The sequence below is a fragment of the Streptomyces sp. P1-3 genome, assembly GCF_050613155.1.
Taxonomy (GTDB): Bacteria; Actinomycetota; Actinomycetes; order Streptomycetales; family Streptomycetaceae; genus Streptomyces.
The window spans coordinates 4,952,128-5,007,591 of record NZ_CP192512.1 but is presented as its reverse complement, the minus strand read 5'-3'; the positions used below and the strand labels follow the sequence as shown (position 1 = coordinate 5,007,591).

The window sequence follows — 55,464 nt, the reverse complement described above, 5'->3', positions numbered from 1 at the left end:
CGGCGGTCAGGCCCTTGATGGTGCCCGCGCGGTGGGCGTTGAGGGGCTGTTCCATCTTCATCGCTTCCAGGACGACTACGAGGTCGCCTTCGGAGACTTGTTGTCCTTCCTCGACCGCGACCTTGACGATGGTGCCCTGCATCGGGGAGGCCAGCGCGTCGCCGGAAGCGGCGGAGCCGGACTTCTTCGCCGCCTTCCGCTTCGGCTTCCGCGCCCCGCCACCCGCAGGGGTGGAGGCGACGCCCAGGGACGCGGGCAGGGAGACCTCCAGCCGCTTGCCGCCGACCTCGACGACGACCGTCTCACGGCCCGCCTCGTCCTCGGTCTCGGCATCCGCCGGCGCGGCGAACGGCTTGATCTCGTTGACGAACTCGGTCTCGATCCAGCGGGTGTGGACCGTGAACGGGTCGGCGGTGAACGCCGGGTCGACCACCACGGCCTGGTGGAACGGGATCGCCGTCGCCATGCCCTCGACCCGGAACTCCGCCAACGCCCGCCCCGCACGCTGCAACGCCTGCTCACGGGTCGCACCGGTCACGATCAGCTTCGCCAGCAGCGAGTCCCACGCCGGACCGATCACACTGCCGGACTCCACCCCCGCGTCCAGACGGACACCGGGGCCGGTGGGCGGGGTGAACACGGTGACGGTGCCCGGGGCGGGCAGGAAGCCCCGACCCGGGTCCTCACCGTTGATACGGAACTCGAAGCTGTGCCCGCGCACCACCGGGTCGCCGTAACCCAGCTCCTCGCCATCGGCGATACGGAACATCTCCCGCACCAGATCGATACCGGTGACCTCCTCGGTCACCGGATGCTCCACCTGCAGCCGGGTGTTCACCTCAAGGAAAGAGATCGTGCCGTCGCTGCCGACCAGGAACTCCACCGTCCCCGCACCCACATACCCGGCCTCCTTCAAGATGGCCTTCGACGCGGCATACAACTCGGCGTTCTGTGCCTCGGACAGGAACGGAGCCGGAGCCTCCTCCACCAGCTTCTGATGACGACGCTGGAGAGAGCAGTCACGGGTGGAGACCACGACCACGTTGCCATGGGCGTCGGCCAGGCACTGGGTCTCCACATGCCGGGGCTTGTCCAGGTAACGCTCCACGAAGCACTCGCCACGGCCGAACGCCGCCACCGCCTCGCGGACCGCCGACTCATACAGCTCGGGAACCTCATCCAGGGTCCGGGCGACCTTCAACCCGCGCCCACCACCACCGAACGCCGCCTTGATCGCAATCGGCAGACCATGCTCGGTCGCGAACGCCACCACCTCATCCGCACCCGAGACCGGATCCGGGGTGCCCGCGACCAGCGGAGCGCCCGCGCGCTGCGCGATATGCCTGGCTGCGACCTTGTCACCCAGATCCCGGATCGCCTGCGGCGGCGGACCGATCCAGATCAGACCCGCATCCAGCACCGCCTGCGCGAACTCCGCGTTCTCCGACAAGAACCCGTAACCGGGGTGGACCGCGTCCGCACCGGAGTCCTTCGCCGCCTGGAGGACCTTGGCCATGTCCAGATAGCTGGTGGCCGGGGTGTCACCACCCAACGCGTAGGCCTCATCAGCCGCGCGCACATGCACAGCGTCCCGATCCGGATCGGCGTACACGGCAACGCTCGCGATCCCGGCATCCCGGCACGCCCGGGCAACGCGGACAGCGATTTCGCCACGATTGGCGATGAGCACCTTACGCATGCGCTCCCTTCCCTTTTTCAGAAGAACCGCCCTTGACGGGTGGTCAGTTGCTCGAAATTACCCCAGACTCCGCTTGAGGAAATCCAGGACGACGTTCGCATAGGACTCAGGGTCGGCATCCAGGCCGAGCAAATGCTCCGCGCGGGGCAGCACATGGGTCTCGGCCTGCGGAAAGCGCTCGGCGAGCGCGTCCACCGACGACGGCGGTACGACGGCGTCCCGCTCCCCCGACAGGAACAGCAGCGGCACCTGGGCAAGCGTGCCGGTCACCGGCGGCGGCCACTGGGCGCCGGTCATCGCGGTGCCCAGCGCGCAGAGCACCCCGGTCACCACCTCCCGGGAGGGCCCGACACGCAGCGGTCCTGGCATCGGCAGCAGGTCGGCCTCCAGGAACTTGCGGATCAGCGGCGGCACATCGTGGCCGGGCCCGCTGTCGCAGACCACGGCGTCCACCGTGAACCCCTCGTGGGTGAGTGCCCATAACGAGCTGAAGCCGGAGAAGGAGAAGCCGTAGACGGCGAAGCGCGCGGCCCCGTAGCCGCGCGCCGTGCGCAGGTGGCCGACGACCGCGGTGAGGTCGCTGGCGAAGCGGTCGCCGAGGCCGAGCCAGGAGGGGTCCTGGCTGCTGGCCCCGTGGTTGCGGTGGTCGAACAGGCAGACCGTATAGCCCGCGTCGTGCAGGAACTTGGCGTGCCGAAGGCTGCGTGACTTGTCGGTTCCCATGCTGTGGCCGAGGACCACCACTCGGTCCTCGGCCCCCGGACACAGCCAGGCGTGGACGTACTTGCCGGTGCGGAAGGGGATCTTCAGCTCCGTGCCGGACAGTCCGTAGTCGCGCGGGTGGGCGAGCTGCCGACCCTTGCGGCGGGGGTGGAACGCGAGGTACGCCAGTGCCGCTCCGTACAGGGGCGCTATCGGCAGGGCCGCCGTCGACAGCACCCGGCTCCTGAGCGTGGTACGCCTGGCCGGTTCCGACTCGGGCATCTGCGTCCTCCGTGAGGTGAAGGGCGTACGGGCAGGCTTGTCCAGCCCGTCGGCGGTCTCCCCGGACACCCTCGTCCGGGGAGTGTGGAGACCGGGGTCCCGGGGCGGAGCCCCGGGAGGATCACCGGACACGGCCCGAGCGGCGGGCGCGGTGTCAGCCGCAGCCCCCTTCGTGGGCCTGGTCACCGGACCTGGCCGCCACGAAGTCCGCGCCGGGCCGTGGCGGCCCGGGCGGCGGGGGCGCCGACGCACGCCGCACACCGCGGGCGCGTACCGCCGCCACGAACGCCGGCAGCCGGTCCACGCCCCAGAACTTGTCGTAACCATACGTGAAAAAGGGGACACCGAAGGCGCCGTCCCGGCTGATCGCGAGCAGCGCCGGCAGCCCCTCCCGCTCGCGCAGCTCTTCGTCGTCGGCGGCGCCGGTCATCCTCTCGACCGGCAGGGCGAGCTCTTCTGCGATGCGGGCCACGGTCTCCCGCGCGCAGATGTCGCGGCCCTCCAGCCAGCGCGCCCGGTAGACGCGCTCGATGTACTCCGGGCCCCTGCCCTCGGCCCGCGCCACGAAATACGCCAGGTGCGGGACCTCCCACACCGGGTTCTCGTCGATCGGCCAGGTGACCGGAAGGCCGCGGTCCCGGGTCAGCCGCCGCACGTCCTGGAGGATGTACAGGTGCTTCTCCCTGGACATGGGGACGTAGGGAAAGCCCCCGCCCGCCGCGTCGAGACGGTGTTCGTTCCGCTCGTCGGGCTCCCACCAGGGGTGCCATTCCACCGCCCCGGCGACGTCCGGATGGTGGACCGTCAGGTCGTGGTGGGCGAGCCACGAGTACGGACTACGGAAGTTGAAATAGAAACGGGGTACCTTGATGCGCCTGCCGGCCACGGCCGCCTCCCTCAGATGACGATGCCGCCGTCGACCTGGAACACCGCGCCGGTGACGTAGTCGGCGCGGACCAGGTACGCGACCATGTCGGCGACCTCTTCGGGGCGGCCGAAGCGGCGCAGCGGAATGCTCTTCTCCGCCTGCTTCCTGACCCCGTCGGACAGGCCGGCCGTCATGTCCGTCTCGATGTAGCCCGGTGCGACGACATTGGCCCGGATGTTGTAGCGGCCGACCTCCTTGGCGAGCGACTTGGTGAAGCCGATGATCCCGGCCTTGGACGCGGCGTAGTTGGTCTGCGTCGCGTTGCCGTGGACCCCGGCCACCGAGGAGACGGTGACGACGCAGCCGGACTTGCGCTTCATCATCTCGAAGACCACGGACCGGCAGACGTGGTACGTGCCGTCGAGGTTGACGTCGAGGACCTCGTGCCACTCCTCGTCCCGCATCAGCAGCAGCGGGTTGTCCCGGGTGATCCCGGCGCAGACCACGGCGACGTCGATGTCCCCCAGCCGCTCCTGGGTGAAGGCGACCAGCTCGCGCACCGAGTCGGCGTCGGAGACGTCGGCCTGGCGGCCGACCACCCGGCCGGCGCCCAGCTCGGCCGCCTCCTTCTCCAGCGCGTGGGCGGCGTCCGGGTCGGCCCGGTAGCAGAACGCCACGTCGAAGCCGTCCTGGGCCAGCCTCAGCACGGTGGCGCGGCCGATGCCCCGCGATCCGCCGGAGACCAGCGCGACCCGCCTGGTGGTGTCGGACATACGCTCGTTCTTCCCTTCCGTTACTTCTGCCGCTCGCCGGGGGCGGCCCCGGTGAGCTCCGACGCCGGGCGCATGGCCATCGTGACGCGCTCGATCCGCATGACCACCTCGCCCCCCACGGCGCTCTCGCCTTCGAAGACGACGGCGTCGCCGATCGAACGGCTGAGCCGTACCCGGTGCTCCACGACGTCGCCGGGCAGCACCGGCCGGACGAACTCCGCGTCGGAGACGCCGGCGAAGAGCATCACCCGGCCGCTGAGCACATCCGGGTTGGGGTTCTCCCACGTCACCAGGGTCCCGGCCGCCTGGCACCAGGACTCGACCAGCAGCACCGGCGGGTACGCGTACTCGGCGTCGGGTGCCTCGTCGGCGAGCTCCGCGTACCAGGGCTCGTTGGCGGTGACGGCCTTCAGCGCGGTCAGCCGCTCGTTCGGCACCAGTTCGGTCACCCGGTCCACCAGCAGCATGGGATAGCGGTGCGGCAGCACCCGTTTGATGTCGGCGACGGTGAGCGGGGTCATCGGTCTCCCCGGGGTGCGAAGCGGAGCGTGATCTGGGCGGACCGGCCGCGGTCGGTGGACGATACGGCCTTGCAGCGCCAGGCGTCGCCGTCCTCCGCCCGCTTCCAGGTGAGTTCGGTGGTGAGGGTGTCCCCGGGGAAGACCGGGCTGACGAAGCGGGTGCTCTCGATCGCCGCCAGGGTCCAGCGGTCGCCGGGCTCGGGCAGGGTGGCCAGGGCGCTGAGCCGGGCGTACTCGATGACGCAGACGCCGGGGAAGATCGGGAATCCGGGGTAGTGGCCGGCGAAGACCCGCTCCGCGGGGTCGACGAGCACCACGGTCCTCGCGGGCCCGTCGGCGGCGCCCGGGTCGGTGACCTCGGGCGTGCCGTCGACGGGGCCGCGTCCTCGCGGTGGCATGGTCACCGGGTCACTGCCCCAGCTTCTTGGCGATCAGGTCGTAGGCCGCGCGCAGGCAGGTGATCTTCTTCAGCTCACGCTCGCCCAGCTTGATGGAGTACTTCTTCTCCAGCTCGACCATGACCTCCAGGGCCATGAGGGAGTCGACGCCCAGGTCCTCGACGAAGTTCGCCTCTTCGGTGAGCTCCTCCTCGTCCACGTCGAGTACGTCGGCTATGAGAGTGCGCAGCTCGTCGAGGTCGAGGGTGGTGGCGGTGTCGGACACGGTGTCTCCTTCTGTCGCGGTTCCGGTGGTGGAGTGGTGGTGAGGTCTGTGTGCCGCCGCGGGGCTGTCACCGGGTCCGCAGCAGGGCGGCGCCGACGACACCGTCCCGGTCGACCGAGGTGACCAGGGCGGGGCTGCCGGGCTCGGCACCGCCGCGCTCGGCCGTGGCGAGCACCGCGGCGATCTGGAACGCCGCCGACGCGGCGTGGGTGTCCCCGATGGAGTCGGCGGGCGCGAGCCGCCGCGGCCGGTGCTCCCCCAGCACGTCGGCCAGCGCGCCCTGTTCGGCCTGCCCTTCGGCGCCCGGCGGCCGGCCGTCGGCGACCGCCCACACCTCGCCGGGGTCCGTGCCCGTACGCTCCAGCAGGCGTCGCAGGACGTCGGCGAGTACGGCGCGGGCCTGGCCGGGGCCTGGCGCGAAGCCGAACTCCAGCCCCGCGACCTCGGCCAGGCCGGCCCGGCCGTGGGCCGCGGCGGCCTCGGCGGGCTCCAGCAGCCATACGGCCGCCCCCTCGCCGAGCACCGCGGGGTCCTCGTCCGCGGCGCGGGAATGCCAGTCCAGCCAGGCGCGGGCGGCGGAGAACTCCTCGACCGCGCCGCACAGCACCGTGTCCGCGCGGCCGGCCCGCCGCAGGCGCAGCGCGTACCGCAGGGCGAGCAGCCCGGTGGCGCGGCCGCCGGCGATGGTGGTGTTGGGGCCCTTGAGCCGGTGCCAGATGGCGGACTGCCCGGCGGCGCAGTTCATGACCGTGTTGGGGAACCGGGCCGGGTCGACGAAGAACGGCTTCTCGCCGACCAGGGAGTCACGGGTGAAGTCCATGATGCTCTGGGCGCTGCCGGTGCTGGTGCCGAGCGCCAGTCCGGCGTCCTCGCCGACTCCGGCGAGCCGGGCGGGCTCGCCCTCGGCGGGGTGGTCGGTGAGCAGCTCCCGCAGGGCGGTGACGGCGAGTCCGGTGGCCCGGTCCATGGAGCGGGTGCCCTTGCGGCCCAAGGTGTCCCGGAGGGAGAAGTCGGGGACCAGGCAGGCGTGCGGATGCGGCACGGGCCAGGTCCCGGGGTCCAGCGACGCCCGGGCGGTGCGGCCGGACGCCAGCCCGGTGGCGAAGTCCTCCCCGGTGAGGCCCCAGGGCGACACGGCGGCCCAGGCGGTGATCAGCGGGGGGCCCTCGGTGGTGGCGGAAACCATGGTTCGCGTGCGCTCCTCAGCCCGTCAGGTTCTCGCCGCCGTCGACGCCGATCACGTTGCCGGTGATCCACGAGGACTCGGTGCGGGACAGCAGGACGACGGCCTCGGCGACGTCCTCGGGGCGGGTCAGCCGCCGGTGCGGGTTGGCGTCCGTGGCGTTCGCGATGAGCCGCTCGCTCTCCGGGATGCGCTCCAGGGACGGGGTGACGGTGACGCCGGCGCGCAGCGCGTTGACCGCGACCCCGGTGGGGGCGAGTTCCAGGGCGAGCTGGCGTACGTGGGACTCCAGGGCGCACTTGGCCGCGGAGACCGCGCCGTAGTTGGCGGTCACCTTGAAGTCGCCCGCGCTGGTCATCGCGTAGATCTTGGCGCCCTTGCGGAGCAGGCCCGCGCCGAACAGGTCCTGTGTCCAGTACACGAGCGAGTGAGCCATCACGTCGAGCGTCATGTTCATCTGGCGGGAGGTCAGCCCGGGGGTCTCCGCGGCGGGCAGGAACGGCACCAGGGTGCCGAAGGCCAGCGAGTGCATGAGGATCCTGACCCCCTTGCGGCCGGTCAGGTCGGCGATCCTCGGCACCAGTTCCTCGCGGGTGCGGGCGGAGGCTGCGTTGGCGTTGAAGAAGTGGGCCTGTACGCCGTCGGAGCGGATCTCCTCCTGGGCGACCGCGGCCTTCTCCTGGCCTTCGGCGGTGTCGAAGTGCACGCCGACGACGTTGACGCCCGCGCGTCCCAGCTCGCGGGCGGTCGCCAGTCCCATTCCGCTGGAGGCGCCGAGGATCAGGGCCCAGGAGCCTTCCAGAGAGGCGGTCATCGTTCTGCTCTCCTCATCGCTTGTGATCGGTGCCGGGCTTGTGGCCGGTGTCCGTTTCCGGGCCGCCGCCCGGGGTGACCAGGCAGACCGCGACGTTGCCCTCGGCCGCCGCGGTGACGACGGCGGACGGGCGGTCTCCGCCGGCGCGCAGCGCCGCGGCCACGCGCAGCACCGGTTCCAGGCAGCCCGCGCGTGCGGGGACGTGGGTCGTGCCGCCCCCGAGCGCGGTGGCGACGGCCCGGCCGACCGGTGAGTCGTCGAGGACGGCGGTGGCGGCCAGGCCGGTATCCAGGCCGTGGCCGAGTTCCTTGAGGGCGCCGTCGACCAGCTCTCGCGCGAGCGTCGCGTCGTGGGCGGCCCGCGGGGGCAGGAAGAACGAGCGCGCCGCGACCCGGCCGTACGCCGCGCCGCCCCGGGCCGCGACCGCGGCGGCCGGCTCCAGCACCAGGGCCACGGCCCCCGCCTCGGACGCGTCCGCGCCCGGCTCGGTCGGCGGCAGCGCCTCCTCGGTGGCCCCGGCCAGCAGCCAGTCGGCGCGGCCCAGCGCCACGCAGCGCTGCCCGGTGCCCAGCGCGTCGAAGCCCGCGACGCGCGGGCCGACCAGGGTGATGTTGAAGCCCTTGAGCGCGTACTCGGTGGCCGGTCTGCTGCCGAAGAGGTTGATGGAGAAGTACGGCGCGAGGGCCGGGCTCAGGTCCGCCGCGCTGGTCTGGAGGACCGTGCGGTCCATCCGGTCGTGCAGCGCCTCGGCCGCGCTGTTGGTGCCCACGGCGGCGCCGCGCAGCTCGGGGTGCACGGCCTCCAGGCTGTCCTGGCCGGCCGATTCGAGGGCTCGTTTGGCGGCGGCGAGGAAGTACTGGGTGGCGGTGGGCAGGTACTTGTAGCCGCGCCTGCCCAGGGCGGTGCGGTGGTCGAAGCCCTCCGCGTCGACCACGCCGACGCCGGTGACCACCAGGTCGCGTCCGCCGCTCACAGGGTGGCCTCCTTCAGCACCAGGGACACGTTGTTTCCGCCGAACGCGTAGGCGTTGACCAGGCCGTAAGGGCCGGTCGGCGCGGTGGGCCGGGTCGGCAGGCGTACGGCGCAGTCGGGGTCCCGCTCGCCCAGCGGCACGTTCGGCGGGACCGATCCGCGGTGCAGGATGAGCGCCGCGGTCAGGACGGCGAGCGCGGCCGCGGCCCCGCCGGTGTGGCCCAGCAGCGCCTTGAGGCTGTAGAGGGGGGTGTCCCGGGCGGCGGCCCCCAGCACGGTGTTCAGCACCCGGCTCTCGACGGTGTCGTTCAGCTCGGTGCCGGTGCCGTGCGGCACCACGAACCCGATGCCGCCGCCGTCGGCCGGTGCGCCCGCCTCGCGCAGCGCCTGCCGCATGGCCCGCTCGATCTGCTCTCCCCCGGGTTCGGGCGCGGTGGTGTGGTACGCGTCGCAGCTCCAGCCGGCGCCCGCCAGCTGGGCGTACGCCTTGGTGGCGCCCCGCCGGCGGGCGTGCGCGGCGGACTCCAGGACCAGCACGGCGGCGCCCTCGCCGAACAGCGTGCCCCGGCGCGCGGCGTCGAAGGGGCGGCAGCGCTCGGGGTCGATCGCGCCGAGCCGGTTGAAGCAGGCGAGCGCGACCCGGGAGTACGCCTCGGAGCCCCCGGCGATGACCACGTCGGCCTCGCCGCAGCGGATCAGGTCGGCGGCCACGGAGAGCCCGAAGCCGCCGGCCGCGCAGGCGTTGCTGACGCTGGCGTTGGGGCCCTGGGCACCGAGCCAGCCGCCGACCACCGAGGACACCGCGAAGGTGGGCGTCCAGCGGTCGCCCTCGGCGGAGCCCGCGGCGCGCCACTGGTCGTGCAGCCCGGAGTCGCCCATGGCGGTGGCGACGCATACGGCGACGCGGCGCGGGTCGGTGACCGGCACCGCCAGCCCCGCGTCGGCGACCGCCTGGCGCGCCGCCTCCAGGGCGAGCTGGGAGGCGCGTCCGAGCGTCAGGCCGTCCTGCTCCTGAGGGCCCGCGGGCAGGTCGGCCTCCGGCACCATGTAGAGCAGCGGGTGGTCCATGCGCGCGTCCGGGTCGGGCACGCGGCCGGGGGCGCTGCGCGCCGCGTTCATGCCCGCCCAGTACGTGTCGACGCCGGAGCCCAGGCAGGAGAGCACGCCCAGTCCGGTGACCAGTACGTCGTCCATCAGGCGCCGACCGGCTTCCCGTTGAGGGCGTCCAGCACCTTCTGGTCGAAGGGCACCAGGCGCCAGTCCCGGCGGCTGGCGATCTCGGCGTAGCCGTGCGTGATCGTGCCGGTCTGCACCAGGTGGAACGCGCTGTTCCGGATGACATAGTTGTCCATGCGGGAGGTGTACGTGAGGTCCTTGAAGACCTCCTCCACGGTGTAGACCGTGTACAGGTCCTCTTCCATCAGCGCCTCGTCGACGACGCGGACCGTGGAACGCGGGACGACGGGGATCCAGCGCCGCTCGTCCAGCAAGGTCTTGATGGAGATGCCGCGGTCCGCGACGAAGCGGTCCTTGGCCTCCTCCATCAGCCGCAGGTAGCCCGACAGTTGGAGGCGCTCGGTGAAGTGGCAGTAGGGGTAGGAGACGGTCCACTTCCAGGCGTGGGCGTTGCGGCCGCGCGTGAGCGCCGCGAGCACCGCCTGCTCGTCGCCGCCCGCCGCCAGCGCCGCGGCCGCCGCCGCGGAGTGCTCAGGGGCCGGGTCGGCGACCGGCGGCAGGTCGGCGCCGAGCCGCTCGACCGCGAACGCCCCGAGGTCGGCCGGGACCTCGGCGGTGGCCGGCAGGTAGGTGTCGACGCGCAGCGCCAGGCGGACCTTGGAGGTGACGGCCTTCAGGGTCTCGCCGCCGCGGTCGATCCGGAGGGTCACCTTGAAGGTGAGCGCCTGCTCCTCGCCCTTCTTGCGCACCGGCTCGACGGTGGCCTCGGCCTCGTCGTCGAGGTGCAGGGCGTGCAGGATGCGGGTGTCCATACCGACGAAGTCGACGCCCAGGCCGTGTTCCTCGTACAGCTGCCGGGCGGAGACCCCGGACTCCTTGAGATGGACCAGGACGGCTTCCTCGACGAGGTAGTTGACGTGCTTGAAGCCGATCCAGGTGCAGATGTTGACGCCCTCGTAGCGGGGCCGCATCCGCACCACGGTGGCGTCGTTGAGCAGGGCCTCGGTGAGCGTCGGCGCGACGGCGGCAGTCATCAGTCGTACTCCATGGCGGATAGGTCGGCGGAACGGTCGGAGGATCGGTCGGCGGAGGCGTCGGCGGAGGCCGCGGAGTGGCCGGCGTCCGGCGCGGGCGGGGCGGTGAGGGTGCGGAGGAAGCCGTTCACCGCTTCGGCGAACTCGGCCGCGCGCTCCACCATCGTGAAGTGGCCGGCGTCCGGCAGGATCCGGGCCGTGGCGTCGGGCAGCGCTCGTGCCAGCGACCGGGCCTCGTCGGGGAAGGCTGCGATGTCCGTCCCGCCACCGAGGATCAGGAACGGCATGGACATCCGCTCGACGGGCAGCCGCGGGGTGTTGAGGTAGGTGTCGAAGAACCGCATCCAGCCGTAGGGCCCGATCCGGTCCCGGACCTTGCGGGCCATCTCCTCCCGGACGTCCGGGGCCAGCTGTCCGCGGGAGCTGACCCGCAGCCCGTCGGAGAGGACGTCCTGGAAGCGGTTGAGGTAGTACGACATCGCCTCCCAGTCGAAGTGCTCCTCCCGGGGGCGGTAGAACGGGGAGATCAGCACGGCGCCGCGAGGGGTGCGGTGCGACGGCTGGTCCTGCCGGCTCAGCCAGGCCAGCACCGCGTTCGCGCCGAACGAGTGGCCGACGACGACGTCGGGGGCGTCGGGCAGTCGGGCGACGGCCTGCTCCACCCAGGCGTCGGCGGGGCGTTCGTGCCAGCCGCGGATGCCGAAGCCGCGCCAGGGCAGTTCGGCCGTCCACAGCTCGCAGGCCGGGTCGGCGCGCTCGGCGAAGGGCGCCCAGACGGCGGCGCTGCCGGCCAGCCCGTGCAGCAGCAGGACCCTCAGCGGGGTGCCCGGGGTCCCGGCGGTGCGGGCGCGGCGCACCACCACGGGCTGTGCGGGCTCGGTGTTCACGACGCTCCGTACGGATTGAGCCAGAGCCCGGCGACGCCGTCGGCGGTGTCGTCTCCGGCGGTGATCAGGGCCCGGCCGCGGCCGCCCGCCGCGGCGATCCAGGCGGTCGCGGCGGCGCACTGCAGGACGCCGAGAGCGCCGGAGGACCGGCCGAAGGCGCGGCTGACATCGCGCCGGGGGACGGCATCGGGGAGGAGGCCGCCGCCCCCCGACTCGTACCGTTCGGGGGTGAACCAGATCCCGGGGTCCGCGCGACCGGTGCCGAGCAGAGCGCCGACGCAGGCGCGCACGCTGGGGCGGCGCTCGTAGGCACCCAGCGCGGCGACCGGGACGGCCCCGCGCTCGCGGGCGGCGTCGGCGCTCTCCAGGACCAGCGCGACCGCGCCGTCCAGGAGTTCGTCCGCGCCGTGGCCGGTCAGCTCCTGCACGACCTCGTTGCGGGTCTCGACGCCGATGACCAGGGCGCGGCGGATCCGGCCCGCGGCGACCAGGTTGGCGCCCCAGTGCACCGCGTCCAGGCCGGACGCGGGACCGTTGCACAACAGGGTGTTGGGCCCGCGCAGCCCGAAGCGGATGGCGACGGTCGAGGCGACGACGTTGCCGGAGGCGTTGGGCAGGTCCATCGGGCTGATGGCGGTCACGCCCCGCTCGCCGATGGTGGTGGCGGTCCGGCACACCGTGTCGAGGTTGCCGAGGTTGGAGCTGGCGACGACGCCGACGGAGCCGCCGGGTACGGTCAGCTCCTCGCCGTCCGCGGGGATCAGGCCCGCGTCCCGCAGCCCGCCGACCGCGGCGCACAGCGCCAGCCGGGTCGCGCGGTCCTTGTAGCGGTGGCCGCGGCGGCCGATGACGGCGGTGGTGTCGTACGTGTCGGTGCCGACCGGGGTGCCGCGCAGCAGCTCCGCGGGGTGCGCGGCGCCCGGCAGGGCGAGCCCGACGCCGGTGACGGCGATCTCCACGGCGCTCCTGACGGCGGGCTCCGCGGCGCTCCTGACGGCGATCTCCACGGCGCTCAACGCCCCGCCCTCTCCACTATGGCGACCGCGTTGACGCCGCCGAAGCCGAACGCGTCGATCTGCGCGACGCCGATGTCCGCGCCCTCGACCCGGCCGGTGGCGAACCGGAAGCCAGCGGCCTCGTCGACCGGGTCGGCCAGGCCCACGGTGGGCGGCACCCGGCCCGAGGCCATCGCCCGCAGGGCGACGATCAGGCTGACCAGGCCGGCGCTGCCGGAGGTGTGTCCGGTCATGGACTTGATGGCGGTCATCAGCGGGGCCGTGACGTCCGTGCCGAAGACCTCGGCGATGGCGGTGGCCTCGGCCTCGTCGTTCAGCAGCGTGCCGGTGCCGTGCAGCAGCACCAGGTCGATGTCCCCGGGTTTGACGCCCGCCTGGCGCTGGGCGTCGCGGACCGCTTCGGCGATCCCTTCCGGGTCGGGGGCGGTGACATGGTGCGCGTCGCAGTTCATGCTGACGGCGCGCAGCCTGCCGAGGGCGCCCCGGGCGGCCTCGGGCGTCTCGCGGCGCAGCACCACGGCGGCCGCCCCGTCGCCCATCAGCACGCCGCGGCGGTCGCGGTCGAAGGGCTGGACGCGCTCCGGCGGGTCCATGTGCACCCGGTCCAGCAGCCCGTACATGCTCTCGGTGAGCGTGTCGACGCCCGCCACGACCACGTGGTCCTCGGCGCCGGAGGCGATCAGGTCGGAGGCCATGGCCAGGGCGTACAGGGACGCGGAGCAGGCGCCGGAGAAGGTGTAGGTGCGGGCGGCGCCGAATCGTTCCCGTAGCGCGGTGCCGAAGTGCAGCCGGTCGAGGCCGAAGTCGGCGCCGTCGCGGTGGGCGAGTTCGATCGAGCGCAGCTCGCGCAGGCCGGTTCCGACGAGGATCGGTACGCCGCTGAGGTCGTCGCCGAGGCCGGCCTGCTCGGCGGCCTGTTCGACGGCGCGCAGCAGCCAGGCGGTGGCGCGGCCGGGGACGTCGCCGTCGCCGGGCCGGTCGTCGATCTCGTAGGCGTTGCGGGTCCGGTACCTGGTGCGGTCGAAGCCGCGCAGTCCGGCCAGCCCGGTGGTGCCCGCGCACAGGGCCCGGAAGATCTCGTCGATGTCGTCGCCGACGCTCACCACGGCACCGGCGCCGGTGATCAGCTGGCTCACGCCGGTGCCTCCACCCGCTCGCGCTGCCACGCGCCGAAGATGACGACGGCGTTGTTGCCGCCGAAGGCCAGGCCGTTGTTCTGGACCACTTTCAGGTCCGCGTCGACGGCGTGGTTCGGTACGCAGTCCAGGCCGCATTCCGGGTCGGTGCGGACGTGGTTGACGGTGGGGGGGATGAAGCCCTCGCTGAGCGCCAGCGCGCAGCCGATGGAGGCCAGGGCGCTGGCGGCGCCCATGCTGTGGCCGAGCATCGACTTGAGGGAGACGGTGCGCGGCGGGGCCTGGTCGCCGAAGACCTGGCGGATCGCGCCGGCCTCGGTGACGTCGTTGGCCTTGGTGCCGGTGCCGTGCGCGGAGATGAAGTCGACCTCGGCGGGCTCGACTCCGGCGTCGTCCAGGGCCAGCCGCATACAGCGGGCGACGCTGTCCTGGTTGGGGGCGACGGGGTGGGAGGCGTCGCAGTTCAGTCCGTAGCCGAGGACCTCGGCGTAGATCCGGGCGCCGCGGGCGAGGGCGGACTCCAGCGACTCCATGAGCAGGACGCCCGCGCCTTCGCCGGTGAGGATGCCCTTGCGGTCGATGTCGAAGGGCTGGCAGCGCTCGGGGGCGATGGTACCCAGCCGGTAGAAGCCGGTGAACGTCTTGCGGCACAGGGCGTCGGCGCCGCCGCACAGGGCGTACTCGACGTCCCCGGCGCGGATCGCGTCGAATCCGTACCCGATGGCGTAGTTTCCGGCCGCGCACGCGGTGGGCAAGGTCACGGCCTCGACCCGGCGCAGGCCGAACTCCTGGGCGATCGCGGCCGAGAGCCGGCCGGCGGGGACGCGGCGGGCGATGACGGCGTCCATCTTCTCGGGGCCCTGCCGTACGGCGATCTCGGTGAGGTGGTCCAGGTCGCGCGACTCGCCGTCGGTGGTGCCGATGGAGACGAGGCAGGCGGCGTCCCGCAGGTCCTCCTCGGAGAGTCCGGCGTCGGTCGCCGCCATGCGTGCCGCCGCGACCGAGAACTGGCTCGCGCGGCCGAGGGTGCGCACATCGAGGTGCCGGATCCACCCGCCGGGGTCGAAGTCCGTGATCTCGCACCCGATGGCGTGCTCGAAGCCGTCGGTGTCGAAAGCGGTGATGGGCTTCGCGGCGGATTTCCCGGCGCGTAGCCCGACAAGGAAGTCCGCGGTGCCCACGCCGATGCTGGACACCGTTCCGAGTCCCGTGATCACGACTCTGCGGGCCGACGTCTCTCGCATGGCTGCCTGTCTCCTGGAAGTGAAGCCGAGTTCGCCGATTACCAGCCGGCCGCTTCGGCGACGACCTCGTAGACTCCCTTGAGATTGACCATGCGTCCCAGTTCGGACTGATTGATCACGACATTGAACTCCTTCTCCAGCGCCGCCAGGATTTCAATGGCGCGCAGCGAGTCGGCGTCGTGCTCCTCCTTGAAGAGGCTCGTCTCCGTGACCTCATCGGCCTCGATCTCAAGGATGTCGATGACGATTTCCTTGATGGCTTGCCGGCGCTCTTCGACGATGGCGGTCATGGGCCGCACACCTCCTTGTTTCGTCATGAACCAATCGGCGGGGGAGTTTCCGACGAACGGCCATGACGCTAGGTGGCGGGCAACTGCCGCTACAAGGCCGGAGTCCACTACCTGTCACACCCCTTGACGTGGTCAACGACCGTTGACTCGGGGTGTCATGGACCTGCATGGGAGTGATGCGGCTCACCCACCGTCCGGCTCCATCAGGCCGCAGCGTACGGCGCGTACGCCGGCCTGGAACCGGGAGTCCACCTGGAGGTCGCGCATGATGTCGGCGACGTAACGCCGGTAAGTGCGCACGGAAAGGCCCAGTTTCCGGGCGGCGGCGTCGTCCTTGTACCCATTGGCCATGAGGCTGAGCACTTCCCGCAGGACGCGGCCGCGGGCGCCCCCTTCGAAGGACAGCCGGGTGGGGCGCTGGGCGGTGGCCCACATGCCGTCGAGCAGGTGGTGCACCATGCCGGCGACGGTGGAGTTCTGGATCATCGAGCCCGTGGAACCCGTGGAACCCGTGGAGCCCGTGGATACCTGGGCCGCCTGGGACGGGTGCGGCGGCTGGGACGCCTGGGACGGATGCGGCAGCTGGGACGCCTGGAGGGCGCTCGGCTCGCCTGAGGCGGCGTCGGGCGCTATGACGGCGGCGGCGTCGACGACGACCAGTTCCTGGCGGGCCGCCCGGGAGATCCGTACCTCTACTCCCTCCCCTAACGCGCCGACGGTACGAGCCCACAGCGCGCCGCGGATCACCGGCGGCGGGCAGAGCATCCGGGTACGCACGCCCTTGGCCGCGAGTTGCGTCAGCGTCTGCGCGATGAGCCTGCCGTGCGCTTCGGAGGCGACCTCGGGCAGGCTCCAGATGACGTCCCGCTCGGCCCTCAGCACCAGCCGGGCCACCCAGCCCGCGACCGCCTCGCCGTCCACCGGCAGGTCCGCGGTCACACAGGCGAGGGTGCTGCGGCGGTGGTGGTGGACCGCCGACTCCAGCAGCACCAGGGCCTGGCCGAGGGCGGCTTCGAGGCTGTCGGCGGAATCCTGGCCGGAGAAACCGGCGGGTGTGCCCTGACCGGCGAAACCGGCAGATGTGCCCTGACCGGAGAAACCGGCAGGTGCGATACCGCGGGTGCCACCCGGTCCGGCGACGGCCGCCGCCCCCGATCCCTCGCCATGGCGCCCGGAATCACCTGGTTGCATTCCGAAATGGCTCAAAGGGCACCCCCTGTTGCCTTTTGCAGAACAGCGATCAGCCCCCGCCAATGCCAACGCACCATAACCAGCACATGTGCCTGCGGGCAAGGAAGATCATAATCATCAGGGCAGTTCGCGACAGGCCGGGACGTTTCCATGAAGCCGCCCCCGCTCCCTTGACTGCCGGTAACTTCTCGTTGCGCCAGCTAGCCATCCCTTGTCGTACGACACGGACCGCACCGCCCGTGGTCCCCGAAAGGCGCTGCACACATGGCCGCACAGCACACCGCGCCCTCCTCCTCCGCCGCTCCCGACGATTCCTCCGGGCCCCCCACCGGCCGCCAATGGCTCGCGCTTTCGGTGCTGGTCCTGGCACAACTGGCCGTTTGGCTGGATAACACCGTTCTCAACGTGGCGCTCAAAACCCTCGCCGACCCGTCGGCGGGGCTCGGCGCCAGCCCCAACCAGCTTCAGTGGAGCATAAGTTCCTACACGCTGGTCTTCGCGGTGCTGCTGTTCACCGGCGGGGTGCTCGCCGACCGCTACGGCCACCGCACCCTGCTGCTCACCGGCATGCTCGGCTTCGGCGCCGCCTCGGCCTGGGCCGCCTACGCCGACTCGGCCACCGAACTCATCGTCGCGCGCGGGGCGATGGGGGTCGGCAGCGCCCTGATCATGCCCGCCACCCTGGCGCTGATAGCCCAGGTCTTCGACGAGCGGCACCGCGCCACCGCCATCGCCATCTGGTCCGGCTCCAGCGGACTGGCCATCGCCACGGGACCGATGCTCGGCGGCGCGCTGCTCGACCACTTCTGGTGGGGCTCGGTCTTCCTCGTCAACGTCCCCATCGTGGTGCTGTGCCTGGCCGGCTCGCTGGCCTTCCTGCCCGGGGCCGCCACCAAGGTCAGGCAGAAGTTCGACCCGCTGGGAGTCGTGCTCTCCACCGCGGGCCTGTTCGCCGTCGTCTGGGGCATCATCGAGGGCGGCCACCGCAACGACTGGACCGATCCGCCCATCCTCATGTCCCTGTCCGGCGGAACGCTGCTGATAGCCGTCTTCGTCATCGTCGAACTCCGCGTCGCCAACCCCAGCTTCGACGTGAGGCTGTTCCGCAACACCCGCTTCACCGGCGCCAGCGTCGCCGTCATGCTCGTCTTCTTCGGCCTCAACGGCTGCATGTACTACACGAGTTTCTATCTCCAGGGCGTACACGACCAGTCCCCGCTGACCTGCGGGCTCGCCCTCGCCCCCATCGCGGCCGGGGTCCTGCTGGGCGCCCCGGTCTCGGCCGTGCTCGTCAAGCGGTTCGGGGTCGGGCCGGTGGTCACCACCGCCATGCTCATCGCCGCCACCGGGTTCTGCGGCTACGTCTTCCTCGACGAGCGCAGCGGACTCCCCCTCTTCTGGCTCTTCGTGGTCCTGCAAGGCCTGGGCATGGGCGCCGCCGTCGCCCCCACCACCGAGGCCATCATGTCCGTCCTGCCCGCCGACCGCACCGGCGCCGGTTCCGCCGTCAACAACTCCATGCGGCAGGTCGGCGGCGTCCTCGGCGTGGCCGTCCTCGGCTCCGTCCTCACCAGCGTCTACCGCGACGAGATCACCCCGAAGCTGACCGGCCTGCCCCCACAGGCCGCCGACACGGCCCGCGAATCAGCCGAATCCACCCGCCTCGTCGCCGCCCACCAGGACCTGCCCCGGCTGTCCGCCTTCGCCGACTCCGCGTTCATCGAGGCCATGCACGTCGCGGCGGTCGTGGGAGCGGTCGTCTCGGCGGCGGGCGCGGCGATCATCTGGATCACGTACCGCGGGCAACACGGCGGCAGTCAGGGCGCGGGGCGCGGCTAGAGCCTCCCGCGACCGCCATGGCGACTACGCCGTGTCGTACTCGAGCCTGGTGATCGCGTGGACCCGGGTCAGTCGCCCGCAGGTGGGATCCACCAGCTCCCGCTCCACGCGCATTCCCAGTTTGTCCATGATGCGCTCGGAGGCGGCATTACCGACCTGGGCGATGCTCACGATCTTCTCCAGTCCACGATCGCGGAACCCGAAGCACAGCACTTCGGAGCCAGCTTCGCTGGCCAGCCCTCTGCCCCAGAGGGCCTGTCCCAGCCGCCACCCCGCCTCGACCGCCGGCAGCACCTCGGGCAGGAAGCGGGGCACTGACAAGCCGCTAAATCCGGCCAGCCGACCGGTTGCCCGGATCTCGACCGCGAACAGCCCGAAGCCCTCCTCCTCCCACTCCCGCTCCATCGCTTCGATGCCGGCGCGGGTCTGCTCCTCATCCCGGGTCGAACCATCCCCGACCCAGCGCATCACCTCGGGGTCGGCGTTGATGGCCGCCAGCGGCGCGACGTCTTCTTCACGCCAGCGGCGCAGTGCCAGGCGAGGGGGCTGAACCGTGACCATTCGGCCATCCTCACGCACGGCTTAGGCGCCAACACCCGCTGCCCACTGGGCCCGCACCGGCCTCGACCACGCCCGCCGAGGCCCCTGCGTCCCCGCCCTCGCCGCCCGGCTTCACACCATGTCGGCCCGCGCACTGGCCGCCGCCTCCCAGCCCGACCCAGCCGACCGTGCCCTCGAACAGGCCCATCAATTACTGGAGGCTGACCCTGAAGCTGAGCACCCCTGGCTCAGCCCCTTCGACGCAGCCGCCCTGGCAAGCGAATCCGCCTTGGTCCTGCGCGACATGCGGCGCTACGACGAGGCCATGCGGCATGCCGAGCGCGCCATCGTCCTACGAGAGTCCGGCCGGGCACGCTCCCTCGCCTTGAGCCGCATCACCCTGGTCCGCATCCACCTGGACCGCCAAGACCTGGACGCCGCCGTGTCCGTCGGCCATGACCTGATCGCCGCCGACCCCACACTCGGCTCCGTCCGCGTCGTCCAGCAGCTCGACGCCCTGCGTCGGCTCCTGGAGACCCACTGCGGCCATCCGCCCGTACGGGAACTCCTGACCCGCTTCGATGAAGCCAGACGCGCCAGAATGCTGCTGCTCGCCGACATCATCCAGCCGCCCAGCAAAGGCACCGCCTCATGAGGCCCACCCCCGCAGACCCCGCCGCCTGGAACGCCTACCTCGCCGAAGGCAACGCCACCCAGGCCCGAAAGCGCGTCGCTGCCGATGTCATCCTGCGCGACCCGGACGGCCACATCCTGCTGGTCAACCCCACCTACAAGCCCGGATGGGACCTCCCCGGCGGCATGTCCGAAGCCAACGAAGCCCCCGACGACACGGCACGGCGCGAAATCAAGGAAGAACTGGGCCTCGACATCATCCGACTGCACCTGCTCGTGATCGACTGGGTACCGCCCCACGGCCCCTGGGACGACCAGATCGCCTTCATCTTCGACGGCGGAACCCTCACCCACGACCAGGCCGCGGCGATACGTCCCCACGACGAGGAGCTGTCCGAGCTGCGCTTCACCACCCCTGCCCAGGCCGGCATCGCCCTGGAAGGCCGTCTGGGTCAGAGGTTCGAAGCAGCTCTCCAGGCAGTCGCAAAGGGCGCGCCCCGATATCTGCGGGATGGCGCCCCCTTCGTCTGAGTTCCGTTCCCACGTGGCCCGGCTCAAGGTCGCGTGCGCTACGCGTCGGGCGCGGATTTGAGGTGGTGGACATGGTGGGCGAGCCCCGTGCCGGGCTCGCCGGTCCGAGGCCCGCCAGGGCCGACGAAGATCTTGCCTCGCCGACCGGCCCGGCATAGCCTCCGGACACAACATCGTGTATTCGGAAGGCAGTTCGCATGCGCACAGCTGTGATCACCGCAGCGGGCCAGGTCGACCTACGTGACATACCCGTACCGGACGTGGGGGACGACGAGGTGCTCGTGCGCGTCGCCGCCTGCGGGTTGTGCACCATGGAAGGCAACCTCTACGCGGGTCGCATGCCGGTCTACCCCACCGCCGCGGGCCACGAGGTCTCCGGCTGGGTGGAGCGGGTCGGCGCCCGGGCCGCCGAGTTGGAGGACGGGCCGGTCGTCGGCGAGCTGGTCGCCGTCGATCTGCTCACCCGCTGCGGCGCCTGCCGCGGCTGCCGCGGCGGCGACTCCGCCGTCTGCGCCTCGCCCCAGGGCGGGACGCGGGCCGACGGGGCGATCACCATGGGCGCGGGCCTGGCCGAATACGTTCGCGTGCCCGCCGCGCACGCGTGGTCCGTCGGCGACGCGGCACCCGAACTGGCCGCCATGGGCGAGCCGCTGGCCTGCGTCGTTCACTCGCTGCGCCGTGGCGGCTTCCAGGCGGGCGACCGGGTCACCGTCATCGGCGCGGGATACATGGGCCATCTGCACCTGGCTCTGGCCCGCCACTTCCAGGCCCGTTCCGTGGTGGTCGTCGAGCGCGACGAACAGCGCCGCGCGGCCATCGAGGCGGCGGGCCCGGACGCCGCGGTCACCCCCGACCGGCTCGCCGAAGTACCCCGCGCGGACGTCGTCTTCGTGACCATCGCCTCCCGGGAGTCGATCGCCACCGCGCTGGCCGCCGTCGCCGACGGCGGCCGGATCGTCCTCTTCGGCGGCTCCCCCGACGGCCCGCCCGCCGAGCTGCCCGGCTACGAGGTGCACCGCCGCCAGCTGACCGTCACCGGCTCGTACAGCCAGGAGCCCGCGGACTGGCGTACGGCGGCCGAGCTGCTGCGCGGCGGGGCGCTCACCGCCCGCCTGGAGCCGCTGGTCTCCGCCCGCTACCCCCTCGACGAGGTCGAGAAGGCGCTCCGGCAGACCGCGGAGACGCCCGTCTACCGCGTGGTCGTCACGCCGTGACCGAAGTCCGCCCCCGTACGGAAAGCGCAGGTGCCGCAGTCGTGTCCCCCGTGTCCCCAGGACAGTCCGGCCCGCGGGTCGGCGTACAGCTCCATCCCCAGCACACCGACATCGGCCCGCTGCGCGCCGCGTGGCGGGAGGCCGACGCGATGGGCATGGACTCGATCTGGACCTGGGACCACTTCCTGCCGCACACCGGCGATCCGGCGGGCCGCCACTTCGAGTGCTGGTCGCTGCTGTCCGCGATGGCGGTGGAGACCCGGCGGGCGGCCATCGGCCCGCTGGTGAGCTGTACGGCGTTCCGCAACCCGCATGTGCTCGCCGACATGGCCCGGACCGTCGACCAGCTCAGCGGCGGGCGGCTGGTGCTGGGGCTCGGCGCGGGCTGGTTCGAGGCCGAGCACACCGCGTACGGGCTGCCCTTCTCCGGACCGCGTGCGCGCCTGGACGCCTTCGAGGCGTCGGTGCAGGCGGTCAAGGAGCGGCTCGGCGCGCTCAACCCGGGACCGGCGGGTCCGCTGCCGCTGCTGATCGGCGGCGCCGGGCGGAAGCGCACCCTGGAGCTGGTGGCGCGCGAAGCGGACTGGTGGAACTGGTACGGCTGGGCCTCGGCGGACCCGGTCGCGGAGTTCCGGGAGCTGAGCGGCGTACTGGACCGCTGGTGCGAGCACGTCGGCCGCGACCCGGCCGCCGTGGCCCGCACCGTGATGGTCAACCCGGGCCAACTGCCGCTGGTCGAGGGGTTCGTGGCGGCCGGCGCGGTGCACATCGTGCTGTCCCTGCCCGCGCCGTACGACCTGCGGCAGGCCGAGGAGCTGCTGAAGATCCGGGACGGGCTGGGGGGTTGACCGTGACCGCGGAGTCCGCGGGAGCGGGCTCCGAGCGGCCCGGACGGCCTGGACTGCCCGAGCGGCCTGGGCGGCGGTTCACGCTGCTCATGGCCTGCCTGCTGCTGTCCAGCCTGGGCAACGGCCTGTGCTTCCCGTTCACCGCCATCTACGTCAGCGAGCTGCTGGGGCTCGGTTCGGGCGGCGCGAGCGGATACTTCATCGCCATGGCGGCCGCCAGCTTCGCCGCCGCCCTGGTCGGCGGTCCGCTCGCCGACCGGGCCGGGCCGCACCGGGTGGGGGCCCTGGGCGGTCTGGCGCTCGGGGTGGGCTACGCGCTGCTGGCACCCGCCGGAGCCACCCCGCTGGTGCTCGCCTCCGGCGCCTGCGTCGGCGTCGGCTTCGGGCTGTTCTACGCGGCCGTCGTCGGGGTGGTCGACGCGGCGGTGCCGGAGCGGCTGCGCCGTACCGCGTTCACGGTCCGGCACATCGTCAACAACGTCGGCATCGGGGCCGGTTCGGTGATCGGCGGGCTCGCGCTGCACGGGGCCGGCACCCCGGCCGCGACGCTGCGCTGGCTGTACGTCGCCAACGCGGCCGCCGCCCTGCCGCTGGTCGCCGTGGTCTGGGCGCTGCGCCCGCGCACCGGGCGGGGCGCCGTCCCGCGGTCGCCCGACGGGGCCGGGCCGACCTACCGCACGCTGCTGCGTACAGGTCCGATGGCCCTGCTCGTCCTCGCCCAGGCCCTGTTCGCCATCGTCGGCTTCACGCAGATCGAGGCCACCGTGCCGCTGCTGATGCACGACCGGATGGCAGTGACGCTGGGCTGGGTGAGTGCGGTGGTGGCCGCCAACTCCTTCGCCCTGGTGGCGCTCCAGCCGCTGGCGCGGCGCTGGTTCGAGCGGTTGCCGGAGACCGCGTCCCTGGCGCTGGGTCCGGTGCTGTGGGCGGCGGCCTTCGGCTGCGGGCTGCTGGCGGCGGTGCTCGGCGACCGCGGCGGCCCGACCGTGCGGTACGGGCTGCTGCTGGCGTTCGCGGCGCTCTTCGCGGCGGGTGAGCTGACGTATTCCTCCGCCTTCTATCCGCTGCTGCTGCGCTGGTCGGGCGAGGCCGCGGTGGGCCGGGCGAGCGCCCTGGCCTCGCTGGCCTGGAACCTGGGGACGGCCTCCGGTCCGCCGCTCGGCCTGTTCGTCATCGGGCACACGTCGGCGGCGGGCGGCTGGCTGGCGCTCGCCGCCGGAGCGGGCGCGGCCTTCGCGGTGGCGGCCGTGCTGCACCGCCGGGCCGCGCCCGCCTGTGTGGAGTAACCCACCGTGTCCCGGTGGAGTGACACGCCGTGTCCCGGCGTGCGCCGCGGCCGGTCCGGCGCGTGGAACGCGTAGAAGTGGGGTGGGGCCGATCGCGCGCCCCGGCCGTCTCCCGCGTCTCCAGCACTCCACCTCCCCGCGTCCCAAGACTCCAGCTCTCAGCTCCCCGCGTCTCCAGGGCTCCCGCTCTCCGGCTCCCCGCATCTCCAGGGCTCCCGCTCTCCAGTTCCCCGCGTGTCCAGCGGTCGAGGAGGACTCATGACCGGCACGAGGTCCACGCCCTCCTCCCCCACGCCTCCCATGCCGCCCATGCCCCCGATGCACCGGACGCCCCTGCGCGCGCTCGGGCCGCCCCGGCGGGAGCGGCTGCCCACCGGCGTCCCCGTATGGGTGGTGACGCGATACGCCGACGTACGCCGCGTGCTGACCGACCACCGGATCGGCCGAGCGTCGATGTTCGCGCCCGGCGCCCCTCCTGTGGCCACGGCCCCGGGCTTCCTGGACGACCCGGCGTCGCTGCTCAACCTCGACGGTGAGGAGCACCGCCGGCTGCGCCAGACGGTGCAGCGGGCGTTCACCCCGCGGGCCGTCGCCCGCTGGCGCCCGTGGGTCGCCTCGGTGGTCGAAGACCTCCTGGACGAGCTGGAACGGCAGGGGCCACCGGCCGACCTGATCGCGGGGTTCGTCGAACCGCTGCCCAGTACGGTCATCTGTCGGCTCATGGCCCTCGAAGGACATGACACCGCCGCCATGTCCCGCTGGAGCAGCGTGGCGCTCTCACGGGGCGCGTACACCCCCGAAGAGGTGCAGGAGGCCCTGGCGGAGTTCGGGTCCTTCATGGCCGGGCTGCTCGCCGCCCGGCGGGCCGACCCGGGTGACGACCTCGTCAGCGGCCTGGTGGCCGCGGCGGACGAGGAGAGTGGCACAGGGAGCGCGGCAGGCGGCATCGACGAGTCCCGACTCGTCTCGCTGGCCCGCGTGCTGGTGGTGGCTGGGATGGAGACGACCCAGGTGGCGCTGGGCAACAGCATCCTCTATCTGCTCGACGAGGCCCCGGAGGCGTGGCGGCGGCTCAGCGAGGCCGGAACCGAGGACGAGGCGGGAGCCGCGCCGCTGGTGGAGCAGCTGCTGCGGCTCATTCCCCGCGTGGACGTCTCCGCGGGCGACGGGATCCTCCGCCAGGCGACGGCGGACATCGAGATCGGCGGCGTCGCCGTGGCGGCGGGCGACGTGCTGGCCGTGGACATCCTGGCGGCCGGCAGGGACCCGGAGGTGTTCGCCCCGGACCTCTGCGCCGGCACCGACCGCCTGTTCAGCCCTCTGCCCGCCCAGAGCCTCGCCTTCGGCGCGGGCCCGCACCACTGCCTGGGCGCCTGGCTGGCCCGGATGACGATGGAGCTGGCGCTGCACCGGCTCGCCCACCGGATGCCGGGACTGCGCCTGACCGGGCCGATGGACGCGATCGAGTGGCGTCGGGGCATGCGGACCCGCAGCCCGCTGCGGCTGGAGGTCGCCTGGTGACCGCGGACGGTGCCTGGTGACCGCGGAGGCCGACGGCGAGCTGACCGTCCACGTGGACCGCGGGCGCTGCGTCGGCAGTGGGCAGTGCGCCCTCACCGCGCCGGACCACATGGAACTCGACGAGGACGGCCGGGCCCGCCCCCGCCGGCCCACGGCCGGAGCGGATGCGCGCACCCGCCTCACCGAGGCGGCGGAGCTGTGCCCGACGGAAGCGATCACCGTGCGGCTGGCCCGTACCGGCGAGCGGATCGCCCCGGCATGACCGACTGCCGGGGGAGATCGCGCGTCGACGAGGACCGGTGGCCCGCAAGGGCGGGACCCCAGCCGGGGCTTGGGCCAAAGGACGCGGGTCAGGACTTGGGCAGGTAGTCCGCGTCGTAGCCGTCCTCGGGCCGGACCTGCTTGTCCAGCAGCCCCTGTTCGTACATGAAGTCGGCCATCTGCCCCCAGGCCTGCGGGTCGATGTAGCCCAGCTCGCCGTGGTCGTTGCGCATCAGCGGCTCGGTGGCCTTGAGGACGGCGAGCGCGTTCTTCCTGTTGTCCTCCTTCCTGAGGACCGGAACGTACTTCTGGCTCAGCTTCACCGCCTCTTCGGGGTGGTCGATCGTGTACTGCATGCCGCGCAGCGAGGCGTCCACGAATTTCGCGATGTCGTCGCCTCGCTTGTCCAGGGTGCTCTGCTTGGCGCCGAGCGACGGGCCGACGAGGGCTTCACCGCCGTTCTCCGACGAGAGGCCGATGGCGCGGACCGGGGTACCGGTCTCCTCGAACGTCACGGCGTCGTTGTTGACGTATCCCATGACGCCGTCGACGTGTCCGCCCTTCAGCGCGGCCTGCTGGGTGAACTGGATGTACTTCACCTTCGCGTCCTTATCGGAGAGTCCCCCCTCCTTCAGCAGGGCGAGCAGTCCGAAATACGTCTCGCCGAAGGGACCGGGGGTGCCGATCGTACGGCCCTTGAGGTCCTCGGGCTTACGGATGTCGGAGTCCTCCGGCACCAGCAGGGCCACCGGGTACTTGTGGTAGATGGTGGCGATGTCCACGACCGGGACGTTCTGGGAGCGGGCCTGGAGCATCTCGTCTCCACCCGCGTAGACCACGTCTTCCTTGCCCTGCTTCAGCGCGCCGAACAATTGCTCCGCGGGACCGTGGTGGCGGAGGGCCACGTTGATCCCGGCGTCCTCGTAGAAGCCTTTCTCCTTGGCCACGTAGAAGGGCGCGAACTGGATGTTGGGCGTGTACGTCAGGCCCATGGTGATCGTGTCGCCGCCTTTGCCCTCCGTCTTCCCCGGCTCGTCGGCGCACGAGGTCATCGTGGCGACCGCCGTCACCGCGAGCAGAGCCGCTCCTATGGCGTGACGTCTGCGCACCGGTCGCTTGGCCGTGCCCAGTGTGGAAGACACGTGCTTCTCCTTAGGAAGGGTGGAAAGGATGGGAGGGTGCAATGGATGGGACGTTCGGGAATCGGTTATCGCTGAACGCACCGCTCGACCAGGCGGATCGCGCCGTAGAGGCCGACGGCGAGCAGGGAGAGCATCAGCAGCGTGCTGAACATGCCGACGGTGTCGGAGGAGTCGCGCTGCACGGTCAGCAGCATGCCCAGGCCCTCGCCGCCCATGACGAACTCCCCGACCACCGCGCCGGTGATGGACAGGGTGAGACCGTTGCGGACACCGGCGAGAATGCTCGGCAGGGCGAGCGGGAACTCGATGTACCGCAGCATTCCCCACCAGCCCACGCCGTCCACCCGCGCGGCGCCCAGCACCTCCGGGTCCAGGGAGCGCAGCCCCAGCACGGTGTTGACGAGAATGGGGAAGAAGACCAACAGCGCGCACAGCACCGCGATCGGCGTCAGACCGTATCCGAACCAGAGGGCGAGCATCGGTGCGAGGGCCACCGCCGGGACCGCCTGCGAAGCCGCCAGATAAGGCTGGAGCGCGGCGGCCGCGATATCGCTGCGGGCTATGAGATAGCCGAGCGGAAGCGCCACCGCTATGCCGAGGGCACCGCCGACCGCCGATTCCCAGAGTGTTTCTCCGGTGTAGTCCAGCAGCGCGCCGTGGACGAGGTCGTCGACGAAATAGTCCGCCAGACTCCATGGCGTGGGCAGGAAGTACGTGGACACCGCACCGGTGCGGGTGGCCAGATCCCATGCGAGGAGCAGGACGGCGCCCAGGACGAGCGGGGGCAGCACGGCACGGGACAGGGTCGCGGCGCGCGGCGCCACCCGCCGGCCCGTCGCCTTCCGGACGTCGGCCCGGGTTCTCCGGCCGTGTGCCGGCGTTCTCCCGGCGTTTCCCCGCACCGCTGTCGCGCCTCTCACCGTCATAGCTCAAATCCCCTTGCATTACGGGCTGTTGCCGGATTGCGGCACGCCTGACTGCAACCTATCGCCCGTGCGCGCCGGTCCACAATGCGGGCGATGCGAACGGAAATGAGCGGGAGCCGAGACATTCGGGTGAATCAGCCGCGGCCGGGCAGAATGCCGAGTTCGGTGGCGCGCACCCCGGCCTGGAAGCGGGAGTTGGCCCCGAGCATTTCCAGGATGCCCGTCACGTAGCGGCGATAGGTGCGTACGGAGACGGCCAGTTCGCGAGCGGCGGCCTCGTCGGTGACCCCGTCCCGCAGCCGCTCCAGCACGCGCCGCACCATGTCGGCGCGGGCCCGGCTGCCGAAGTCGAACGGCCCGGTGGCGGGCACGGCGCCGCCCCAGACGCTGGTGAACAGCGAGAACAGGGCACGCACCACGGCCGGATCGGCCACCACGGCGGTCCGGCGACCACTGGCGGCCGAGTCCGTGCACACCAGGGCGCAGCGCCTGTCGGCGATCACCAGGGTGGGCAACGGCACCCTGGCATGGCGCACCTCGCCGCGCCCGCCCCAGTCGGGCGGCGTCTGCGTGCACAGCACCCGCACCGCGATCGCGGGGTCGAGCCCGGCCACGACCTGGGCGAGGAGGGTGTGCACCGCCGCCACCCGGCCGGTCGCGGCGGGCAGGACGACCTCGACCGTCCGCCGGGCCTGCTCGGCCACCTGCTCGGCGGCGGCCCGGATCGCGGCCTCCTCCACCCCCACCCCGGTGACCAGCGACGCGCGGCTCCGGCGGGCGCGGTGCTCCGCGACGGTGGACTCGATCAGGGCACGGACCTCCCGCAGAGTCCGGTCGATGGTGTCGGCCGCGGGGGCCGGCCCGCCCCCGCCCGGCAGCGTGCGTTCCTTCATTCCCCCCGCCTTCGTGGCGTCGGTGTCGGCATCGGGCGGCTCGGTCAGTGCCGGCCCGGCAGTAGTCCCAGCTCCACCGCTCGCACCCCGGCCTGGAACCGGGAATGCGCCCCCAGTTCCCGCATGAGCTCGGCGACGTAGCGGCGGTAGGTGCGCAGCGACACCCGCATCTCGCGGGCCGCGACCTCGTCGGTGTGGCCGGTGCGCAGACACTCCACGACGCGTCGCGCGGTCTCCGCGGACAGCCGTCCGCCGAGCTGCGGATACTCCTCCAGAGCCACGGCGTTCCCCCACGCCCCGGCGAAGAGCAGCTCCATGGCCTGGACGGTCGCCGCGTCCTCGACGAGGGACGCGTGGCGGTCGGCCCGCTGGGCGCCCAGCCGCACGTACGCCGTGCGGCCGTCGATCAGCAGCGCTTCCTGGAGGTCGCTGTCGGCCACCCGGATCTCGCACGCCGGGGCGCCGCTCGCCAGCGCGCGGGCACGGGTGGCGGGCGCCGCGCCGGGTACGCACAGCAGCTTGACGGCGACCCGGTCGCCGCCGGTCCCCGTGTGCCGGCCGGTCCTCGTGTGCCGGCCGAGCGCCGAGAAGAGGGCGTCCTCCTGCTCACCGCCGACGAGGACGGCGCTGACGCTCTGTGTGGCGCCGCGCACCAGGCGGTCGACGGCATCCGAGGGCACGGCGCCCACCAGGGCGGACTGGGCGAGTTCGCGGCGGTGGCGGCTGACGGTGGACTCGATCAGATCCCTCGCCGCCAGCAGGGCACGCTCCACGTAGTCCGAGGCCGCGGCGGCTCCGGGCTCCGCCGGGAGCGCTCCCAAGCCCGCCACGGCACTCCCCTGAGCGGGCTCGGACGTCATCGGCAGAGCAACCATGGCTTCCCCTGGGTGGCGCGGCGAACAATTGTCAATTACCGAGGTTTGCTGTGAAACCCCAGCTGGGGCCATTCCCGCACGCGCCTTATGGCTCCCCGCCCGAGGAATTCCTTGGCCCCAAAGGGAGACGATCTCCGAGCTAAAACCATGTCGACAGTAATTCGCACACGGCAACGAAGTCAACGCGGGGCGTGAGGTAACGACTTGGCAAAGTGGGATGCTTCGCACCACCGCGATGTCCGCGCGCGACGAGCGCGCGCTCCCCTTGGCAGCAAGTTACCCCCGGACGACCCCGGGCGGCCCTCCACGTGCACACACCGCAGCCGGAGCACGACGAACGGCGACGCGCGACACGAACAGGTGTCCACTTGCTGCCACTGTTGACGCGCGTAGCCTGGCCACGTCGCCCAGGGCGCTTCCGCATAGCATGGACCGCCTACGTTCGCCGGACAGACAGCCCAAAGTCACCTAAAGGGAGGGATGCATGACGCCGTCACGCGGCTCGATGACGCACCCCTCCCGGATGGTGACGCTGTTTCTCGCGCTCGTCGCCGGGTTCGTCGCGGGGCTCGCCACCCATCCGGCCGGCGCCGCCACGGGCGATCGGGACGCGGTCTTCGCGACCGCACACATCGCCGACCCCTTCGGGACGGCCGCCGGCACGGCGGCCGCACCTACCGCCGGGACGCCCGGAGCGGGCCCGGCCGACCGGGGGACGGGCCCGGCCGACGGCACCACCGCCCCGGCCGGAGCCGACGCCGAGGTGACCGCCCAGTCGCGGCGGCCCGCCCAGTGCGACGACGTCCCCCATCCCGCCCGCGACGGGACGCAGGCCGCGGTGACCGGAACCCCGCACGCCGACCCGCTGCCGCATCCGGCCGCCACCCGCGTCGCCGTACCCGCGGGTCGTACAGCGCACCCCGCGCCGCCCCGCGCGCCGCCGCTCCCGCCGACGGGCTGCGCCGAACTCCTCCCGGTCCTCAGAATCTAGGCCCGCCCCCACCGGCCCCCGCGCCACGCGCCCCGGCGTCCCCGACGCCCGCGTGCCCGGCGCCCGTGCGGCCGGTGTCTCGCATGCCCGGATCCCGTATGACCACATGGAGCACACCACCATGCCCGCACGCGGCACCACCACCCGGCGGCTCGCGGCGATCGGCGCCGCCATCGCCCTCGTCGTCGCCATCTTCTCCGCCGTCCTCGCCATCAACGACAGCGGCGGGGACGACCATGGGAAGAAGGCCGACGGCGCCTCCGCGCCCGCCACCGACTCCGCGCAGCAGCGCGCCTACGACGACCTGGCGCGGTCCACCGAGCGGCGCGAGCCGGGCGACCCGCTCGCCATCGGCCGTGAGGACGCGCCGGTCGTCCTCATCGAGTACGCCGACTACCAGTGCTCGTTCTGCGGCCGCTTCTCCCGCGAGACCAAGCCGGAGCTGATCGAGAAGTACGTGGAGAGCGGGGTGCTGCGCATCGAGTTCCGCAACTTCACGATCTTCGGCGAGGACTCCGAGCGCGCCGCGCGCGCCTCGTGGGCCGCCGGGCGGCAGGGCAGGTTCTGGCAGTTCCATGACGAGCTGTACGCCAAGCCCCGCAAGGGCGACGCGCTCTCGGAGGAGAAGCTGACCGAGCTGGCGCGCCGCAGCGGCGTCGCCGACCTCGACCGGTTCCACGAGGACATGACGGGCGGGGCCGCGAAGGCGGCGCTGAAGAAGGACCAGGAGCAGGGGTACCGGCTGGGCGTGCAGAGCACCCCGTCCTTCCTGGTCAACGGACGGCCGCTGGCGGGGGCGCAGCCGACCGAGGTCTTCTCGTCGGTCATCGACGAGGCCGCCGCGGTGGCCAAGGCCCAGGGCAAGGGGAGCGGAACGGGCGGCCCCGGCGCCTCCGGCAAGCCGAAGGACGACGGCAAGGCAGCGGACGGCAAGGGCAAGGCGGACGACGGCAAGGCGGCGCAGTGACCGACATCGGCTACCTCGCGGCCTTCCTCGGCGGCGCGCTGGCCTTGCTCAGCCCGTGCAGCGCGCTGCTTCTGCCCGCCTTCTTCGCCTACTCGCTCTCCTCACCGGGCCGGCTGCTGGCCCGTACCTCGGTGTTCTACCTGGGGCTCGCCACCACGCTGGTACCGCTCGGCGTGGCCAGCACCGCCGCCAGCCGGCTCTTCTACGGACACCGGGACACCCTGGTCACGGTCGGCGGCTGGACGGTGATCGCCCTGGGGGTGGCGCAGATCCTGGGCCTCGGCTTCGCCTCGCGGCGCGCGCAGGCGGCGGCGGGCCGGATCACCCCCCGCTCGGCGGCGTCGGCGGCGGCGACCTTCCTGCTGGGGTGCGTGTACGGGCTGGCGGGCTTCTGCGCCGGGCCGATCCTGGGCTCGGTGCTGATGGTGACGGCGGTCAGCGGCAGCCCGGTGTACGGGGCGTCGATGCTGGCCGTCTACGCCCTGGGCATGGCGCTGCCGCTGTTCCTGCTGGCGCTGCTGTGGGACCGCTTCGACCTGGGGCGGCGGCGCTGGCTGCGCGGCCGGGAGTTCCGCGTGGGGCGGCTGCGGCTGCACACCACCTCGCTGCTGTCCGGTCTGTTCTTCATCGGGATCGGCGCCCTGTTCCTGCTGTACAACGGCATGTCCGCGCTGTCCGGGGTGCTCGACGCCGACCAGGAGTTCCGGCTGGAGCGGTGGGCCCGGCGGGTCGGGGACTCGGTGCCCGACCCTGTCCTGCTCGCCGTGGTCGCGCTGGCGGTGGCGGTGGTGCTGGGCCGGATCGCGCTGCGCGCGCCGAAGGAGGACCCGAAGCCCCGAGGCCGGGCCGTCCCCGGGGCCGGGTTGGACGGGCAGGATCAGAACCGCACGTCCGAGCAGGCGTAGAACGCGTTGGCCGTGTCGGCGATCGTCCAGACGGCGACGATCACATGGTGGCCGGACTTGCCGCTCGGCAGCCGGCCGGAGTGGGAGATCGTGCTCGGCGGCCGCTGTCCGTTGTAGGGGACGGTCAGGAACGGGGTGAGCTCCAGATTGGCCCGGGTGATCTTCTGGCTGGGGCTGTATCCGTTCTTGGTGATGTAGTAGCGGAAGTCGGTGGTCGCGTGTGCTGCCGTGAACCGCCAGGTGAAGGTCTGCTCCTGGCCCGCCGAAACCTGGGTGGCGGGCCAGGAACCACCGCGCGGATCGTCGAGCTGGGCGAACTGGCCGTTGCCGCCCGAGCAGATCTGACCGTCGGCGGGTCCGCCGCTCGGGAATCCCTTGGGGCCCTCGACGCTCTGCGGCTCCCATTGGATGGGGCCGCAGTTTTTCACCGTGCCGTTGGCACACAGCTTCTGGCGGCTGATGGGTGAGTCGGTGTAGCCGTGACTGGAGGCGCTGCCGGCCGTCGCGAGGACGGTGGCAGCGGCGAGGCCGACGCCGATGACGGCCGCGCTGATCTTCCTGCGCATGCTTCGCTCCTGGGGGGGACGTGGGGGACCACGCGGCGACGGTGCCGATATGCGGCTGCCGCCGCGTGGCGCATGGTGAAGCGAGCCGCCAACGCTGGCATGTGCGGTCTAGACCAAGATGGAGACTAGACCTGGCTTTTGGTCATGTCCAGACCAATCGCATCCGGGTCCAGAACCATCGCGCCGAGGACGCGATCGCACCGGTCCCGGCTCCGCTTCACCAGTTCTCCGTTGGGTTCGTCGTTGTCCTCGAGCCACGCGCGCGCCTGCCCGTCGCTGCGGCCGCCCGCGCGCTGCCGCTCCAGCAGCCGGGTGTGCCGCACCTCGTCCGGCGCTTCCAGGTACCACAGCCCGCCCATCAGGCGGCGCGCGTCACGCCACCCCGGCTCGTCGCACGCGAGGTAGTTTCCCTCGGTGATCACCAGCCGGGCGCCGGGGGCCACCCGGTGCCGCGCGGCGACCGGCTCGTGCAGCGTCCGGTCGTAGTCCGGTACGTAGATCTCCCGCCCCGGTTCCCCGACCACCCTGCGCAGCAGCGCGGCGTACCCCCAGACGTCGAAGCTGGGCGGCGAGCCCTTGCGTGTGGTCAGCCCGAGCCGCTCCAGCTGGGCGTTGGACAGGTGGAACCCGTCGAGCGGCAGGTAGGCGGCCGAGTCCGGCCCGTAACGCCGCCCGAGCTCGGCGACCAGCGCCCGGGCGAGGGTGGACTTCCCCGCGCCGGGCGGCCCGGCGATCCCCAGCACGGAGCGGCCCGCGTCGCCACCCAGCACCCACGCCTCCTCCGCCACCTCTCCCAGCGCCGATGCCTTCGCCGCCGCTCCCGGCACCCGCGCCTCCTCCGCCGCCTCGCCGATCTCCACGCGCTCCGCCACCGCCGACTCCCTCCTCCGCTCCGGACGGCCGGTTCTACCAGCCCGTCCGGGTGGTGCGGAGCATCCTTTCCCGTCGGGTAGGATTTCCTACGTCAGCGAGCGCCGCTAGCTCAGTTGGTTAGAGCAGCTGACTCTTAATCAGCGGGTCCGGGGTTCGAGTCCCTGGCGGCGCACGTCACACCGAGGGCCCCCTCGCCTAGGCGAGGGGGCCCTCGGTCGTACCGACCGCTGGTCACATGGGGAGGTCGCGGTGCACAGTCGCGGAATGGCGCGCGACATCCAGGAGCGGATCAAGAAGCTGATCGTCGACCAGCGGCTGCCCTCCGGCTCCCCCCTGCCGACCGAGACGGAGCTGATGGAGCTGCTCGGCGTCAGCCGCAACTCCGTACGCGAGGCGCTCAAGGCACTCCAGGCGATGGGCATCGTGGAAATCCGCCACGGGTTCGGCACCTATGTCGGCCCCATGTCGATGGCCCCGATGATCGAGGGGCTGATCTTCCGCACGGTCGCGGGCCACTACCGCGGCGAGGACAGCCTGCTACAGCTGCTGGAGCTGCGCGAGGCGGTGGAGACCGGGCTGGTCGCCCGGCTGGCGGGGCGGATACCGGAGGAGGACCTCGCCGGACTCGACGCCCTGGTGGCGCGGATGGAGGAGGAGGCCGCGGCAGGCGCCGTCGGCGCCGACACCGACCGCGCGTTCCACGCCGCGCTCTACCGCCATCTGGACAACCTGCTGCTCAGCGAGGTGCTGGAGGCGTTCTGGGACGCCTTCCACCGGGTCCGCACGGATCTGGTCGACGTCCACCAGGACCCCAGGGTCACCTGCGCGCAGCACCGCGAGATCCTGGCCGCGGTGCGCTCGGGGGACGCCGTTCGGGCCGAGCAGGCGGTCCGCGACCACTTCGGGAACATCCGGGCGCGGCTGCGCTCGGCGCACCAGGCCTGATCCGGCCGGGGGCGGGCGCACCGGGCCCGATCCAGTCGGTGGCCGGTACGCTCCTCATCTATTCGGGCGGTCTTCAACTATTCAGGCGATCTTCGGCGGGTCGCTCGCCTCCTTGTGCTCCTTGGGACACAGTCGTCCAGCGATATCCATGTGACGACCGTCCTTGGGGAGACGTGCGCAGTGAAGTACCGACCGAGTCGCCGCACTCGCCGTTACGCCATCGGCACAGCCGCCGTGATCGTGCTGGCAGGTTTCAATGGCCCGGCCCTGTACCGCTTCGGTACGGAGAAATATCACGAGCACAAGATCAACCAGCCGGAGTACAAGACTGAGAACGGCCACTGGAAGGTGGTGGGCGTTCCCGAGGAGTACCGGATCAACACGATCCACGCCGCGCTCCTGCACACCGGCAAGGTCCTGCTCATCGCCGGCTCCGGGAACGACGCCAAGAACTTCGCGGCCAAGTCGTTCCGGTCGGTGCTGTGGGATCCGAAGCGGAACACCTTCAAGAACATTCCGACCCCGAGCGATATGTTCTGCACCGGGCACACCCAGCTGGCGGACGGAAAACTGCTGGTGGCCGGCGGTACCCAGCGCTACGAGAAGCTCGAGGGGGACGTGGACAAGGCCGGCGGTCTGATGATCGTCCACAACGAGAACCCGGACAAGCCGAAGACGTTCCCGGCCGGTACCCGCTTCACGGGACGGGCGAACGGCAAGTCGTTCGAGTCCAAGGACCCGGTCCTGGTGCCGCGGGCCGAGAAGACCACGAACAAGAAGACCGGAAAGGTCACGGTGACACCCGGCACCACCCGGGTCTACGTCGAGGCGCTGCACAAGGGCGAGGACTACCAGACCGGCACCCAGGACAATTACCGGATCGCCGGCCTCAAGGGCGCGGACGAGCGGAATTACTACGGGATCGCGCAGAAGCTGTCGTTCGACAAGAAGGACTTCCAGGGCATCAAGGACTCCTACGAATTCGATCCGGTCGCCGAGCGCTATATCAGGGTCGATCCCATGCACGAGGCCCGCTGGTACCCGACGCTCACCACCCTCCCCGACGGCAAGGTGCTCTCGGTCTCCGGGCTCGACGAGATCGGCCAGGTGGTGCCGGGCAAGAACGAGATCTACGACCCGGAGAAGAAGAAATGGCGCTATCTGCGCCAGCAGCGCTTCTTCCCGACCTATCCCGCGCTGTTCCTCCACGACCGGGGCACGATCTTCTACACCGGCTCCAACGCGGGCTACGGCCCGGACGACCAGGGCCGCACCCCCGGCATCTGGGACCTGAAGCGCAACACCTTCGACGTCGTGCCGGGCATCAGCGACCCGGGCGTGCTGGAGACCTCGATGTCCGTCCTGCTGCCCCCGGCCCAGAAGCGGCGGTACATGGTGCTCGGCGGCGGCGGGGTCGGCGAGAGCTCCAAGTCCACCGCGAAGACCCGGCTCGTCGACCTGCGGGCGAAGAAGCCGCGCTTCAGGGACGGCCCGGACCTCTACGCCAAGGCCCGCTATCCCAGCAGCGTGATCCTGCCCGACGACACGGTGCTGACCACCAACGGATCCGGCGACTACCGCGGCCGCAGCGCGAGCAACATCCTCAAGGCCGAGATCTACGACCCGCGGACGAACGCGTCGCGCGGCGTCGCCGCCCCGCTGGTCGGCCGGAACTACCACTCCGGGGCGCTGCTGCTGCCGGACGGCCGGGTGATGACCTTCGGCTCCGACTCGCTGTTCAGCGACAAGGCCAACACCCAGCCGGGCGAGTTCGAACAGAAAATCGACGTCTACAGCCCGCCCTATCTCTTCCGGGACGCACGCCCGGTGCTCGTCGACCCCGGGCCCAAGACCGTGGAGCTGGGCGGCAAGGTGACGTACGCGAGCCCCGACACCGCCACGATCAGACAGGCCCGGCTGATCCGGCCCGGCTCCTTCACCCATGTCACGAACATCGAGCAGCGGTCCATCGAGCTGGATATGACCAAGGCCGACGGCCGGGTGACGGTACGGATCCCGAAGGACTCCTCGCTGGTGCCGCCCGGCTGGTACATGCTCACCGTGGCGGACGAGACGGGCACGCCTTCCGAGGCGGTCTGGGTGAAGGTGCCGGTGAGCCCGGCCGCCTGACGGCGGCGCGGGTCGTCACTCGTCGGCGTCCTTGCGGGTCGTCACTCGCTGGCGTCCTTACGGGCCTTCTCGGCGGCGCGGGCCTTGGCGTTGTCCCGGGCCTCGGTGTTACGGGCCAGGTCCAAGGCGTAGTCAGCCCACCACCTGCCCGCCGGAGGGCCGCCCTTGCAGGTTCCGTCCGACTCTCCCGGGCGCTTGACCCACAGATAGGCGTCGATGAGCTTGTCACCCGTCTTCGTGGTCGGCCGCTCCCCCAGCGCCCGGCCCGCCGGGTTGCACCACACCTCCGGATCCTTCTCGCCGGGCGCCGGCCCGTTGCCGTTGCGGCTGGTGTCGATCACGAACGGCTTGCCGCCGACCAGGGCGGACAGATCCCGCCCATACGCGGTGTTCGCCTCGGTCGTCTCATAGTTGGAGATGTTCAGGGCGAAGCCGTCCGCCTGGGCGACACCCGCCCGCTTCAGCGGCTCGGCCATCTTGGCCGGGTCGGTGATCCAGGCCGGGTTGCCCGCGTCGAGGTAGACCTTGACGTGCGGCAGCGCCTTGAGCCTCTTCACCGCGGTGGTCAGCAGGTAGAACCGCTCCTCGTGGAACTTCTGCGGCGTGCAGCCGTCCACCACGTGCGGCAGCGCGTCCGGCTCCAGCATGATCGTGGCGGCACGGTCGCCGATGCCCTTGATCGCCCGGTCGAGCCAGGCCAGGTAGGCGTTGCCGTCGCCCGCCCCGCCCTGGGAGTACTTCTGGCAGTCGCGGTGCGGGATGTTGTACAGCACCAGCAGCGCCTCGCGGTCGGCGGCCGCGGCGCCCGCGGTGATGCCGCGGATCTCGCCCTCGGGGTTGTCGGGCCCGATCCACTCCGCCACGGGGTGGTCGGCGATCGTCGAGATCAGCTTGGCGTCGTCGGTGTGCCCGCTCTTGCGGTACGCGGCGACCTGCTTCGCCGCGTTGCCGTCGGGGTTCACCCAGTACGGGACCAGCGACTTCGGCCGCTGCTGCGGTGGCTCCGCCTTGCGGGCATCCCCATCGGAGGATCCGGAGCATCCCGACAGCGCGAGCAGAGCCCCTGCCGCCGCCACCGCACACACCCCTGCGCGCACGCGCTGGACGGCGCAACTACCGTACATACACTCACCTTTCGCACAAATAGGATGAGATGGAACGAATGCATCCTTACACACCGTGCGGGCGAACGCGGCGCGGACTGAGCCGTACGGGGGCCGGACGGGGGATCGGGCTCCGGCGGCCCTGGTGGTTCTCCGGCTACCTCCCCCCGCCACGGTCGGCGGTGCCGCCCGACGCAGCCGCCGAAGCACCCACGGAGGCAGGCGCGGCGGCATCCTGGTGCACGCCCGTCAGATAGGCCGAGACCACGACGTCGAGGGTGCACGTCCCGCGGGTGCGGTCGAACCGGCCGCCGCAGGTGAGGAGCCTGAGCTCCGCGCGGCCCGCCTTCCGCGGCCCGTAGACCCGCTCGGCCTCGAAGCGCGCGGCACCGACGACCTCGACCTGCTCGACGGTGAACTCCGCCGCCGAGCCGTCCGCGCGGCCCACCCGCACCTTCTGACCGGGCTTCACCTCACCGAGCCGGTGGAAGACGGCCGGCAGCCGGCCGAGGACAGCCGGGCGGGACGGCGGCTGGGCCTGCCCCACCAGCACGGCCACGCCGACCGCCCCCGGCTGCGGCCCGGCCCGGTACCAGCCGACTTCCCCGGGCCGGTGCGAACCGGCCGCCCCCGGCCGGTACCAGCCGACCTCCCCGGGGCGGCCGTAAGACGGCGGACCGGCGGCGCCCGCCGCGTCGGGACCGCGCCCGACCACCGGGGCCCGAATCCCCACCGACTCGATGACCACCTGCTGCGGGCGGGCCGCGGGCAGCGGACCGTGGGCGGCGGGCAGCCCCGGCGCGGGCGGCCGCCCCGCCGCCGCCACATCCCCCGTCGTCGTCCCCGAACCGCCGGTCGCGCCCCGGCCCCACAGCCACAGGCCCAGCAGGAGCACCACCCAGGCCACCCCGGTGAGCAGCCGGGCGCCACCAGCCCGTACGCAGTCGCGGTCGCGGTCGCCGGTCATCGCCGTCAGTCCGACGATGACCGCTGCGACCGGGACGCGCGGGCCGCGCGGGCGGCCCTGCGCCGGAGCACCGCGAGAGCGCCGACCCCCAGCGCGGTGCCGCCCGCCAGCACCAGTCCGTACGCCTCCGCGGGGCCGAAGGCGTCCGCCCGCTCGTGGGCCGAGGCGGTGCCGCCGCCACCGGCCGCCGCGGGCGAGGCGTGCGTGGTCACGGCGCAGGCCGCGACCACGGCGGCCGCGACACAGAGCGCGATGCGAACGAAACGCATAGTGAACCTCCGATACCAGAAGGCTCACTCCGAAAGCCACTGTCCGCATCCTCTGCGGGCGGCGGCTGCGCCACGCGGGTGAGAGGGGGTCAGACCAGCTCGACCAGATCCGCGATGGAGTCGACCACCCGGGACGGGCGGAACGGGTGGCGTTCGACCTCGTCGGGCCTGGTCAGCCCGGTCAGCACCAGGAACGTCTTCATCCCCGCCTCGAGCCCGGCCAGCACGTCGGTGTCCATCCGGTCGCCGATCATCGCGCTGGACTCGGAGTGGGCGCCGATCGCGTTGAGCCCGGCGCGCATCATCAGCGGGTTCGGCTTGCCGACGAAGTACGGATCGCGCCCGGTGGCCCTGGTGATCAGCGCGGCGACCGACCCGGTGGCGGGCAGCACGCCCTCCGGGGACGGACCGGTCTCGTCGGGGTTGGTGGCGATGAACCGCGCCCCGTTGTTGATCAGGCGAATGGCCTTCGTCAGCGCCTCGAAGGAGTACGTACGGGTCTCACCGAGCACCACGTAGTCCGGCTCGGCATCGGTGAGGATGTAGCCGATGTCGTGCAGCGCCGTGGTGAGCCCCGCCTCCCCGATGACGTAGGCGGTGCCGCCGGGCCGCTGGTCGTCCAGGAACTGCGCGGTGGCGAGCGCGGACGTCCAGATGTTCTCGACGGGCACGTCGAGGCCCATACGGGCGAGCCGGGCGTGCAGGTCGCGCGGCGTGTAGATCGAGTTGTTCGTGAGCACGAGGAAGGGCCTGCCGCACTCGCGCAGCCTCTTGATGAAGGCGTCGGCGCCGGGCACCGGCACGCCCTCGTGGATCAGCACACCATCCATGTCCGTGAGCCATGACTCGATCGGCTTGCGCTCTGCCATCTGCCGCACTCCTGCCGCGTGACGCCTGTGCTGGGGACATCGGGGGCACCGCACGGTGCCGGTCCGATGCCCCACCCTAATCACGCGGCACGGCGGGCTGTCAGCTGCCGGTCGCGGACTTCCACGCGTCGATGTACTCGTCGAGGTTCTCGTCGATGTCCTTCCAGTCCGGGCGGAAGATCTCGACGCCCTTCATGATCTCGGCGAGTGCGGTGGCGTTCTCGTCCGTCGCCCGGATGTCGGTACGGGCCGTGAAGCCGCCGCCGACGGCGCTGACCTGGCGCTGTGCATCGGCGCTGAGCATGAAGTCCAGCAGCTTCTTGGCGTTGGCGGTGTGCGGGGCTCCTCTGACCAGTCCGGCGGCGTACGGGAGGGAGAAGGTGGTCGGCCGACCGGTCTCACCCCGGGCGGGGAACCAGATGCCCAGGTTCGGCATGGACTTGGACTGGGCGAAGTTCATCTGGAGATCCCCGTTGGCGACCAGGATCTCGCCCTTGTCCGTCTTCGGCGCGAGCTTGCTGGTGGAGGAGGACGGGCCGACGTTGTTGGACTGGAGCTTCTTCAGGTACTCCATGGCGGGCTTCTCGCCGCCGAAGTCGTGGATCGCCTTGATGACGACGGCGGTGCCGTCACCGGCCACTCCCGGGGTGCTGTACTGGATCTTGTTCTTGAACTTCCCGTCCAGCAGCTCCTCCCAGGTGCGAGGGGCCTCCTTCAGCTCCTTCTTGTTGTAGACGAAGCCGAAGAAGTTCTTGACCACGGCTGTCCACTTGCCGTTCTCGTCCCTGTCGGCGGCGGCGACGTGGTCGACACCCGCGGGCTCGTAGGGCTGGAGCAGCCCCTTGCCGTCGGCCTGCTGGATGAACGGCGGCAGCGTCACCAGCACATCGGCCTGGGTGTTGGACTTCTCGCGGAGGGCGCGCTGCACCATCTCGCCGGAGCCGCCCTCCACGTAGTTCACCTTGATGCCGGTCTTCTTCTCGAAGTCCTCGAAGATCCGGTCGTACCAGCCGTCGCCCTGCTCGCCCTTGAGGCCGTCGGCGCTGTAGACGGTGACGGCGTTCTCGTCGTCGGCGGCGGAGTCGCCGGAGCAGCCGGTGAGGGGCGCGGCGAGGAGGAGTGCGCCGCAGGCGGCGGCGAGCGGCTTGAGGTGGGTGCGCATAACGTCGTACGTCTCCTTGGCGATACGGGCCCGGCGGCATGGGCTCGGCGGCATGGGGCTCAGTGGCATGGGGCTCAGCGATACGGAGGCTTGTCGATAGGGGTTGTCGATATACGGACTTATCGGTACGAGGCCTTGGTGCGGATACGGGAGACGGCGAGCAGGACCAGCAGGGTCGTCGCCATCAGCACGACCGCGACGGCGGATCCGGTGAAGAGGGAGCCGCGGTCGGTGGCCGCGAAGATCTGGACGGGCAGCGGCACCCAGTCCGGCGGGTAGAGCATCATCGTGGCGCTCAACTCGCCCATGGACAGGGCGAAGCACAGTCCGGCGGCGGCGCTCAGCGAGGGCAGCAGCAGCGGCAGCCTGACCCGCCACAGCACGTAACCGGGCCGGGCGCCCAGGCTCGCCGCCGCCTGCTCGTAGGCCGGGTCGAGCCGGGTGACGGCGGCCGACACGGACTGGTAGGCGAAGGCGGTCACCAGCACGGCGTGCGCGAGGATCACGATCCAGCGGGTGCCGTTGAGCAGCATCGGCGGCTTGCTGAAGGCCACGAGTACGGCCAGTCCCACGACGACCGAGGGCACGGCCACCGGCAGCATGAACAGCGTGTCCAGGATCCGGCGGCACCGGCGACCGCCGCGCCCGCGCAGAGCCGCGGCGGACAGTGCCGCCCAGGTGCCGCCCGCGAGCGCCAGGACGCTGGCGGTGAGGGCGGTGACCAGACTCGTGGTGAGCGCCTGGAGGGAGTCGCCGCGCAGCGCGGCGTCGTAATGCCGGGTGGTCGCGCCGGAGGGGAACGCGCCACTCCAGTTGGTCGCGAAGGACGCGGCGACGACGACCAGCAGCGGCATCGCGAAGAGCGGGAGGAAGAGCAGGAAGAACACGGCCCAGGCGGCCCAGCGGCCCTTGCGGCTATGCACCAACACGGCGGCTCACCATCCTGTACAGGCCGTAGAGACCGACGGAGATCGCGATGTTGACGACGGCGACGACGCAGGCCGCGGGGTAGTCGGACTCCAGGATCGCCTCGCTGTAGACGAGCATCGGCAGCGTGGTGACGCCTTTGGCGCCGGTGAACAGCACGATGCCGAACTCGTTGAGGCACATCACGAGCACGAGGCCGCCGCCCGCCGCGAGCGCGGGCAGCGCCTCCGGCAGGATCACCTGGCGGACGACCCGCCCCGGGCGCGCCCCGAGCGACGCGGCCGCCTCCAACTGCGCGGTGTCGAGCTGCGAGAACGCGGCGAGCAGCGGGCGCATCACGAACGGTGTGAAGTAGGTGATCTCGGCGAGCAGGACGCCCCAGGGGGTGGTCAGGAACCGGAAGGGCCCTTCGGCGGCGCCGGTGACGTCCGTCCAGACCCCGTTCGCCATGCCGACCGTGCCGTAGATGAACAGCAGCGCGAGGGTGATCAGGAAGGACGGGAAGGAGAGGAAGACGTCGATGAACCTGGCGACGGCCTTGCCGCCGGGGAAGGGCACGAAGGCGATGATCAGCGCCAGCACGAAGCCGAGGACCAGGCATCCGGCGGTCGCGCCGACCGCGATCCACACCGTCGTCACCAGCGCCTCGCGGAACGCCTCGGAGGCGAAGACCTCGGTGTAGGGCGCGAGGGACGTGCCGCCGCCGTCGGGCTGGACGGACTGCCGGACGACGAGGGCGAGGGGGTAGAGGAAGACGAGGGCGAGGAGGGCGACGGGGGGCAGGGCCCAGAGGTAGGCCGGTATCCGTTCAGGCGCCGATACGGTGCGGGGGGCGCGTGCGCGGGACGAGTCACTCGTCGGCTCGGTCGTCGACTCACTCGTCGGCTCGGTCATCGGCTCACTAGTCGGCTCAGTCATCGGGGGCACCGCCTCGGTGCGCGGCGGCGGCGCGGGGGCCGCCCGCCGGGAGCAGGTGCGCGTCGGCAGCGCCGGGGCCGCCCGCCGGGAGCAGGTGCGCGTCGTCGGGGGCGAAGTGGAGCGCCACCTTCTCGCCGAGGGCGGGCGGGGTGCGCAGCTCCCGGACCTCCGCGGTGACCTCCTGGCCGTCGATCTCGGCCGTCACCCGGTGCGAGGAGCCGCGCCACTGCAGTCCGGTCACCACACCCCGCAGGGTGTTGCGCCCGGTGCCGCCCTCGCCGAGGGAGACCAGGTGGGGACGGACGCACAGGGTCGCCGGGGAACCGGTCGCCGTCCCCGGGCCGCCGGCGCGGACGTGGAGGACGCTTCCGGCCAGCTCCACGGCGACGGTGCCGCCGTCTCCACCCGGGCCGCCCGTCGGCAGCACCCGCAGCAGATTCGCGCTGCCGACGAAGGAGGCGGTGAACTCGGTGCGCGGGGCGCGGTACAGCTCCTGCGGGGTGCCGACGTCCTGGAGGCGGGCCTTGTCCATCACGGCGATCCGGTCGGCAAGGGTGAGCGCCTCGACCTGGTCGTGGGTGACGTACAGGACGGATACGTCGGGCAGTTCGCGGTGGAGTCGGGCCAGCTCGGTGAGCATGCCGGAGCGCAGCTGCGCGTCGAGCGCCGACAGCGGCTCGTCGAGCAGCAGGACGCGGGGCCTGATGGCCAGCGCGCGGGCGATGGCGACCCGCTGCTGCTGACCGCCCGACAGCTCGCGCGGGTAGCGCTTGGCGTAGGCGGCCATGCCGGTCATCTCCAGCGCCTCGGCGACCCGGCCGGGGATCTCGCGCCGGGGCGCCTTCCGCGCCTTGAGCCCGAACGCGACGTTCTGCTCGACGCGCAGGTGGGGGAAGAGCGCGTAACTCTGGACGACCATGCCGATGCCGCGCCGGTACGGGGGCAGGTCGGTGACGTCCTCACCCCCGATCAGCACCCGCCCGGCGGCAGGCCGTACGAACCCGGCCACCGCGCGCAGGGCGGTGGTCTTGCCGGAACCGGAGGGCCCGAGCAGGGCCATGACCTCGCCGGGTTCGACGGTGAGGTCGAGGGCGTCCAGGACGACGGTGCCGTCGTAGGCGACGGAGACCTGATCGAAGCGGATGCCGCTGGCCCGCGTCTTGGCCGGGCCGGAACCCCCACCGCGGCGGAACGGCGCACCGGCCGAGAGGAGCACGCGGGCAGTCTCGCGATCGGGCTCGCGGGCAGTCTCGTGGGCGGTCACGGCCGGGCCTCCGGCGTCCCCGCCCTGTCCACCGGCACCGTCGACGACGCGGGCCCGTCCACCGTCGCGCGCTCCCAGCGGGCGATCGCGTCGGGCAACGCCGCCACCGACGGCAGCACATGGGTGGCGCCCGCCGCGCGCAGCGCGGGCTCGTCGTGGGCGCCGGTCAGTACGCCCGCGACGAGTCCGGCCCCGGCGCGGCGGCCCGACAGCATGTCGTAGGAGGTGTCGCCCGCGACGGCGATCCCGCGCACGTCGTCGGCCGCCTTCGTGCGCAGCAGCGCGGCCAGCACCATGTCCGGGTACGGGCGGCCGCGGCCGCCCGCGTCGGCCGGGCACAGGGTCAGGTCGACCAGGCCCCGGTCCCAGCCGAGGGCGGCGAGGATCGCGTCCTGGGTGGTGCGGGCGAAGCCCGTGGTCAGGGCGACGGTACGGCCGTCGGCCCGGAGCCGTTCGATGGCCTCGCGGGCGCCGGGCACCGGGGCGCAGTGCCCCGCGCCCACCAGCTCCGCGTACGCCTGCTCGAACGCGGCGTTGGCGCGCCGCGCCCGCTCCTCGTCACCGAACAGGTGCCGGAAGACGGAGATCTTGGACTCCCCCATGGTGGCGCGGACATACTCCAGCTGGGCGGCGTGCTCCGGGGTGCCGGGCACCACTCCGAGCCGCTCGGCGGCGGCACCGAAGGCCCGCTCCACCAGGCCGTCGTCGGCGACGGTCGTGCCCGCCATGTCGAGCACCACGAGCCCGATGGCACCGGTCGGCGTGGCCGCCTGCGCGTACGTCGGCGTGGTCGCCGGTGTGGCCGCCTGCGCGCTCGGCGAGGCGTTCGTCGGCACGTCCGACGCCCCGTTCGTCGGCACGCCCGGCGACGCGTTCGTCGTCGTACCCGGCGACGCGTTCGTCATCGCGCCCGGCGCCCCGTTCCTCATCGCCCCCGGCGACACGTTCGTCGTCGCGTCCGTCTCAGTCATCTCCCTCACCAGCCCAGTTCGTCAGCGGTGGTCTCGGCGATCGCCGGAGCGCACGTCATGCCGCGCCCGCCCGGCCCGGTGACCAGCCAGACGCCGTCGCGTACCCGCTGCCGGTGCACGACGTTCGCCGTGTCGACGCACTGCGCGTACACCCCGGCCCATCGGCGGCGGGTCCTCGGCATCGGCCGGCCGAGGACGGCCTCGACGACCTCGGCGAGGTGGTCGTAGGGGTCCTCGACGACGTCGAAGCCGAAGGGCTGGTCGTACTCGTGCGTGTCGCCGATGGTCAGCCCGCCGTCCCGGCGCTGGACCATCAGCAGCTGCATCCGGTGCGCGGCGGCGGTGGGGGCCTGCGGCTGCCCGGCGTCGAGCGCGTCCAGGGCGCCGCCCGCGTACGCCGGGTAGTAGCGGAAGCTGTCCGCGTCGGCGACGGAGGTGGTGAGCGGCTCGCCGAGCGGCTCGGTCTGCATCATCTGCAACCGGACCCGGCGCACCGGCAGTTCGGGGACGAGTTCCCTGACGAGCCCGCCGAGCCAGGCACCCGTGCACAGGATGACGGCGTCGCCTGTGTGGACGTCTCCGTGGTCGTCGCGGACGGCGTGCTCGCCGAAGACCTCGCGCACCTCGCGGCCGCCGAGGAAGGTGTAGCGGCCGGATGCCAGCAGCGCCCGCTTCAGCGCGAGTTGGGCGGTACGCGGCTCGACGGCGGCATCGCGTTCGCACCACAGGGCCGCGGTGAACTCGCCGCGCAGGGCAGGATTGAGCGCGCGCGCCTCGGCCGCGGTCAGCAGCGCGTAACCGCGGACGGCGGCGGCGTCGGTGCGGGCGGCGGCGGCCTCGGCGACGGCCAGTTCGCGCTCGGTCCGTACGACGGTCAGCGAGCCGTTCGGCCGGAAGCCCACCTCCGGCACCCGTGCCCCGATCTCCTCCCACAGCTCGCGGGCGCGCAGCGCGGCGGCGAGCTCCGGGCCGTCCGCGCGCCCGCTGACCCAGACCAGGCCGAAGTTGCGCAGGCTCGCCCCGCGGGCCTCTGCCTCGCGCTCGATGTGGACGACCTCGTGGCCGCGTTCAATGGCGTGCCAGGCGTGCATGGATCCCAGGACGCCGGCTCCGACGACTATCACTCTCACGGCGGCAACGCTCCTTGCGTTCGGTGGACCGCACGGGGCCGCGCGGCAACGCCATCGTGAACAGCCGAGCAAGTTCGGACTAGACCCGTTATTCATTCGTGACAAAGAGAGAACCCTCTGGCGCGAACGGCGAAGATCGGTTAGCGTCTAAGACGAGACGCAACGGTTCGTCGCGTTGAGCGGCGGCGCGGAGACGAAGGAGTGGTTTTCCCTGTCGAACACCAGGAGCAATGCCAAGAGTTGGTTCATCACCGGCGCCTCCCGTGGCCTGGGACGCGCCTTCACCGAGGCCGCCCTGTCCGCCGGAGAGCGCGTCGTGGCAGCCGCCCGCAACGTCGAGCCGCTCGCCGAGCTGGCCGAGAAGTACCCGGACCAGCTCATCCGGCTCGCCCTGGACGTCTCCGACCGCCGCGCCGTGTTCGAGGCGGTGGACCGGGCGGTGGCGGCCGTCGGCCGACTCGACGTCGTGGTCAACAACGCCGGTGGCCTGCTGTACGGCATGGTGGAAGAGGCCACCGAGGAGCAGATCCGCGAACACCTCGACGTCAACTTCTTCGGCGCGGTGTGGGTCGCCCAGGCCGTGGTCCCGCACCTGCGCGCGCAGGGCTCGGGCCACATCCTCCAGGTCACGTCGATGGGCACCAGCGGAGGCATGGCCTCCGTCGGGTTCTACGGGGCGGGCAAGGCGGCCCTCGACTCGGTCAGCGAGGCGCTGGCGATGGAGGTCGAGCAGTTCGGGATCAAGGTCACCATCCTGCAGATGGGCGGCTACTCGACGGGGCTGTTCACCGCGGGCACCACGGCGACCGAGCCCGACCCGGCCTACGAGGCGCTGCGTGCCCAGTTGGCGGAGATGTGGGGCGACGACGCCGGCCCGGACCCGGCCACGGCGGCACCCGCGATCATGAAACTGGCCGAACTGCCGGACCCGCCGCGCCGCCTGATCGTCGGTGGCAATTCGTTCGACCTCGTCCAGGAGATGGGCCGGGCCCGTGCCGAGCAGTACCGGGCCTGGGAATCCCTCAGCCGCATGGCACCGGGCTGACGGGGGCCGCAGGGCGCCATCTCACGTCGTCACGTCGTCACGTCGCGGCCCGGCTCAGATGCGCCGAGAAGCTGAACCGGTCGCCGCGATAGAGCGAGCGCACCCGCTCCAGCGGACGCCCCTCGGTGTCCCGCGAGGCCCGGTGGATGAGCAGCATCGGCAGCGCGGGCGGGGTCCCGATGAGCAGCGCCTCGCGCGGCGTCGCCAGCACGGTCTCCAGCCGCTCGTCCGCGTCGCCGAAGAACAGGCCGAGCTTGTCGCCGAGGTAGGCGTAGAAGGACGAGTCGGGGTCGAACTCGGTGTCCAGGTGGGGCACCCGCGCCACGCGTACGTACGTGCTCTCCAGCCCCACCCGCTCGTCGTCGGCGAGCAGCACCCGCTCCATGTGCCAGACCGGCTCCCCGGTCTCGGCCCCGATCTCGGCGGCGATGGCGGGCGGGCACGGGAAGCGGTCGAGTCCGATGAGGCTACGGCCGGGCCGCCGCCCCTGCCGCCGTACGCCCTCGGTGTAGCTGGCCAGTGAGAGCGGCTGCTCCAGCTTGGGCCCCGCGACCACCGTCCCCCGGCCGTGCCGCCGCAGCCGCCCCTCCAGCAGCAACTCGCGCAGCGCCTGCCGCAGCGTCTCCCGCGACACCTCGTACCGCAGCGCGAGGTCCCGCTCGGGGGGCAGCGGCTCGCCCTCGCCCAGCTCGTCGAGGAGCGCGGCGATCTCGGCCTTGACCGCGTAGTACTTGGGGATACGGCCGTGCTCGGGGATCCCGGCCCGCACCGGCGCGCCGGGCCTCTGGTCGTTCGGATAGTCCACGGGGCGATCCTCGCACCCGTCGAGGACGACCGCTGCGGGCTCACCCGCCGAGAAGCTCCCCGCGCTTGATCGCGGCGACGAAGGACGACCAGGCGTCCGCGTCGAACAACCCGACAGGAATGCGCGCCATGGCAGAACAGAAAGCGCCTTGCCGGCACGATGTGTCGCGGGGCGCGAAACGATGCGAGAAATACGGAAAGCGGATCTACCTTTAGGGCGGGGCTCGGCCCCGTCCCCCTACGCCATCCGGTCGACCGCGTCCTTGGCCTCTTTCAGGCCGGCGCCCGTGACCTCGCGGTAGGCCTTGATGGCCTGGATCTTCCGCCCATTCCGCGCGAGCTCGGCGACCCGCTCCAGCTCCGGGTCGTGCTCGCGAAGGCCCAGGTGGTCGAGGATCAGGTCGATTTTGCGCTCAACCCGGGCGATTCTGCGTCCGTTGTGCTTGATCATGCCATCGACACCCGCGATGCCCCCAATCACGACAAGAGCAACGAAGAACAAACCCATTATTTCCATAGTCCGCGATTCTAAGACGTCGCCTCATCCACGGGTCGGCGCGAGCCGCCATTCCCCGGAATGACCCGGCGGAAGCGCCAGGTCGCGCCGGACGGCCGCGTAGTACCGCTCACGTGCGTCGCGCTGGCGCTGGAGCAGGGCCGACCACGTTTCCGGGCTGTGGGTCTGCTCTCGTAGGAACGCTTCCATGTCCATCACGGCGACGACCCATTCGCGGGCCCTCTCCACCACGTCCAGGGCGCCGAGCATCAACAGCGCCTCCCCGGCCGGGTCCCGCGCGTCAGTGGCGGCGGCCAGGTGAGGCGCCGCCTCCTCGGGAGACAAGGGGTGCGGGTGAGGGTCGTTGCCGAGGTGGGCCGCGACCCGGTACGTCAGGGTGACGCTCTTCTTCAGCGACCTGGCGTAGTCGGCGTAGGCCGTCAGCCGCCGTTCCTCCCAACGGGCCGCCCGCTCGCGGCGGAAGCGGGCCTGATCGCCACGCATGATCGCCACGTACGACCCGAGGGCGCCGATCACCACGCCTATCAGGGCAGGGAGTTGTTGAATGAACGCGGACATGGCCCCACGCTATCTCGCGGAGGCGCACGCGATTCCCGACGCCAAGCGGCCTCAGCAAGCAGCCTAGCGGCGGAGAAGGAGAGCCTCAGCGGCGGAGGCGGCGGGCGCCCGCGACCAGTGCGGCTCCGGCCAGCAGGCACGCGGCACTGACCGCCGTCAGCGGCAGCAGAGCGCCTCGGTCCACGCGGTCCGGGCGGCCGGTGTCGGCGAGGGCGGGTGGGCTGCCGGCGAGCGGGTCGCCGCCGGGCGGTCTCCCGTCGGCGGGAGTCCCGGTCGCCTTGTCCTTGGCGGCTCCGGCGCCGCCGCCCGCGCTCCCGCCCTCCTTGCCCGGTTCCTTCCCCTGGCCCGTCGTCCGCTCCTTCCCTTGCCTCGTCCCCGGACCCTCGGTGATGCCGAAGGAGTAGTCGCGGGACTGGCCGACCCAGTCCCCGTCGTCGCCGCGGCGCTGCACCGTGGTGACGTTGGCGGTGACCTCACCGATCGGGGCGGTCGCGGTGAACCGGGACCGCAGCGCCACGGTGAGGGTCCGGCGCGGTGGTACGGAGAAGCCGGGGAAGCCGTCGCCCTCGAAGACCCCCACGTTCTCGTCCTCGTCGGTCGTCTCGAACCGCGCGGCCCGCCATCGGCCCGCCTGGACGTCGTAGAACTCAAGGCTGATGTGCTCGGGGCGCAGCTCGCGGTGCTCGTCGGCGAGCACGACGACGGGGTGGACGGCGCGGCACGCGGCGCGGGTGGTGTTGCGCAGTTCCAGGTGCCAGGCGCGCCAGTAGCCGCCGCGCGGGAAGTCGGCCGGTCCGTCGCGCAGCTCCGCGCGCAACGGGAACTCCGTACCGTCGCGGTCACCGCACACCGGGGCCGCAGACGAGGCGTCGGCGGCGGACGCCGACGCGGACGCGGGCGGAGGCACGGGGGTGGGTGCGGGGCCTGGGGCCGGGGCTGGTGCGGGGGCCGGGGCTGGTGCCGTCGCGACGGCGGGTACGGGCGCGTGGGCGGCGGCTTGCGCGTGGGCCGCCGCCGGGGACGGGGCGGACGGTGACGACGGGAGGGGCGCGAGCGCGGCCACGGCCGCGGCGGCACAGACGGCGGGGGCGCTGGGCAGACGCATGACGAACCTTTGCTGCCGTGCTTTCCGGGCTGTCTGAGTCCTTCCCCGCCCGGGCGGGGATGCCCGGGCCCGACCGGTGATGCCCTCCGACTGGCCGTCAGGATCCCCCTCGATCAGCCCAGTTTCGGGCCCTCCTGGAGTCCTCGGACTCCCCGACTCCGCGGGCTCCCGGACTCGCGGACTCCCGGGCTCCTCGGGCTCTCGGTTTCCCCGACCTCCGGGCTCCACGGGCTCCCGGGCTCCACGGGCCCCCGATTTCCCCAGGCCCCGGGCCCCACGCGCTCCCGGTTCCGCGGGCCCCGGGCCCCACGCGCTCCCGGCTTCCCCGGCCCCCGGGCTCCACGGGCCCCCGGTTTCCCCCGGTCTTCGCGGTCCTACCGGTCTTCGCGGTCCTCCCGGCCCCGCCGCATCCGGCGGGCGAACAGCGGCGCGAGGACCAGTTGAGCAGCGCCCTCCACGACCGCCCGCCCGCCGTGCCCGGCCACCGCCACCGGTACCGCCGGGCCACCGCGCCGCGCCGCCTCCTCGGTCAGCGCCTCGCGGACTCCGCGCAGATACGGCCCGGGGGCGGCCAGCACGGTCCGGCCGCCCAGCAGGACGCGGTCGATGTCGAGCAGCCGTACGAGATTGGCCGCGCCGACGCCGAGCAGCCGCGCGGCCTGCGCCGTGTCGCCGTTCGCGGCCGCCGCCAGGCAGAGCGCCTCGATACAGCCCCGGTTGCCGCAGCCGCAGCGCGGCCCGTCCAACTGGATCACCTGATGGCCGAACTCCCCCGCGTCGGTGCGCGCGCCCCGGTACACCCCGCCGCCCAGCACCAGCCCCGCGCCCAGTCCCGTCCCCAGGTGCAGATACGCGAACGACTCGGCGGCGCCCGGTACGTCGGCCGCGCGCAGGGCGAGGCCGAGCGCGGCGGCGTTGGTGTCCTTGTCGAGGACGACGGGGAGGCCGAGCCGTTCGGCGAGCGCGTCGCGCAGCGGGTAGCCGTCCCAGTCGGGAAAGCCGGTGACGCGGCGCAGTACCCCGGAGGCGTGGTCGAGGGGGCCGGGAGCGGCGACCCCGACCCCGAGCACGGCCCCGGTCGTACCTTCGCCTGCGTCCCCCAGGTCCCTCGCACCCCTCGCATCCCCTGCGTCCCGTACATCCCTCGCGCCCCGCGCGCCCCCCGCGTCCCTCACATCCCCCGCATCCCCCGCGAGCAGCGCCGTGACCTCCGCCACCGCCGCGTCCAGGACCGCCTCCGCGCCCGCGCCCAGGTCGAGTGGGGTCTCGCGGACGGCCAGCGGCTCGCCCGTGAGGTCGGTGCGCACCGCCGTCAGCCGGTCGCGGTCCAGGTGGAGACCCACGGCACCGCGCGCCCCGCGCACAAGCCGCAGGACCGTGCGCGGCTTACCGCCCGTGGAGGGGCGGTGGCCGGCCTCGGCGATCAGGCCGTCCGCCCGCAGCCGCGCCGTGATCTTGCTGACGGCCTGCGGGGTGAGCCCGGTGTGTTCGGCGAGCTCCAGCCTGCTCGCCCCCTCGTCGCCCGCGTCGCGGAGCAGGCCGAGGACGAGCGCGGCGTTGTGGCCGCGCAGAACGGTCAGGTTGGCGCCGAGGCCGCCGTCGTAAGGGTGCCGCACCCCTCCATTGTCCCCGCCGCTTGCGCTTAGGCAACGCTGTTGCCAAAGTGGAGGTCATGGATGGCACCCATGACGCCCCTGACACCCGCCGCACTGCCGCGGGTCCCCTCCGCGTCGGGCTGATCGGCTACGGCCTCGCGGGCTCCGTCTTCCACGCCCCGCTGATCGCGGCCACCGACGGTCTCGTCCTCGACACCGTCGTCACCGGCGACCCCGAGCGGCAGCGGCGGGCCGCCGGCGAGTACCCGCGCGTGCGGTGCGCGGCGTCGCCCGACGAGCTGTGGGCCCGGGCGGCCGAGCTCGACCTGATCGTCATCGCCTCCCCCAACCGCACCCACGTCCCGCTCGCCCGTACCGCCCTGGAGGCGGGGCTGCCGGTCGTCGTGGACAAGCCGCTGGCCGCGACGGCGGCGGAGGCGGAGGGGCTGGCCGCGCTCGCCGACGAGCGCGGGTTGCTGCTGAGCGTCTTCCAGAACCGCCGCTGGGACAACGACTTCCGCACCGTCCGGCGGCTCCTGGCCGACGGCACGCTCGGCGACGTGCACCGGTTCGAGTCGCGGTTCGAGCGCTGGCGGCCCGCTCTCAAGGGCGGCTGGCGGGAGTCCGGCGACCCGGCCGAGGTCGGGGGGCTCCTGTACGACCTGGGCAGCCACCTCGTCGACCAGGCGCTCACCCTCTTCGGCCCGGCCGCCTCCGTGTACGCCGAGGTCGACGTACGCCGCCGGGGCGCCGCGGCCGACGACGACACGTTCATCGCCCTCACGCACACCGGCGGCGTCCGCAGCCATCTGTGGATGAGCGCCACCGCCGCCCAGCTGGGCCCCCGTTTCCGGGTGCTGGGCAGCGAGGCGGCGTACGTGAAGTACGGTCTCGACCCGCAGGAGGCGGCGCTCCGGGAGGGCGCGCGGCCCGGCGGCGACCGCCCATGGGGGGTGGAGCCGGAGTCCGCGTGGGGCCGCGTGGGGTCCGGGGAGGCGGGCGAGCCGGTGGCCACCCTGCCCGGGGACTACCCGGCGTACTACGCGGCCGTCGCCGCCGCGCTGCGCGAGGGCGGCGAACCGCCGGTGACGGCCGCCGAGGCCGCCGCCGCGCTGCGGGTCCTGGAGGCGGCTCGCGTCTCCGCCGCGGAAGGCCGCACGGTCCACCTCGCCTCCCCGCCCCACCGGGCCTCCTGACCTGCCACCAGGCCTCCTGACCTGCGCGGGCCGCCGGGACCCCCGCCCGGCCGGCCCGCGCAGAGCGAGGAGGTCCGGCTGCGCCCCTCCTGCAGCCGGACCTCCTCGCCCTCCCCCACACGGCCCGGGCGCCACACGGCCCGGTGACCCGCACGGCCCGGTGACCCGCACAGCCCGGCGCCCCGCACGGCCCAGTGCCCGTACAGCCCGGCGCCCCGCACGCAACAGGACCGCTCCGCCGAGCCCCCCGGCATCACGGAACCGTCCCCACCGCGAGCGCACCAGGCCAGACCCGCCTCGTGCGCAACGGGCCCGCGTGGCGCGCGACGCGTATCGCACGCGGCGCCGGGAAGTCGGGAGCGGGCCGGGCCCCTACGCCGGCTTCAGCTCCTGGCGCTGACGGCCCAGGCCCTCGATCTCCAGCTCCACCACGTCACCGGCCCGCAGATACGGCTTGGGGTCCGGGTGGCCCATCGCGACCCCCGCCGGAGTACCGGTGTTGATCACATCGCCCGGATACAGCGTCATGAACTGGCTGACGTACCGCACCACCTGAGCCACCGGGAAGATCTGATCGGCCGTCGTGCCGTCCTGCCTCAGCTCGCCGTTCACCCACAGCCGCAGCCCCAGCGCCTGCGGGTCCGGGATCTCGTCCGCCGTCACCAGCCACGGGCCCAGCGGGTTGAACGTCTCGCAGTTCTTGCCCTTGTCCCACTGCCCGCCGCGCTCGATCTGGAACTCCCGTTCCGACACGTCGTGCGCGACCGTGTACCCGGCCACCGCCGCCAGCGCCGCCTCGTCCGAGGCCAGGTAGCGCGCCGTGCGGCCGATGACGACCGCCAGCTCCACCTCCCAGTCGGTCTTCTCGCTGCCGCGCGGCACCAGCACCGTGTCGTCCGGGCCGACGACCGTGTCCGGGGCCTTCATGAACAGGATCGGCTCCCCGGGGATCGCGGCACCGGTCTCGGCCGCGTGGTCGTGGTAGTTCAGCCCGATGCACACGATCTTGCCGATACGGGCCACCGGCGGCCCGATCCGCAACCCCGCCGCGTCCCGTTCCGGCAGCTCACCGGCGTCGGCGGCGGTCCGGATCCGGTCGAGCGCGGCCCGGTCGGCGAGGAGTGCGCCGTCGATGTCCTGGGCCAGCCCCGACAGGTCGCGCAGGACCCCTGACGAGTCCAGCAGCGCCGGGCGCTCCGCCCCCGCCGGTCCGACACGCAGCAGCTTCATCTGACCCAACTCCCGTGGTCGAGGACAACGGTCCAGGGGGACGGCTCCCAGACTCCGAGTTGTTCGATCCTCCAAGAATCCGGTCCACTCCACAAGACCTCGTTCACATACTGGACCGTCATTTAAGCGGTGGAGCATTCGCGGAATTTATTGACAAATCGGTCTAGCCAGGCAAGGCGGACGGAGTTACTCTCTTAGTAAGCCTGTGGGGCGAGCGAGGGAGCTTGACCAGGAGATGGCGCCGTGAGGCTTCGGTCTCGGTGACGAACGCCGTCGAATGATTAGGCTGAGAGGCCAGAAGGTTGGGAGACCGGATGGCGACCTCCATTACCTGATTCGGACAATGCCGGCGAAGGAAGCCCACCTCGCAGGCGCTGACGTACCCGCGAGGTACCCGAAGCCCAGGTCCATGACCTGGGCTTCTCCGTATGCCCGGCCCGTCGGCCCGTATGCCCGGCCCGTCCGTACGCGGCATGCCCTGCCCGTCGGCCCGCATGCCCCGCCCGTCCGTACGCGGCTCACGCCCCCAGCCCGTGCGCGACCGCGTAGATGCACAGCCCCGCCAGCGCGCCGACGACCGTGCCGTTGATCCGGATGAACTGCAGATCCCGCCCGATGTGGGCCTCGATCTTCCGCGAGGTGTGCTCCGCGTCCCAGCTCGCGACCGTGTCGGTGATCAGCGAGGTGATCTCGTCGCGGTAGGTGGTGACCACATAGACCGCCGCGTCCTCCAGCCAGCCGTCGACCTTGGCCCGCAGCCGCTCGTCCGTCGACATCCGGGCGCCCAGCGACAGGATCGCGGCGCGGACCCGCAGCCTGAGTTGGCTGCGCTCGTCCTCCGCGGCCGCCACGATCATGCTCCGTACGGCGCCCCAGGCCGAGGCGATCAGGTCCTGCACCTCGCCGCGGCCCAGCAACTCCGACTTCAGCCGCTCCACGCGGGCCCGGGTGTCGGGGTCGGTCCGCAGATCACCGGCGAAGTCGGCGAGGAACCGGTCGACCGCGCCGCGCGCCGGGTGGTCGGGCATGTCCCGCATCTCGGTGACGAAGCGCAGCAGCTCCTTGTAGACGCGCTCGCCGACCTTGCGGTCCACGAACCGCGGCGTCCAGCCCGGGGCGCCGCCCGTCACGGCGTCCATCACGGAGTCGCTGTGCAGCACCAGCCAGTCATGGGCCCGTACGCACACCAGGTCCACGACCCGGTGGTGGCCGCCGTCCGCGACGACCTTGTCCAGCAGGGTGCCCAGGCCCGGCGCGACCTCCTGCGCGTCCGCGCGGCGGGTGATGGCCTCGCCGACCACGGCCTGGACATCGGAGTCACGCAGCACGGTGAGCGCGCCGCGCACCGCGGTGGCGAGCTCCGCGGTGACCCGGTCCGCGTGCGCGGGCTCGGCGAGCCAGCCGCCCAGCCGGGTGCCGATGCCGACGGCGCGCAGCCGCGACCGGATCACATCGCCGGACAGGAAGTTCTCGCCGACGAACTCGCCGAGGTTGGTC

Annotated in this window: 57 protein-coding genes and 1 tRNA gene (2 of these 58 cut by a window edge); 16 read left to right on the top strand and 42 right to left on the bottom strand. The window is 72.4% G+C overall.

The genetic code is table 11. The features are described 5' to 3' along the window. The 18 genes from ACQUSR_RS21725 to ACQUSR_RS21640 form a co-directional block, all read right to left on the bottom strand. On the bottom strand, positions 1-1,699 hold the 5' portion of the coding sequence (locus ACQUSR_RS21725; protein ID WP_431044261.1) for an acetyl/propionyl/methylcrotonyl-CoA carboxylase subunit alpha. The gene continues 53 nt to the left of window position 1, outside the view; the window shows 1,699 of its 1,752 coding nt (coding positions 1-1,699); the start codon lies at positions 1,697-1,699; its stop codon lies off the left edge, out of view. A gap of 57 nt (positions 1,700-1,756) precedes the next feature. Continuing rightward, positions 1,757-2,683, bottom strand: coding sequence for an alpha/beta hydrolase (locus tag ACQUSR_RS21720; protein ID WP_431044260.1), 927 nt, complete (start codon positions 2,681-2,683; stop codon positions 1,757-1,759). A gap of 154 nt (positions 2,684-2,837) precedes the next feature. Continuing rightward, positions 2,838-3,569 (bottom strand): 2-hydroxychromene-2-carboxylate isomerase, encoded by a 732-nt coding sequence (locus ACQUSR_RS21715; RefSeq protein WP_431044259.1) that lies wholly within the window; start codon positions 3,567-3,569, stop codon positions 2,838-2,840. Positions 3,570-3,580: 11 nt separating this feature from the next. Continuing rightward, entirely contained in the window at positions 3,581-4,324 is a 744-nt protein-coding gene (gene fabG / locus ACQUSR_RS21710; protein ID WP_431044258.1) for a 3-oxoacyl-ACP reductase FabG, read from the bottom strand. Between the two features lie 20 nt (positions 4,325-4,344). Next, a complete protein-coding gene (locus ACQUSR_RS21705; RefSeq protein WP_431044257.1) occupies positions 4,345-4,845 on the bottom strand; it encodes a 3-hydroxyacyl-ACP dehydratase FabZ family protein in 501 nt (166 codons plus the stop codon). Next, positions 4,842-5,243, bottom strand: coding sequence for a 3-hydroxyacyl-ACP dehydratase FabZ family protein (locus ACQUSR_RS21700; RefSeq protein ID WP_431044256.1), 402 nt, complete (start codon positions 5,241-5,243; stop codon positions 4,842-4,844). Before ACQUSR_RS21700 ends, ACQUSR_RS21705 begins: the two co-directional genes overlap by 4 nt. 10 nt (positions 5,244-5,253) lie before the next feature. Next, complete coding sequence (locus tag ACQUSR_RS21695) at positions 5,254-5,508, bottom strand: acyl carrier protein (protein WP_431044255.1); 255 nt, start codon at positions 5,506-5,508, stop codon at positions 5,254-5,256. Between the two features lie 67 nt (positions 5,509-5,575). After that, positions 5,576-6,694, bottom strand: a complete 1,119-nt coding sequence (locus tag ACQUSR_RS21690) for a beta-ketoacyl synthase N-terminal-like domain-containing protein (RefSeq protein ID WP_431044254.1) — start codon at positions 6,692-6,694, stop codon at positions 5,576-5,578. 16 nt (positions 6,695-6,710) lie between these two features. Then, positions 6,711-7,505 (bottom strand): SDR family NAD(P)-dependent oxidoreductase, encoded by a 795-nt coding sequence (locus tag ACQUSR_RS21685; RefSeq protein WP_431044253.1) that lies wholly within the window; start codon positions 7,503-7,505, stop codon positions 6,711-6,713. A gap of 13 nt (positions 7,506-7,518) precedes the next feature. Further along, entirely contained in the window at positions 7,519-8,478 is a 960-nt protein-coding gene (locus ACQUSR_RS21680) for a beta-ketoacyl synthase N-terminal-like domain-containing protein (RefSeq protein ID WP_431044252.1), read from the bottom strand. Next, on the bottom strand, positions 8,475-9,671 hold the full coding sequence (locus tag ACQUSR_RS21675) for a beta-ketoacyl-[acyl-carrier-protein] synthase family protein (RefSeq protein WP_431044251.1): 1,197 nt from the start codon (positions 9,669-9,671) through the stop codon (positions 8,475-8,477). Before ACQUSR_RS21675 ends, ACQUSR_RS21680 begins: the two co-directional genes overlap by 4 nt. Continuing rightward, positions 9,671-10,687, bottom strand: coding sequence for a hypothetical protein (locus ACQUSR_RS21670; RefSeq protein WP_431044250.1), 1,017 nt, complete (start codon positions 10,685-10,687; stop codon positions 9,671-9,673). Before ACQUSR_RS21670 ends, ACQUSR_RS21675 begins: the two co-directional genes overlap by 1 nt. Beyond that, entirely contained in the window at positions 10,687-11,574 is an 888-nt protein-coding gene (locus tag ACQUSR_RS21665; RefSeq protein WP_431044249.1) for an alpha/beta fold hydrolase, read from the bottom strand. Before ACQUSR_RS21665 ends, ACQUSR_RS21670 begins: the two co-directional genes overlap by 1 nt. Beyond that, positions 11,571-12,581, bottom strand: a complete 1,011-nt coding sequence (locus tag ACQUSR_RS21660) for a beta-ketoacyl synthase N-terminal-like domain-containing protein (RefSeq protein ID WP_431047763.1) — start codon at positions 12,579-12,581, stop codon at positions 11,571-11,573. Before ACQUSR_RS21660 ends, ACQUSR_RS21665 begins: the two co-directional genes overlap by 4 nt. 5 nt (positions 12,582-12,586) lie before the next feature. After that, positions 12,587-13,726, bottom strand: a complete 1,140-nt coding sequence (locus tag ACQUSR_RS21655; RefSeq protein ID WP_431044248.1) for a beta-ketoacyl-[acyl-carrier-protein] synthase family protein — start codon at positions 13,724-13,726, stop codon at positions 12,587-12,589. Then, positions 13,723-14,970 carry a beta-ketoacyl-[acyl-carrier-protein] synthase family protein gene (locus tag ACQUSR_RS21650; protein ID WP_431044247.1) on the bottom strand — a complete coding sequence of 416 codons (1,248 nt, stop codon included), beginning with the start codon at positions 14,968-14,970 and terminating at the stop codon, positions 13,723-13,725. The genes ACQUSR_RS21655 and ACQUSR_RS21650 overlap by 4 nt, the downstream gene beginning before the upstream one ends. A gap of 38 nt (positions 14,971-15,008) precedes the next feature. Continuing rightward, positions 15,009-15,260: an acyl carrier protein gene (locus ACQUSR_RS21645; protein ID WP_431044246.1), complete on the bottom strand. Its 252-nt coding sequence runs from the start codon at positions 15,258-15,260 to the stop codon at positions 15,009-15,011. Between the two features lie 183 nt (positions 15,261-15,443). Further along, on the bottom strand, positions 15,444-16,451 hold the full coding sequence (locus tag ACQUSR_RS21640; RefSeq protein WP_431044245.1) for a response regulator transcription factor: 1,008 nt from the start codon (positions 16,449-16,451) through the stop codon (positions 15,444-15,446). 264 nt (positions 16,452-16,715) lie between these two features. Here ACQUSR_RS21640 and ACQUSR_RS21635 point away from each other — a divergent pair, with 264 nt between their 5' ends. Further along, positions 16,716-18,290, top strand: coding sequence for an MFS transporter (locus ACQUSR_RS21635; RefSeq protein ID WP_431044244.1), 1,575 nt, complete (start codon positions 16,716-16,718; stop codon positions 18,288-18,290). 24 nt (positions 18,291-18,314) lie between these two features. On the opposite strand, the gene ACQUSR_RS21630 is transcribed toward ACQUSR_RS21635, so the two are convergent. After that, complete coding sequence (locus ACQUSR_RS21630) at positions 18,315-18,851, bottom strand: GNAT family N-acetyltransferase (RefSeq protein WP_431044243.1); 537 nt, start codon at positions 18,849-18,851, stop codon at positions 18,315-18,317. Positions 18,852-18,969: 118 nt separating this feature from the next. Here ACQUSR_RS21630 and ACQUSR_RS21625 point away from each other — a divergent pair, with 118 nt between their 5' ends. The 7 genes from ACQUSR_RS21625 (at position 18,970) to ACQUSR_RS21595 (ending at position 25,125) form a co-directional block, all read left to right on the top strand. Next, a complete protein-coding gene (locus ACQUSR_RS21625; protein ID WP_431044242.1) occupies positions 18,970-19,485 on the top strand; it encodes a hypothetical protein in 516 nt (171 codons plus the stop codon). Then, complete coding sequence (locus ACQUSR_RS21620) at positions 19,482-19,994, top strand: NUDIX domain-containing protein (protein WP_431044241.1); 513 nt, start codon at positions 19,482-19,484, stop codon at positions 19,992-19,994. Before ACQUSR_RS21625 ends, ACQUSR_RS21620 begins: the two co-directional genes overlap by 4 nt. 197 nt (positions 19,995-20,191) lie before the next feature. Next, positions 20,192-21,208, top strand: coding sequence for a zinc-dependent alcohol dehydrogenase (locus tag ACQUSR_RS21615; protein ID WP_431044240.1), 1,017 nt, complete (start codon positions 20,192-20,194; stop codon positions 21,206-21,208). 41 nt (positions 21,209-21,249) lie between these two features. Beyond that, positions 21,250-22,056 (top strand): LLM class F420-dependent oxidoreductase, encoded by an 807-nt coding sequence (locus tag ACQUSR_RS21610; protein ID WP_431044239.1) that lies wholly within the window; start codon positions 21,250-21,252, stop codon positions 22,054-22,056. A gap of 2 nt (positions 22,057-22,058) precedes the next feature. Further along, positions 22,059-23,342, top strand: a complete 1,284-nt coding sequence (locus ACQUSR_RS21605; protein ID WP_431044238.1) for an MFS transporter — start codon at positions 22,059-22,061, stop codon at positions 23,340-23,342. A 258-nt stretch (positions 23,343-23,600) separates the two neighbouring features. Continuing rightward, positions 23,601-24,863 (top strand): cytochrome P450, encoded by a 1,263-nt coding sequence (locus ACQUSR_RS21600; protein ID WP_431044237.1) that lies wholly within the window; start codon positions 23,601-23,603, stop codon positions 24,861-24,863. Between the two features lie 16 nt (positions 24,864-24,879). Continuing rightward, positions 24,880-25,125 carry a ferredoxin gene (locus tag ACQUSR_RS21595; RefSeq protein WP_431044236.1) on the top strand — a complete coding sequence of 82 codons (246 nt, stop codon included), beginning with the start codon at positions 24,880-24,882 and terminating at the stop codon, positions 25,123-25,125. A gap of 88 nt (positions 25,126-25,213) precedes the next feature. Here ACQUSR_RS21595 and ACQUSR_RS21590 read toward each other — a convergent pair whose 3' ends face one another. From ACQUSR_RS21590 to ACQUSR_RS21575, 4 genes are all read right to left on the bottom strand, one after another. Beyond that, positions 25,214-26,266, bottom strand: a complete 1,053-nt coding sequence (locus ACQUSR_RS21590) for an ABC transporter substrate-binding protein (protein ID WP_431044235.1) — start codon at positions 26,264-26,266, stop codon at positions 25,214-25,216. A 65-nt stretch (positions 26,267-26,331) separates the two neighbouring features. Next, complete coding sequence (locus ACQUSR_RS21585; RefSeq protein ID WP_431047761.1) at positions 26,332-26,913, bottom strand: ABC transporter permease; 582 nt, start codon at positions 26,911-26,913, stop codon at positions 26,332-26,334. A 413-nt stretch (positions 26,914-27,326) separates the two neighbouring features. After that, positions 27,327-28,085 (bottom strand): DNA-binding response regulator, encoded by a 759-nt coding sequence (locus ACQUSR_RS21580; RefSeq protein ID WP_431044234.1) that lies wholly within the window; start codon positions 28,083-28,085, stop codon positions 27,327-27,329. A 44-nt stretch (positions 28,086-28,129) separates the two neighbouring features. Then, complete coding sequence (locus ACQUSR_RS21575; protein ID WP_431044232.1) at positions 28,130-28,915, bottom strand: helix-turn-helix transcriptional regulator; 786 nt, start codon at positions 28,913-28,915, stop codon at positions 28,130-28,132. Between the two features lie 529 nt (positions 28,916-29,444). Between ACQUSR_RS21575 and ACQUSR_RS21570 the strand changes: the two genes are divergently transcribed. The 3 genes from ACQUSR_RS21570 (at position 29,445) to ACQUSR_RS21560 (ending at position 31,823) form a co-directional block, all read left to right on the top strand. After that, positions 29,445-29,951, top strand: a complete 507-nt coding sequence (locus ACQUSR_RS21570; protein ID WP_431044231.1) for a hypothetical protein — start codon at positions 29,445-29,447, stop codon at positions 29,949-29,951. 106 nt (positions 29,952-30,057) lie between these two features. Next, complete coding sequence (locus tag ACQUSR_RS21565) at positions 30,058-30,918, top strand: DsbA family protein (RefSeq protein WP_431044230.1); 861 nt, start codon at positions 30,058-30,060, stop codon at positions 30,916-30,918. Beyond that, entirely contained in the window at positions 30,915-31,823 is a 909-nt protein-coding gene (locus ACQUSR_RS21560) for a cytochrome c biogenesis CcdA family protein (protein WP_431044229.1), read from the top strand. Before ACQUSR_RS21565 ends, ACQUSR_RS21560 begins: the two co-directional genes overlap by 4 nt. Here the strand turns inward: ACQUSR_RS21560 and ACQUSR_RS21555 are convergent. Both ACQUSR_RS21555 and ACQUSR_RS21550 read right to left on the bottom strand, forming a co-directional pair. After that, positions 31,796-32,389, bottom strand: a complete 594-nt coding sequence (locus tag ACQUSR_RS21555; protein WP_431044228.1) for a lytic polysaccharide monooxygenase auxiliary activity family 9 protein — start codon at positions 32,387-32,389, stop codon at positions 31,796-31,798. The genes ACQUSR_RS21560 and ACQUSR_RS21555 overlap by 28 nt on opposite strands. 125 nt (positions 32,390-32,514) lie before the next feature. Next, positions 32,515-33,261, bottom strand: coding sequence for a nucleoside/nucleotide kinase family protein (locus tag ACQUSR_RS21550; RefSeq protein WP_431044227.1), 747 nt, complete (start codon positions 33,259-33,261; stop codon positions 32,515-32,517). Positions 33,262-33,360: 99 nt separating this feature from the next. Between ACQUSR_RS21550 and ACQUSR_RS21545 the strand changes: the two genes are divergently transcribed. From ACQUSR_RS21545 to ACQUSR_RS21535, 3 genes are all read left to right on the top strand, one after another. Further along, positions 33,361-33,434 (top strand) — tRNA-Lys (locus tag ACQUSR_RS21545). 92 nt (positions 33,435-33,526) lie between these two features. Beyond that, positions 33,527-34,207 (top strand): FadR/GntR family transcriptional regulator, encoded by a 681-nt coding sequence (locus ACQUSR_RS21540; protein WP_431044226.1) that lies wholly within the window; start codon positions 33,527-33,529, stop codon positions 34,205-34,207. 180 nt (positions 34,208-34,387) lie between these two features. Next, entirely contained in the window at positions 34,388-36,337 is a 1,950-nt protein-coding gene (locus tag ACQUSR_RS21535; protein ID WP_431044225.1) for a galactose oxidase-like domain-containing protein, read from the top strand. 41 nt (positions 36,338-36,378) lie between these two features. Here ACQUSR_RS21535 and ACQUSR_RS21530 read toward each other — a convergent pair whose 3' ends face one another. The 10 genes from ACQUSR_RS21530 to ACQUSR_RS21485 form a co-directional block, all read right to left on the bottom strand. Then, a complete protein-coding gene (locus ACQUSR_RS21530) occupies positions 36,379-37,461 on the bottom strand; it encodes a glycoside hydrolase family 6 protein (RefSeq protein WP_431044224.1) in 1,083 nt (360 codons plus the stop codon). A gap of 136 nt (positions 37,462-37,597) precedes the next feature. Beyond that, positions 37,598-38,407: a sortase domain-containing protein gene (locus ACQUSR_RS21525; protein ID WP_431044223.1), complete on the bottom strand. Its 810-nt coding sequence runs from the start codon at positions 38,405-38,407 to the stop codon at positions 37,598-37,600. A gap of 5 nt (positions 38,408-38,412) precedes the next feature. Continuing rightward, positions 38,413-38,676 carry a hypothetical protein gene (locus ACQUSR_RS21520; RefSeq protein ID WP_431044222.1) on the bottom strand — a complete coding sequence of 88 codons (264 nt, stop codon included), beginning with the start codon at positions 38,674-38,676 and terminating at the stop codon, positions 38,413-38,415. Positions 38,677-38,765: 89 nt separating this feature from the next. Further along, positions 38,766-39,545 (bottom strand): HAD-IIA family hydrolase, encoded by a 780-nt coding sequence (locus ACQUSR_RS21515; protein WP_431044221.1) that lies wholly within the window; start codon positions 39,543-39,545, stop codon positions 38,766-38,768. A 100-nt stretch (positions 39,546-39,645) separates the two neighbouring features. Then, on the bottom strand, positions 39,646-40,707 hold the full coding sequence (locus ACQUSR_RS21510) for a 2-aminoethylphosphonate ABC transporter substrate-binding protein (protein WP_431047759.1): 1,062 nt from the start codon (positions 40,705-40,707) through the stop codon (positions 39,646-39,648). 119 nt (positions 40,708-40,826) lie between these two features. Beyond that, positions 40,827-41,636, bottom strand: coding sequence for an ABC transporter permease (locus ACQUSR_RS21505; protein WP_431044220.1), 810 nt, complete (start codon positions 41,634-41,636; stop codon positions 40,827-40,829). After that, a complete protein-coding gene (locus ACQUSR_RS21500; protein ID WP_431044218.1) occupies positions 41,623-42,552 on the bottom strand; it encodes a 2-aminoethylphosphonate ABC transporter permease subunit in 930 nt (309 codons plus the stop codon). The genes ACQUSR_RS21505 and ACQUSR_RS21500 overlap by 14 nt, the downstream gene beginning before the upstream one ends. Continuing rightward, positions 42,545-43,696, bottom strand: coding sequence for an ABC transporter ATP-binding protein (locus ACQUSR_RS21495; protein WP_431047758.1), 1,152 nt, complete (start codon positions 43,694-43,696; stop codon positions 42,545-42,547). Before ACQUSR_RS21495 ends, ACQUSR_RS21500 begins: the two co-directional genes overlap by 8 nt. 116 nt (positions 43,697-43,812) lie before the next feature. Further along, a complete protein-coding gene (locus ACQUSR_RS21490) occupies positions 43,813-44,721 on the bottom strand; it encodes a phosphonatase-like hydrolase (protein WP_431047756.1) in 909 nt (302 codons plus the stop codon). 71 nt (positions 44,722-44,792) lie between these two features. Then, a complete protein-coding gene (locus tag ACQUSR_RS21485) occupies positions 44,793-45,917 on the bottom strand; it encodes a TIGR03364 family FAD-dependent oxidoreductase (protein ID WP_431044217.1) in 1,125 nt (374 codons plus the stop codon). A gap of 175 nt (positions 45,918-46,092) precedes the next feature. Between ACQUSR_RS21485 and ACQUSR_RS21480 the strand changes: the two genes are divergently transcribed. Beyond that, positions 46,093-46,962, top strand: coding sequence for an SDR family NAD(P)-dependent oxidoreductase (locus ACQUSR_RS21480; RefSeq protein ID WP_431044216.1), 870 nt, complete (start codon positions 46,093-46,095; stop codon positions 46,960-46,962). A 37-nt stretch (positions 46,963-46,999) separates the two neighbouring features. Here ACQUSR_RS21480 and ACQUSR_RS21475 read toward each other — a convergent pair whose 3' ends face one another. The 5 genes from ACQUSR_RS21475 to ACQUSR_RS21455 form a co-directional block, all read right to left on the bottom strand. Next, positions 47,000-47,767, bottom strand: a complete 768-nt coding sequence (locus tag ACQUSR_RS21475) for a GntR family transcriptional regulator (protein WP_431044215.1) — start codon at positions 47,765-47,767, stop codon at positions 47,000-47,002. Between the two features lie 237 nt (positions 47,768-48,004). After that, the gene (locus ACQUSR_RS21470; RefSeq protein WP_431044214.1) at positions 48,005-48,283 is read right to left on the bottom strand and encodes a ribosomal protein L7/L12; all 279 of its coding nucleotides are present in this window, start codon (positions 48,281-48,283) and stop codon (positions 48,005-48,007) included. A gap of 24 nt (positions 48,284-48,307) precedes the next feature. After that, on the bottom strand, positions 48,308-48,841 hold the full coding sequence (locus ACQUSR_RS21465) for a hypothetical protein (protein ID WP_431044213.1): 534 nt from the start codon (positions 48,839-48,841) through the stop codon (positions 48,308-48,310). Positions 48,842-48,926: 85 nt separating this feature from the next. Further along, complete coding sequence (locus tag ACQUSR_RS21460) at positions 48,927-49,946, bottom strand: hypothetical protein (protein ID WP_431044212.1); 1,020 nt, start codon at positions 49,944-49,946, stop codon at positions 48,927-48,929. A gap of 374 nt (positions 49,947-50,320) precedes the next feature. After that, positions 50,321-51,562 (bottom strand): ROK family protein, encoded by a 1,242-nt coding sequence (locus tag ACQUSR_RS21455; protein ID WP_431044211.1) that lies wholly within the window; start codon positions 51,560-51,562, stop codon positions 50,321-50,323. 56 nt (positions 51,563-51,618) lie between these two features. On the opposite strand from ACQUSR_RS21455, the gene ACQUSR_RS21450 reads away from it, so the two are divergent. After that, positions 51,619-52,737, top strand: coding sequence for a Gfo/Idh/MocA family oxidoreductase (locus ACQUSR_RS21450; RefSeq protein WP_431044210.1), 1,119 nt, complete (start codon positions 51,619-51,621; stop codon positions 52,735-52,737). A 372-nt stretch (positions 52,738-53,109) separates the two neighbouring features. Here ACQUSR_RS21450 and ACQUSR_RS21445 read toward each other — a convergent pair whose 3' ends face one another. Next, a complete protein-coding gene (locus ACQUSR_RS21445; RefSeq protein ID WP_431044208.1) occupies positions 53,110-53,967 on the bottom strand; it encodes a fumarylacetoacetate hydrolase family protein in 858 nt (285 codons plus the stop codon). Positions 53,968-54,485: 518 nt separating this feature from the next. Beyond that, positions 54,486-55,464: the 3' portion of a DUF445 domain-containing protein gene (locus ACQUSR_RS21440; RefSeq protein ID WP_431044207.1), read on the bottom strand. 386 nt of this gene lie beyond the right edge of the window; the window shows 979 of its 1,365 coding nt (coding positions 387-1,365); its start codon lies off the right edge, out of view — the gene reads right to left on this strand; it ends in the stop codon at positions 54,486-54,488.

Coding starts and splice junctions, on each gene's coding strand:
- ACQUSR_RS21540 (WP_431044226.1), top strand. CDS start 33,527: ATGGCGCGCGACATCCAGGAGCGGATCAAGAAGCTGATCGTCGACCAG.
- ACQUSR_RS21620 (WP_431044241.1), top strand. CDS start 19,482: ATGAGGCCCACCCCCGCAGACCCCGCCGCCTGGAACGCCTACCTCGCC.
- ACQUSR_RS21615 (WP_431044240.1), top strand. CDS start 20,192: ATGCGCACAGCTGTGATCACCGCAGCGGGCCAGGTCGACCTACGTGAC.
- ACQUSR_RS21685 (WP_431044253.1), bottom strand. CDS start 7,505: ATGACCGCCTCTCTGGAAGGCTCCTGGGCCCTGATCCTCGGCGCCTCC.
- ACQUSR_RS21525 (WP_431044223.1), bottom strand. CDS start 38,407: ATGACCGGCGACCGCGACCGCGACTGCGTACGGGCTGGTGGCGCCCGG.
- ACQUSR_RS21450 (WP_431044210.1), top strand. CDS start 51,619: ATGGATGGCACCCATGACGCCCCTGACACCCGCCGCACTGCCGCGGGT.
- ACQUSR_RS21670 (WP_431044250.1), bottom strand. CDS start 10,687: ATGACTGCCGCCGTCGCGCCGACGCTCACCGAGGCCCTGCTCAACGAC.
- ACQUSR_RS21555 (WP_431044228.1), bottom strand. CDS start 32,389: ATGCGCAGGAAGATCAGCGCGGCCGTCATCGGCGTCGGCCTCGCCGCT.
- ACQUSR_RS21515 (WP_431044221.1), bottom strand. CDS start 39,545: ATGGCAGAGCGCAAGCCGATCGAGTCATGGCTCACGGACATGGATGGT.
- ACQUSR_RS21500 (WP_431044218.1), bottom strand. CDS start 42,552: ATGACTGAGCCGACTAGTGAGCCGATGACCGAGCCGACGAGTGAGTCG.
- ACQUSR_RS21510 (WP_431047759.1), bottom strand. CDS start 40,707: ATGCGCACCCACCTCAAGCCGCTCGCCGCCGCCTGCGGCGCACTCCTC.
- ACQUSR_RS21570 (WP_431044231.1), top strand. CDS start 29,445: ATGACGCCGTCACGCGGCTCGATGACGCACCCCTCCCGGATGGTGACG.
- ACQUSR_RS21490 (WP_431047756.1), bottom strand. CDS start 44,721: ATGACGAACGCGTCGCCGGGTACGACGACGAACGCGTCGCCGGGCGTG.
- fabG (WP_431044258.1), bottom strand. CDS start 4,324: ATGTCCGACACCACCAGGCGGGTCGCGCTGGTCTCCGGCGGATCGCGG.
- ACQUSR_RS21700 (WP_431044256.1), bottom strand. CDS start 5,243: ATGCCACCGCGAGGACGCGGCCCCGTCGACGGCACGCCCGAGGTCACC.
- ACQUSR_RS21460 (WP_431044212.1), bottom strand. CDS start 49,946: ATGCGTCTGCCCAGCGCCCCCGCCGTCTGTGCCGCCGCGGCCGTGGCC.
- ACQUSR_RS21705 (WP_431044257.1), bottom strand. CDS start 4,845: ATGACCCCGCTCACCGTCGCCGACATCAAACGGGTGCTGCCGCACCGC.
- ACQUSR_RS21580 (WP_431044234.1), bottom strand. CDS start 28,085: ATGAAGGAACGCACGCTGCCGGGCGGGGGCGGGCCGGCCCCCGCGGCC.
- ACQUSR_RS21465 (WP_431044213.1), bottom strand. CDS start 48,841: ATGTCCGCGTTCATTCAACAACTCCCTGCCCTGATAGGCGTGGTGATC.
- ACQUSR_RS21635 (WP_431044244.1), top strand. CDS start 16,716: ATGGCCGCACAGCACACCGCGCCCTCCTCCTCCGCCGCTCCCGACGAT.
- ACQUSR_RS21565 (WP_431044230.1), top strand. CDS start 30,058: ATGGAGCACACCACCATGCCCGCACGCGGCACCACCACCCGGCGGCTC.
- ACQUSR_RS21690 (WP_431044254.1), bottom strand. CDS start 6,694: ATGGTTTCCGCCACCACCGAGGGCCCCCCGCTGATCACCGCCTGGGCC.
- ACQUSR_RS21675 (WP_431044251.1), bottom strand. CDS start 9,671: ATGGACGACGTACTGGTCACCGGACTGGGCGTGCTCTCCTGCCTGGGC.
- ACQUSR_RS21650 (WP_431044247.1), bottom strand. CDS start 14,970: ATGCGAGAGACGTCGGCCCGCAGAGTCGTGATCACGGGACTCGGAACG.
- ACQUSR_RS21640 (WP_431044245.1), bottom strand. CDS start 16,451: ATGCAACCAGGTGATTCCGGGCGCCATGGCGAGGGATCGGGGGCGGCG.
- ACQUSR_RS21630 (WP_431044243.1), bottom strand. CDS start 18,851: ATGGTCACGGTTCAGCCCCCTCGCCTGGCACTGCGCCGCTGGCGTGAA.
- ACQUSR_RS21445 (WP_431044208.1), bottom strand. CDS start 53,967: ATGAAGCTGCTGCGTGTCGGACCGGCGGGGGCGGAGCGCCCGGCGCTG.
- ACQUSR_RS21720 (WP_431044260.1), bottom strand. CDS start 2,683: ATGCCCGAGTCGGAACCGGCCAGGCGTACCACGCTCAGGAGCCGGGTG.
- ACQUSR_RS21520 (WP_431044222.1), bottom strand. CDS start 38,676: ATGCGTTTCGTTCGCATCGCGCTCTGTGTCGCGGCCGCCGTGGTCGCG.
- ACQUSR_RS21645 (WP_431044246.1), bottom strand. CDS start 15,260: ATGACCGCCATCGTCGAAGAGCGCCGGCAAGCCATCAAGGAAATCGTC.
- ACQUSR_RS21530 (WP_431044224.1), bottom strand. CDS start 37,461: ATGTACGGTAGTTGCGCCGTCCAGCGCGTGCGCGCAGGGGTGTGTGCG.
- ACQUSR_RS21470 (WP_431044214.1), bottom strand. CDS start 48,283: ATGGAAATAATGGGTTTGTTCTTCGTTGCTCTTGTCGTGATTGGGGGC.
- ACQUSR_RS21625 (WP_431044242.1), top strand. CDS start 18,970: ATGTCGGCCCGCGCACTGGCCGCCGCCTCCCAGCCCGACCCAGCCGAC.
- ACQUSR_RS21600 (WP_431044237.1), top strand. CDS start 23,601: ATGACCGGCACGAGGTCCACGCCCTCCTCCCCCACGCCTCCCATGCCG.